This window comes from Pseudomonas sihuiensis (assembly GCF_900106015.1).
GTDB classification, from domain to species: Bacteria; Pseudomonadota; Gammaproteobacteria; order Pseudomonadales; family Pseudomonadaceae; genus Aquipseudomonas; species Aquipseudomonas sihuiensis.
Genome location: NZ_LT629797.1, coordinates 3,394,105 through 3,450,797, shown reverse-complemented (window position 1 = coordinate 3,450,797; position 56,693 = coordinate 3,394,105). Strand labels below are relative to the sequence as shown.

The 56,693-nt window shown below is 64.6% G+C and carries 49 protein-coding genes (2 of these 49 only partly in view); 28 read left to right on the top strand and 21 right to left on the bottom strand.

Annotated features, from left to right (window positions below; translation table 11 throughout):
• Nucleotides 1-1,232: the 3' portion of a prephenate-dependent tRNA uridine(34) hydroxylase TrhP gene (gene trhP / locus BLT86_RS16335; RefSeq protein ID WP_092378107.1), read on the top strand. 76 nt of this gene lie to the left of the window's left edge; only the last 1,232 of its 1,308 coding nucleotides appear in the window; the start codon falls outside the window, past its left edge; its stop codon occupies nt 1,230-1,232.
• Between the two features lie 164 nt (nt 1,233-1,396).
• Here the strand turns inward: trhP and BLT86_RS16330 are convergent, their stop codons facing one another.
• Nucleotides 1,397-2,098, bottom strand: coding sequence for a 3'-5' exonuclease (locus BLT86_RS16330; RefSeq protein WP_075750232.1), 702 nt, complete (start codon nt 2,096-2,098; stop codon nt 1,397-1,399).
• Nucleotides 2,095-4,026, bottom strand: coding sequence for a putative nucleotidyltransferase substrate binding domain-containing protein (locus BLT86_RS16325; protein ID WP_092378104.1), 1,932 nt, complete (start codon nt 4,024-4,026; stop codon nt 2,095-2,097). Before BLT86_RS16325 ends, BLT86_RS16330 begins: the two co-directional genes overlap by 4 nt.
• A gap of 165 nt (nt 4,027-4,191) precedes the next feature.
• Between BLT86_RS16325 and BLT86_RS16320 the strand changes: the two genes are divergently transcribed.
• The gene (locus tag BLT86_RS16320; protein WP_092378101.1) at nt 4,192-6,258 is read left to right on the top strand and encodes an LTA synthase family protein; all 2,067 of its coding nucleotides are present in this window, start codon (nt 4,192-4,194) and stop codon (nt 6,256-6,258) included.
• 126 nt (nt 6,259-6,384) lie between these two features.
• Here the strand turns inward: BLT86_RS16320 and BLT86_RS16315 are convergent, their stop codons facing one another.
• Entirely contained in the window at nt 6,385-8,562 is a 2,178-nt protein-coding gene (locus BLT86_RS16315; protein ID WP_092378098.1) for a malate synthase G, read from the bottom strand.
• 304 nt (nt 8,563-8,866) lie between these two features.
• On the opposite strand from BLT86_RS16315, the gene BLT86_RS16310 reads away from it, so the two are divergent.
• Nucleotides 8,867-9,316: a GNAT family N-acetyltransferase gene (locus tag BLT86_RS16310; RefSeq protein WP_092378095.1), complete on the top strand. Its 450-nt coding sequence runs from the start codon at nt 8,867-8,869 to the stop codon at nt 9,314-9,316.
• A gap of 33 nt (nt 9,317-9,349) precedes the next feature.
• Nucleotides 9,350-9,868 carry a glycine cleavage system protein R gene (locus BLT86_RS16305; protein ID WP_092378092.1) on the top strand — a complete coding sequence of 173 codons (519 nt, stop codon included), beginning with the start codon at nt 9,350-9,352 and terminating at the stop codon, nt 9,866-9,868.
• 295 nt (nt 9,869-10,163) lie between these two features.
• On the opposite strand, the gene rarD is transcribed toward BLT86_RS16305, so the two are convergent.
• From rarD to BLT86_RS16280, 5 genes are all read right to left on the bottom strand, one after another.
• Entirely contained in the window at nt 10,164-11,057 is an 894-nt protein-coding gene (gene rarD, locus BLT86_RS16300) for an EamA family transporter RarD (protein ID WP_092378089.1), read from the bottom strand.
• Between the two features lie 347 nt (nt 11,058-11,404).
• The gene (locus tag BLT86_RS16295) at nt 11,405-12,379 is read right to left on the bottom strand and encodes a serine/threonine protein kinase (protein WP_003463838.1); all 975 of its coding nucleotides are present in this window, start codon (nt 12,377-12,379) and stop codon (nt 11,405-11,407) included.
• Nucleotides 12,380-12,519: 140 nt separating this feature from the next.
• The gene (locus BLT86_RS16290; RefSeq protein ID WP_003463837.1) at nt 12,520-13,284 is read right to left on the bottom strand and encodes a TOBE domain-containing protein; all 765 of its coding nucleotides are present in this window, start codon (nt 13,282-13,284) and stop codon (nt 12,520-12,522) included.
• 61 nt (nt 13,285-13,345) lie between these two features.
• Nucleotides 13,346-14,086, bottom strand: coding sequence for a ComF family protein (locus tag BLT86_RS16285; RefSeq protein ID WP_092378087.1), 741 nt, complete (start codon nt 14,084-14,086; stop codon nt 13,346-13,348).
• 43 nt (nt 14,087-14,129) lie between these two features.
• Nucleotides 14,130-14,423 carry a hypothetical protein gene (locus BLT86_RS16280; protein ID WP_017675774.1) on the bottom strand — a complete coding sequence of 98 codons (294 nt, stop codon included), beginning with the start codon at nt 14,421-14,423 and terminating at the stop codon, nt 14,130-14,132.
• Between the two features lie 340 nt (nt 14,424-14,763).
• On the opposite strand from BLT86_RS16280, the gene bioB reads away from it, so the two are divergent.
• From bioB to BLT86_RS16230, 10 genes are all read left to right on the top strand, one after another.
• Complete coding sequence (gene bioB, locus BLT86_RS16275) at nt 14,764-15,822, top strand: biotin synthase BioB (protein ID WP_092378084.1); 1,059 nt, start codon at nt 14,764-14,766, stop codon at nt 15,820-15,822.
• A gap of 87 nt (nt 15,823-15,909) precedes the next feature.
• Nucleotides 15,910-17,079 carry an 8-amino-7-oxononanoate synthase gene (gene bioF, locus BLT86_RS16270; protein ID WP_092378081.1) on the top strand — a complete coding sequence of 390 codons (1,170 nt, stop codon included), beginning with the start codon at nt 15,910-15,912 and terminating at the stop codon, nt 17,077-17,079.
• Nucleotides 17,072-17,794, top strand: a complete 723-nt coding sequence (locus BLT86_RS16265) for an alpha/beta fold hydrolase (protein ID WP_092378078.1) — start codon at nt 17,072-17,074, stop codon at nt 17,792-17,794. Before bioF ends, BLT86_RS16265 begins: the two co-directional genes overlap by 8 nt.
• Nucleotides 17,787-18,647, top strand: a complete 861-nt coding sequence (gene bioC, locus BLT86_RS16260; protein ID WP_231976547.1) for a malonyl-ACP O-methyltransferase BioC — start codon at nt 17,787-17,789, stop codon at nt 18,645-18,647. The genes BLT86_RS16265 and bioC overlap by 8 nt, the downstream gene beginning before the upstream one ends.
• 60 nt (nt 18,648-18,707) lie before the next feature.
• Nucleotides 18,708-19,394 (top strand): dethiobiotin synthase, encoded by a 687-nt coding sequence (bioD, locus tag BLT86_RS16255; RefSeq protein ID WP_092378075.1) that lies wholly within the window; start codon nt 18,708-18,710, stop codon nt 19,392-19,394.
• 99 nt (nt 19,395-19,493) lie between these two features.
• On the top strand, nt 19,494-19,793 hold the full coding sequence (locus tag BLT86_RS16250; RefSeq protein ID WP_064495135.1) for a hypothetical protein: 300 nt from the start codon (nt 19,494-19,496) through the stop codon (nt 19,791-19,793).
• A gap of 54 nt (nt 19,794-19,847) precedes the next feature.
• The gene (locus tag BLT86_RS16245) at nt 19,848-20,585 is read left to right on the top strand and encodes a putative metalloprotease CJM1_0395 family protein (RefSeq protein WP_092378072.1); all 738 of its coding nucleotides are present in this window, start codon (nt 19,848-19,850) and stop codon (nt 20,583-20,585) included.
• Between the two features lie 169 nt (nt 20,586-20,754).
• On the top strand, nt 20,755-22,560 hold the full coding sequence (locus tag BLT86_RS16240) for a phenylacyl-CoA dehydrogenase (RefSeq protein WP_059392303.1): 1,806 nt from the start codon (nt 20,755-20,757) through the stop codon (nt 22,558-22,560).
• 130 nt (nt 22,561-22,690) lie between these two features.
• Complete coding sequence (locus BLT86_RS16235) at nt 22,691-24,010, top strand: GGDEF domain-containing protein (protein WP_408003005.1); 1,320 nt, start codon at nt 22,691-22,693, stop codon at nt 24,008-24,010.
• 164 nt (nt 24,011-24,174) lie between these two features.
• A complete protein-coding gene (locus BLT86_RS16230) occupies nt 24,175-25,953 on the top strand; it encodes an acyl-CoA dehydrogenase C-terminal domain-containing protein (protein WP_092378066.1) in 1,779 nt (592 codons plus the stop codon).
• Between the two features lie 59 nt (nt 25,954-26,012).
• Here the strand turns inward: BLT86_RS16230 and BLT86_RS16225 are convergent, their stop codons facing one another.
• Together BLT86_RS16225 and BLT86_RS16220 are read right to left on the bottom strand one after the other, a co-directional pair.
• Complete coding sequence (locus tag BLT86_RS16225; RefSeq protein ID WP_092378063.1) at nt 26,013-27,317, bottom strand: OprD family porin; 1,305 nt, start codon at nt 27,315-27,317, stop codon at nt 26,013-26,015.
• Between the two features lie 269 nt (nt 27,318-27,586).
• Nucleotides 27,587-28,177 carry a HutD/Ves family protein gene (locus BLT86_RS16220; protein ID WP_017675762.1) on the bottom strand — a complete coding sequence of 197 codons (591 nt, stop codon included), beginning with the start codon at nt 28,175-28,177 and terminating at the stop codon, nt 27,587-27,589.
• Between the two features lie 215 nt (nt 28,178-28,392).
• On the opposite strand from BLT86_RS16220, the gene hutI reads away from it, so the two are divergent.
• From hutI to hutC, 6 genes are all read left to right on the top strand, one after another.
• Nucleotides 28,393-29,610, top strand: a complete 1,218-nt coding sequence (gene hutI, locus BLT86_RS16215; RefSeq protein ID WP_017675761.1) for an imidazolonepropionase — start codon at nt 28,393-28,395, stop codon at nt 29,608-29,610.
• Nucleotides 29,600-30,535 (top strand): formimidoylglutamase, encoded by a 936-nt coding sequence (gene hutG, locus BLT86_RS16210; protein WP_017675760.1) that lies wholly within the window; start codon nt 29,600-29,602, stop codon nt 30,533-30,535. Before hutI ends, hutG begins: the two co-directional genes overlap by 11 nt.
• Before the next feature lie 80 nt (nt 30,536-30,615).
• Nucleotides 30,616-31,941: a YjiH family protein gene (locus tag BLT86_RS16205; RefSeq protein WP_017675759.1), complete on the top strand. Its 1,326-nt coding sequence runs from the start codon at nt 30,616-30,618 to the stop codon at nt 31,939-31,941.
• Nucleotides 31,942-31,979: 38 nt separating this feature from the next.
• Nucleotides 31,980-33,641: a urocanate hydratase gene (gene hutU, locus BLT86_RS16200; RefSeq protein WP_017675758.1), complete on the top strand. Its 1,662-nt coding sequence runs from the start codon at nt 31,980-31,982 to the stop codon at nt 33,639-33,641.
• 13 nt (nt 33,642-33,654) lie between these two features.
• Entirely contained in the window at nt 33,655-35,190 is a 1,536-nt protein-coding gene (gene hutH, locus BLT86_RS16195; RefSeq protein WP_017675757.1) for a histidine ammonia-lyase, read from the top strand.
• A 218-nt stretch (nt 35,191-35,408) separates the two neighbouring features.
• Nucleotides 35,409-36,122 carry a histidine utilization repressor gene (hutC, locus tag BLT86_RS16190; protein ID WP_092378060.1) on the top strand — a complete coding sequence of 238 codons (714 nt, stop codon included), beginning with the start codon at nt 35,409-35,411 and terminating at the stop codon, nt 36,120-36,122.
• A gap of 84 nt (nt 36,123-36,206) precedes the next feature.
• Here hutC and BLT86_RS16185 read toward each other — a convergent pair whose 3' ends face one another.
• From BLT86_RS16185 to BLT86_RS16165, 5 genes are all read right to left on the bottom strand, one after another.
• The gene (locus BLT86_RS16185) at nt 36,207-36,866 is read right to left on the bottom strand and encodes an endonuclease (RefSeq protein WP_092378056.1); all 660 of its coding nucleotides are present in this window, start codon (nt 36,864-36,866) and stop codon (nt 36,207-36,209) included.
• A 384-nt stretch (nt 36,867-37,250) separates the two neighbouring features.
• Nucleotides 37,251-38,129, bottom strand: a complete 879-nt coding sequence (locus BLT86_RS16180) for an alpha/beta hydrolase family protein (RefSeq protein WP_092378053.1) — start codon at nt 38,127-38,129, stop codon at nt 37,251-37,253.
• A gap of 1 nt (nt 38,130) precedes the next feature.
• Nucleotides 38,131-38,706 carry a TetR/AcrR family transcriptional regulator gene (locus BLT86_RS16175; protein WP_017675753.1) on the bottom strand — a complete coding sequence of 192 codons (576 nt, stop codon included), beginning with the start codon at nt 38,704-38,706 and terminating at the stop codon, nt 38,131-38,133.
• Nucleotides 38,707-38,811: 105 nt separating this feature from the next.
• Nucleotides 38,812-39,366 (bottom strand): NADPH-dependent FMN reductase, encoded by a 555-nt coding sequence (locus BLT86_RS16170; RefSeq protein WP_017675752.1) that lies wholly within the window; start codon nt 39,364-39,366, stop codon nt 38,812-38,814.
• A 55-nt stretch (nt 39,367-39,421) separates the two neighbouring features.
• Nucleotides 39,422-40,318 (bottom strand): LysR family transcriptional regulator, encoded by an 897-nt coding sequence (locus BLT86_RS16165; RefSeq protein ID WP_003463780.1) that lies wholly within the window; start codon nt 40,316-40,318, stop codon nt 39,422-39,424.
• 141 nt (nt 40,319-40,459) lie between these two features.
• On the opposite strand from BLT86_RS16165, the gene BLT86_RS16160 reads away from it, so the two are divergent.
• Both BLT86_RS16160 and speB read left to right on the top strand, forming a co-directional pair.
• A complete protein-coding gene (locus BLT86_RS16160; protein WP_092378049.1) occupies nt 40,460-41,533 on the top strand; it encodes an extracellular solute-binding protein in 1,074 nt (357 codons plus the stop codon).
• A gap of 52 nt (nt 41,534-41,585) precedes the next feature.
• The gene (speB, locus tag BLT86_RS16155) at nt 41,586-42,551 is read left to right on the top strand and encodes an agmatinase (protein ID WP_092378046.1); all 966 of its coding nucleotides are present in this window, start codon (nt 41,586-41,588) and stop codon (nt 42,549-42,551) included.
• A 103-nt stretch (nt 42,552-42,654) separates the two neighbouring features.
• Here speB and BLT86_RS16150 read toward each other — a convergent pair whose 3' ends face one another.
• The 3 genes from BLT86_RS16150 to BLT86_RS16140 all read right to left on the bottom strand — a co-directional run bounded on the left by BLT86_RS16150 (nt 42,655) and on the right by BLT86_RS16140 (nt 48,059).
• Nucleotides 42,655-44,208, bottom strand: a complete 1,554-nt coding sequence (locus BLT86_RS16150) for an acyl CoA:acetate/3-ketoacid CoA transferase (protein ID WP_092378043.1) — start codon at nt 44,206-44,208, stop codon at nt 42,655-42,657.
• A gap of 143 nt (nt 44,209-44,351) precedes the next feature.
• Nucleotides 44,352-45,737, bottom strand: a complete 1,386-nt coding sequence (locus BLT86_RS16145) for a GntP family permease (protein WP_021490339.1) — start codon at nt 45,735-45,737, stop codon at nt 44,352-44,354.
• Between the two features lie 861 nt (nt 45,738-46,598).
• The gene (locus tag BLT86_RS16140) at nt 46,599-48,059 is read right to left on the bottom strand and encodes a sigma-54 interaction domain-containing protein (protein WP_055984773.1); all 1,461 of its coding nucleotides are present in this window, start codon (nt 48,057-48,059) and stop codon (nt 46,599-46,601) included.
• Nucleotides 48,060-48,358: 299 nt separating this feature from the next.
• Here BLT86_RS16140 and BLT86_RS16135 point away from each other — a divergent pair, with 299 nt between their 5' ends.
• From BLT86_RS16135 to BLT86_RS16120, 4 genes are all read left to right on the top strand, one after another.
• Nucleotides 48,359-49,360, top strand: a complete 1,002-nt coding sequence (locus tag BLT86_RS16135) for a DctP family TRAP transporter solute-binding subunit (protein WP_055984768.1) — start codon at nt 48,359-48,361, stop codon at nt 49,358-49,360.
• 155 nt (nt 49,361-49,515) lie between these two features.
• Nucleotides 49,516-49,992, top strand: a complete 477-nt coding sequence (locus BLT86_RS16130) for a TRAP transporter small permease (protein WP_017675744.1) — start codon at nt 49,516-49,518, stop codon at nt 49,990-49,992.
• Entirely contained in the window at nt 49,982-51,277 is a 1,296-nt protein-coding gene (locus tag BLT86_RS16125) for a TRAP transporter large permease (protein WP_017675743.1), read from the top strand. Before BLT86_RS16130 ends, BLT86_RS16125 begins: the two co-directional genes overlap by 11 nt.
• A gap of 83 nt (nt 51,278-51,360) precedes the next feature.
• Entirely contained in the window at nt 51,361-52,461 is a 1,101-nt protein-coding gene (locus BLT86_RS16120) for a GGDEF domain-containing protein (RefSeq protein WP_017675742.1), read from the top strand.
• Between the two features lie 7 nt (nt 52,462-52,468).
• Here BLT86_RS16120 and BLT86_RS16115 read toward each other — a convergent pair whose 3' ends face one another.
• The gene (locus tag BLT86_RS16115; RefSeq protein WP_017675741.1) at nt 52,469-52,837 is read right to left on the bottom strand and encodes a hypothetical protein; all 369 of its coding nucleotides are present in this window, start codon (nt 52,835-52,837) and stop codon (nt 52,469-52,471) included.
• A gap of 196 nt (nt 52,838-53,033) precedes the next feature.
• Between BLT86_RS16115 and BLT86_RS16110 the strand changes: the two genes are divergently transcribed.
• The gene (locus BLT86_RS16110) at nt 53,034-54,665 is read left to right on the top strand and encodes a hybrid sensor histidine kinase/response regulator (RefSeq protein WP_017675740.1); all 1,632 of its coding nucleotides are present in this window, start codon (nt 53,034-53,036) and stop codon (nt 54,663-54,665) included.
• A 3-nt stretch (nt 54,666-54,668) separates the two neighbouring features.
• On the opposite strand, the gene BLT86_RS16105 is transcribed toward BLT86_RS16110, so the two are convergent.
• On the bottom strand, nt 54,669-55,304 hold the full coding sequence (locus BLT86_RS16105) for a LuxR C-terminal-related transcriptional regulator (RefSeq protein WP_017675739.1): 636 nt from the start codon (nt 55,302-55,304) through the stop codon (nt 54,669-54,671).
• A 160-nt stretch (nt 55,305-55,464) separates the two neighbouring features.
• On the opposite strand from BLT86_RS16105, the gene BLT86_RS16100 reads away from it, so the two are divergent.
• On the top strand, nt 55,465-55,623 hold the full coding sequence (locus BLT86_RS16100; RefSeq protein WP_003084988.1) for a YqaE/Pmp3 family membrane protein: 159 nt from the start codon (nt 55,465-55,467) through the stop codon (nt 55,621-55,623).
• A 239-nt stretch (nt 55,624-55,862) separates the two neighbouring features.
• On the opposite strand, the gene egtD is transcribed toward BLT86_RS16100, so the two are convergent.
• A protein-coding gene (gene egtD / locus BLT86_RS16095; protein WP_017675738.1) for an L-histidine N(alpha)-methyltransferase crosses the window boundary here: on the bottom strand, nt 55,863-56,693 show its 3' portion. It continues 132 nt past the right edge of the window; the window shows 831 of its 963 coding nt (coding positions 133-963); its start codon lies beyond the right edge, outside the window — the gene reads right to left on this strand; it ends in the stop codon at nt 55,863-55,865.

The following is a 56,693-nucleotide window of genomic DNA, read 5'->3' as shown; positions in this document are numbered from 1 at the left end:
ATGCGGTGTATGCCGGTCAGCCGCGTTACAGCCTGCGCGTACGCAACAACGAGTTCGACCACGCCAACCTGGCCCTTGGCATCGCTGAGGCGCACGCCCAGGGCAAGCAGTTCTACGTGGTGCTCAACATCGCCCCGCACAACGCCAAGCTGAAGACCTTCCTCAAGGACCTGGCGCCGGTGATCGAGATGGCGCCGGATGCGCTGATCATGTCCGACCCGGGCCTTATCATGCTGGTGCGTCAGCATTATCCGCAGATGCCGATTCATCTCTCGGTGCAGGCCAATACGGTGAACTGGGCCAGTGTCGAGTTCTGGCGCCAGCAGGGCCTGACGCGGGTGATCCTGTCGCGTGAGCTGGCGCTGGAGGAGATCGAGGAAATCCGCAGCCAGGTGCCGGGCATGGAGCTGGAGGTGTTCGTCCATGGCGCGCTGTGCATGGCCTATTCCGGGCGCTGCCTGCTGTCGGGCTACATCAATCGTCGCGATCCCAACCAGGGCACCTGCACCAATGCCTGCCGCTGGCAATACCAGGCCACGCCCGCGAGCGAGAACGAACTGGGCGAAATCGTCCGAGTGGTCGACCCGACCCTCGGCCAGGGCGCGCCGACCACCCAGGCCTTCGTGCTCGAAGAGGCTGGGCGGCCGGGTGAAGAAATGGCCGCTTTCGAAGACGAGCACGGCACCTACATCATGAACTCCAAGGACCTGCGCGCGGTGCAGCACGTCGAGCGGCTGCTGCGCATGGGCGTGCATTCGCTGAAGATCGAGGGGCGTACCAAAAGTCACTTCTACGTGGCGCGTACTGCGCAGGTCTACCGCCGCGCCATCGATGACGCGCTGATCGGCAAACCCTTCGACCCGAGCCTGCTGGGCAGTCTTGAGTCATTGGCGCATCGTGGTTACACCGAGGGCTTCTTGCGTCGCCATGTGCATGACGAATACCAGAACTACGCGCGCGGTAGCTCGGTGTCGGAGCGCCAGCAGTTCGTCGCTGAGCTGACCGGCGAGCGCCGTGGTGAGCTGGCCGAAGTGCGGGTGAAGAACCGTTTCGCCGTGGGCGATGGGCTGGAGCTGATGACCCCGCAGGGCAACCTGCGCTTCACCCTGGAGCAACTGGAGAGCGCACAGGGGCAGGCGCAGCAAGTGGCGCCGGGCGACGGCCATGTGCTGTACCTGCCGTTGCCGGCGGAAGTGGGGTTGGATTATGGATTGCTGATGCGCGATCTGTAGAACGGCCAAGATGGATCGCCGGCAAGCCGGCTCCTACGGGGGATTGCGTCGTAGGAGCCCGCTTGCGGGCGATGCGCTGTATATGGCCTGCTGACGCTGGCTGGCCAGTCCTTAGGGTGCGCTGTGCGCACCTTGAAGTTGCGAATAAGCTTCGTAGGGCCTGTTTACATGGCGTGTTGACGCCGGCGTTGGCTGGCCAGTTGGCGCTCCAGATCGCAAAGACTGTCGATGCCCTGACGGCGCGCCTTGCTGAACAGCATCAGCGCCAGTTCAGCGGTCACCAGGGCGTCGGCACTGGCGTTGTGGCGCTGGTGTACCTGCAGGCCAAATTCGGCGACCCACTCATCGAGCCCGCCTTGGCGAATGCGCGATTGTGGGCACAGCAGCGGGGCGATTTCGGCGACATCGAAGAACCGGTGCTGCAGGCGATAGCCCAGGCTCTGGCGCAGCGCGCGAGCCAGCATGCGCTGGTCGAACTCGGCATGAAACGCCAGCAGCGGACTGCTGCCGACGAACTCCATGAAATCCAGCAGTGCCTCGGCTGGCTCCACGCCACGGGCCACTTCGCTGGGGGCGATGCCGTGGATCAGGGTGCTGGCGCTGGCCTGGTGATCGGGGCGGTGCAGGGTGCATTCGAACTGCTCGGCGAAGTCGATGGCACCGTTGTCGATTACCACCGCGCCGATGGCCAGGACCTGATCGCGGCGCATGTTCAGGCCGGTGGTTTCCAGATCGAGGACGACGAAGCGCTGCTGGTGCAGCGGACGTTCGTCGAACGCCGCCGGAGCGCTCAAGGCCTCGCGGCGTTGCAGCTGCTGCTGGGTCAGGGCCGGACCGCGGCCGGTGAACCAGGTGAACTTGCTCATAGCTGATACCTCATGGCCAGGCTGCTCTGCAGGCGCTGCGCCTGGCGGAACGACTCGCGCAGAATACGCCGGTCCAGGTGGTTGAGGTGGTCGGGGTCGACCCGATTGGAGTAGGGCAGCTCGTCGCGTGCCTGCAGTTGATGCTGCTGCATGCGCGTCTGCTGAATGAAGTGGTAGGCCTCTTCATAGGCGGCGCCGTCCAGGGCCTCGATCACGCCCTTGGTGATCAGCGCGCGCAGGCGCTCCAGGGTGCCGACCGCACTGATGCCGTTGGCCAACGCGAGCAAACGGGCGCCGTCGACGAAGGGCGTCAGGCCCTGCACCTTGAGGTCGAGAGTGTCCTTGTCGGCGCCCGAACGGGCCACCACGAAGTCGCGGAAGCGTCCAACCGGCGGGCGGTGGCGCAGGGCGTTCTCCGCCATCATGCGCTGGAACAGGCTGTTGTTGGCGATGCGTCCGAGCAGCTCCTCGCGTAGCTGTTCGCAGCCTTCGTCCGGGCCCCAGATCGCGCGCAGGTCGAAATAGATGGTCGAGCCCAGCAGATTTTCCGGCGTGGCTTCGAGGACGAAGCCGGCGAAGCGCCGCGACCACTCCTCGCGCGACAGGCACAGCTCGGGGTTGCCGGCCATGATATTGCCCTTGCACAGGGTGAAGCCGCACTGCGCCAGGCGCTGGTTGATCTCGCGGGCGATCGGCAGCAGGCGCTCGCGGATGGCAGCAGACTCGCTGGCGCTTTCGGCCTCGAAGAGAATGCCGTTGTCCTGATCGGTGTGCAGGGTCTGCTCGCGGCGGCCCTCGCTGCCGAAGCACAGCCAGGTGAAGGGAATGCCCGGATCGCCCATTTCTTCAAGGGTCAGCTCGATCACCCGGCATACGGTGTGGTCGTTGAGCAGGGTGACGATATGGGTGATCTGCGTCGAGCTGGCGCCATGCGCGAGCATGCGGTCGACCAGCAGGCGGATGTCGCTGCGCAGCCCGGCCAGGGTCTCGACTTTGCCGGCGTGGCGGATGGTGCGTGCCAGATGCACCAGGTCGACGCGCTGCAGGCTGAACAGGTCGCGCTCGGAAATCACCCCGCAGAGTTTTTCGTGGTCCACCAGGCAGACGTGAGCGATATGCCGCTCGGTCATGGCGATGGCGGCGTCGAAGGCGCTGGCGTCCGGCGCCAGGTGGAAGGGCCTGGGGGTCATCAGGTTGCTGATCGGCTGGGCCAGGTCGACGCCGTCGGCCACCACCCGACGCAGGTCGCGCAGGGTGAAGATGCCCAGCGGCCGCTCGGCCGGATCGACGATGACGATGCTGCCGACATGCTGTTCGTGCATCAGCCGCACCGCCTCGCGCAGCGGCGTGGCGGGGGCGCAGCCGATGGGTTGGCGCATGGCCAGTTCACCCAGGCGGGTATCCAGCGAATACTGCGCGCCGAGGGTTTCCACCGCGCGCAGCTGCACCTGCTGGTTGACCTGATCGAGCAGACTGCTGACCCCGCGCAGGGCGAAGTCGCGCAGTGGGTTGGAGACGGCGAAGAGTTTGACGAAGGCAAGCTTGGACAGCAGCAGGCAGAAGGTATCTTCGGCGGCCAGGTGCTCGGTGCGCGTGGCGCGCTCGCCGATCAGCGCCGCCAGGGGAAAGCACTCGCCAGCCGTGATCTCGAAGGTGGTCTCGGTGCCACGCCGCGCACTGTGCGGGCGTTCACCGTGCACGCGGCCCTGCTTGACGATGTAGAAGTGCTCGACCGGGCCATCGCTGGGTTTGATGATCGAGTCGCCCTCGGCATAGAAGCGCAGCTGGCAGTGCTCGACCAGAAACGCCAGGTGGGCGGTGTCCATCTGGTTGAAGGGCGGAAACTTCTGCAGGAACTCCATGGTGCCGTGGATGTTCTGCAGCACCGCTGTCTTGCCCGCATCGGCCATCGCGTCGGCCTTGCTCATGGGCGTGCACCTCGCAGTTTCGGGATGTTCTCAGTGTGGCTCTGGCCCGCCGGGTTGCCCATTGCACCTAAGTAGGGTGCAGGCAGCGCCGTTTTGACGAAATTTTGACTGGTGCCCAGGCAGACTGCTCCCGCCCACGTATTCCGTAAAGAGCAAGGCATATCCATGCAGTCATCCGTACCAGCTGCCCACAAGGCGGCGCAGGTCAGTGTTGGTAGTCACCTGGCGTTCATCCTCGGCAGCGCGCTGTGCATGCTGCTGCTCTTCGCCCTGGCTCGCCTGGGGCTTCTGGCCTACAACCACGCGCTGATCGCCGATACGCCGGCCAGCACCTTCGTCGAAGCCTTTATCAATGGCGCGCGCTTCGATCTGCGCCTGATCGTCTACCTGTGCGTGCCGTTGAGCCTGTCGCTGCTCAGCGTTACGGCGATGCGTGCACGGCGGCTGCATGTGGCCTGGCTGACGTTCGCCACCAGCCTGTGCCTGTTCTTCGCCGTGGTCGAGCTGAACTTCTACCGCGAATTTCACCAGCGCCTGAACAGCCTGGTGTTCCAGTACATGCAGGAAGACCTGGGCACCGTTACCAGCATGATCTGGAACGGTTTCCCGGTGCTGCGCCTGCTGCTGGCCTGGGCCTTGGCGACGCTGCTGCTGGCCTGGCTGTTCCGCTGTATCGAGCGCGCCACGCGTGCGCGCGGGCATGCTGCGCCGCCGCGCTGGCCGGCCCGCACCGCCGTGTTCGTATTGTTCCTGCTGGTCTGCGTGGTTGCTGCCCGTGGCACCCTGCGCTCCGGCCCGCCGCTGCGTTGGGGCGACGCCTATACCACCGATTCGATGTTCGCCAATCACCTGGGCCTTAATGGCGCCCTGACTCTGGTCGACGCCGCCGAGAACTTCTTCTCCGATCACCGCGACAACAGCTGGAAGGCCACCCTGCCGGCTGACGAAGCACAGCAGATCACCCGCGACCTGCTATTGACCCCGCGCGATGAGCTGATCGACCCTGACCAGGCCGCCGTGCGCCGCGTTTACACGCCGCCGGCCGAAGGCCAACTGCCGCAGGTACGCAACGTGGTGGTGATTCTCATGGAGAGCATGGCCGGCCGCTACATCGGCGCCATGGGCAACCAGGACGGCATTACCCCCAACTTCGATGCCCTGGCCAAGGAAGGGCTGCTGTTCCAGCGCGTATTCTCCAACGGCACCCATACCCATCAGGGCATGTTCGCCACCATGGCCTGCTTCCCCAACCTGCCGGCGTTCGAATACCTGATGCGCATGCCCGAAGGTGGCCACCAGTTCTCCGGCCTGCCGCAGTTGCTCAGTGCCCGTGGTTATGACGATGTGTACGTGTACAACGGCAGCTTCGCCTGGGATAACCAGTCCGGCTTCTTCGCCAACCAGGGCATGCGCAACTTCGTCGGCCGCGACGATTTCGTCGACCCGGTCTTCATCGACCCGACCTGGGGCGTGTCCGACCAGGACATGTTCAGCCGCGGTGCCGACGAGCTGACCAAGCTCGGCAGCCAGGGCAAGCCGTTCTATGCACTGCTGCAGACGCTGTCCAACCACACGCCTTACGCGCTGCCGGAAGACCTGCCGGTCGAGCGCGTCACCGGCCACGGTTCACTGGACGAACACCTGACTGCCATGCGCTACGCCGACTGGGCGCTCGGCCAGTTCTTCGCCAAGGCGCGCCAGGAGCCCTATTTCAAGGACACCCTGTTCGTGATCCTGGGTGACCATGGTTTCGGCAACGATGAGCAGATTACCGAGATGGATCTGTCGCGCTTCAGCATTCCGCTGCTGCTGATCGGCCCTGGCGTGCAGGACACCTTCGGCAGCAGCCGCGACACCGTTGGCAGCCAGATCGACGTGGTGCCGACCATCATGGGCCGCCTCGGTCAGCCCGTGCAGCAGCAATGCTGGGGCCGCGATCTGCTGGCGCTGCCTGAGGGCGATGCCGGTGTGGCGGTGATCAAGCCGTCCGGGAGCGACCAGACCGTGGGTTTGGTGACCGGTGACAACATCCTGGTCAAACCGCGTGATCGTGATGCGCGCCTGTATCGCTACCAGCTTGGCCACGAGGCCAGTGCCGAGGTGATCGACGATGCGCAGCGGCGCAGCGATCTGGAGCGCAAGCTGTCGGCCTTCGTGCAGACCGCGACAACCAGTCTGCTGGGCAATACCACCGGGGTAACAGCGGACAAGGCAGCGCAGGCCACGCGCTAGTTGTCTGTCGCGGCTAAAGCCCCTCCCACAAAGTTGAGTGCCCTGTGGGAGGGGCTTTAGCCGCGACACTCCCCATAAAAAAACCGCCCCGAAGGGCGGTTTTTTATGGTCGAGGTGCCAGGCGAATCACAGGCCGTTCTTTTCCTTGAATTCGCGACGACGGCGGTGCAGCACCGGCTCGGTGTAGCCGTTGGGCTGCTTGGTGCCCTCGACCACCAGCTCCAGCGCGGCCTGGAAGGCGACGTTGTTGTCGAAGTCCGGAGCCATCGGGCGATACAGCGGGTCGCCCGCGTTCTGGCGATCGACCACCGGTGCCATGCGCTTGAGGCTTTCGACCACCTGCGCTTCGGTAACGATGCCGTGGCGCAGCCAGTTGGCCAGCAGCTGACTGGAGATGCGCAGGGTGGCGCGGTCTTCCATCAGGCCGACGTCGTTGATGTCCGGCACCTTGGAGCAGCCCACGCCCTGGTCGATCCAGCGCACCACGTAACCGAGGATGCCTTGCGAGTTGTTGTCCAGCTCGTTGCGGATTTCTTCTGCTGACCAGCTGGTGTCCTTGGCCAGCGGGATGGTCAGGATGTCGTCCACCGAAGCCGGGGTGCGTTTGGCCAGTTCGGCCTGACGGGCGAACACGTCGACCTTGTGGTAGTGCAGCGCGTGCAGGGTGGCGGCGGTCGGCGAGGGGACCCAGGCGGTGTTGGCGCCGGACAGCGGGTGGGCGATCTTCTGCTCGAGCATGGCGGCCATCAGGTCCGGCATGGCCCACATGCCCTTGCCGATCTGCGCACGGCCCTGCAGGCCGGTGGCCAGGCCGACGTCGACGTTGTTGTTCTCGTAGGCGCCGATCCAGGTCTCGCTCTTCATGGCGGCCTTGCGCACCACGGCGCCGGCCTCCATGGAAGTGTGGATCTCGTCACCGGTGCGGTCGAGGAAGCCGGTGTTGATGAACACCACGCGCTCGCTGGCAGCCTTGATGCACGCCTTGAGGTTGACGGTGGTGCGACGCTCTTCGTCCATGATGCCGACTTTCAGGGTGTTGCGGGCCAGGCCCAGCACATCCTCGACGCGGGCGAAGATTTCGCTGGTGAAGGCGACTTCTTCCGGGCCGTGCATCTTCGGTTTGACGATATACACGCTGCCGGTGCGGGTATTCTTGCGCGTGGTGTTGCCGATCAGGTTGTGCACCGCGATCAGGCTGGTGAACAGTGCGTCCTGGATGCCTTCCGGAACCTCGTTGCCTTCGGCGTCGAGGATGGCCGGGTTGGTCATCAGGTGGCCGACGTTGCGCACGAACAGCAGCGAGCGGCCGTGCAGGGTCAGCTCGGAGCCGTCCGGCTTGGTGTAGACCCGGTCCGGGTTCATGGTGCGGGTGAAGGTGCTGCCGCCCTTGGACACTTCCTCGGCCAGGTCGCCTTTCATCAGGCCCAGCCAGTTCTTGTAGACCACCACCTTGTCATCGGCATCGACGGCGGCGACGGAGTCTTCGCAGTCCATGATGGTGGTCAGCGCCGCTTCCATCAGCACGTCTTTGACGCCGGCGGCGTCAGTGCTGCCGATCGGGCTGGAGGCGTCGATCTGGATTTCGAAGTGCAGGCCGTTGTGCTTGAGCAGCACGGCGATCGGCGCGCTGGCCTCGCCCTGGAAACCGACCAGTTGCGCATCGTCACGCAGGCCGCTGTTGCTGCCACCCTTGAGGGCGACGACCAGCTTGCCGTCGACGATGGCATAACCGGTGGAGTCGACGTGCGAGCCGGCAGCCAGCGGCGCGGCCTCGTCGAGGAAGGCGCGGGCGAAGGCGATGACCTTGTCGCCACGGACCTTGTTGTAGCCCTTGCCCTTCTCGGCGCCACCTTCTTCGCTGATCACGTCGGTGCCGTAGAGTGCGTCGTACAGCGAGCCCCAGCGGGCGTTGGAGGCGTTCAGGGCGAAGCGCGCGTTCATCACCGGCACCACCAGCTGCGGGCCGGCCAGGCGGGCGATCTCTTCGTCGACATTGGCAGTGGTGGCCTGGAAGTCTTCCGGCTCCGGCAGCAGGTAGCCGATCTCCTGGAGGAAGGCCTTGTAGGCAGCGGCGTCATGGGCCTGACCCTTGCGCGCCTGGTGCCAGGCATCGATCTGTGCCTGCAGCTCGTCGCGCTTGGCCAGCAGGGCACGGTTCTTCGGCGCCAGGTCCTTGATGACCGCAGCGGCACCGGCCCAGAACTGGTCGGCAGCGATGCCGGTACCGGGAATGGCTTCGTTGTTCACGAAGTCGTACAGGACTTTGGCGACCTGCAGGCCGCCGACTTGAACGCGTTCAGTCATCACTTGCCTCACTCTCTCTGAGCTCTACTCAATAGCCGCTTTGGAGACGGGTTTTCCGTCTTGTAGTCCAAAGCGCGGCATACTACATCAAGATCCTGGGTAAATGCAGCGGGGTAGCGTCAGTCTGCGACCAAAAGACTATTTATGGTCACATTTAGTGCTCTTTGCGTGCATAAAAGTGCGATATTGTTCCACAAAATAAGAAAAAATCGTACACGATTAATTGAGTTGGCTGCTGACAAGTGCGCCGATATGGCCTACGCCACCTCGCCTATACTGCCTTTCAGTCATTCCGGAGCCTGCCATGACGGTATCCGCTGTTGTTGCTGCTGACCTTGTTGATCTCACCCGTCTGTTCGTCGGCTACCTACGCTTCTACCAAGTGCCGCGGGAGGCGGCGGAAGTTGCCAGCTTTCTTGGCCAGCGCCTGCAGCGCGGTGATTCGCAACTGTTCATTGCTCGCGACGAGCAGGGCGCCGCGCAGGGCTTCGTGCAGCTTTATCCCTTTCAGTCCTCGTTGGCGCTGGAACCGGCCTGGTTGCTCAGTGATCTGTATGTCGACGAACGCGCCCGCCGCTCGGGTATGGGCGAGGCATTGATGAATGCCGCCCGCGTGCATGCCGAGGCGACCGGCGCCTGCGGTCTGCAACTGGAGACGGCGAAGACCAATCTGGCCGGCCAGCGCCTTTACCAGCGTCTTGGCTACGTGCGTGACGAGCAGTTCTTCACTTACTGGTTGTCGCTACGCGGCTGACCTTCCCAATCCTGTAAACGAGTGAGGTAGTACATGGACCATCTGGTACTGACGGTGATTGCCGAGGACCAACCGGGTCTGGTCGAGCGTCTGGCCGGCTGCGTGGCCAATCATGGTGGCAACTGGCTGGAGAGCCGTATGGCGCGCATGGCCGGGCAGTTCGCCGGAATCGTGCGGGTGGATGTGCCGGCCGAGGCCCACGGCGGCCTGATCAAGGCGCTCGAAGCGCTCAGTGCACAGGGTATTCGTGTGCAGCTGGCGGCCAGCGGCAGCGAGCCGGGCGGGCGTTTCACTGCGATTCGTCTGGAGCTTGTGGGTAATGACCGACCCGGTATCGTCCGTGATATCACCCGTGTGCTGGCCGAGCAGGGTGTCAACCTGGAGAGCCTGCTGACCGAGGTGGCGCCAGCGCCGATGAGCGGCGAGTTGCTGTTCACCGCCGAAGCACTGCTGGCCGTGCCGGAAACGCTGGCGCTGGAGCAATTGCAGGCACGCCTGGAAACCCTGGCCGATGACCTGATGGTGGAGCTGAATCTGCGCGCTGAGGATTGATATCCACGGTATGCGTGGATCAGCCTGTGGATAAACTGGGGAGCCTCGGCGCACTGCCTAGTGCCCCGGGGTTTTTCATTGGCTGGCTAAAAATGCAGCAGGATCAATGGTTTGTGCACAAATGTCGGGGATGGATCTGTGGATAAGCCGGGGGTGACAGGCGCCGACCCAAGGCTGGCGCGGCCTGGCGGTGGATGGATATTTTTTGTTCAGTGAAAGAGAAGCCGGTGCGCGCAGCGCACCCTACGAGGATGCTCGGCGCGGAATCGTAGGGTGCGCCGTGCGCACCGCCGGGTTAACCGTTCGAGCGCTTGCGCAGGTTCAGCCAGATATCCAGGCTGTATACAAAAAGCCCGGCCCAGATGCAGGCGAACGCCAGCAGGGCGCTCGGCGAGAAGTGTTCATCGAACAGCAGGATGGCCTGAAGCAGTACCAGGGTTGGAGCCAGGTATTGCAGGAAGCCCAGCGTGGTGTAGGGCAGATGTCGCGCCGCGGCGTTGAAGCACACCAGCGGCACCAGGGTGATCGGCCCGGCGGCTGCCAGCCACAGTGCTTCGCTGCTGGTCCAGAAGCTTGCCTGGCTGCTCATCGCCGCAGGGTGCAGAGCCAGCCAGACCAGCGCCACCGGCACCAGCAGCCAGGTTTCCACCACCAGCCCGGGCAGTGCCGACACGGGCGCCTGCTTGCGGATCAATCCATAGAAACCGAAGGTCAGTGCCAGCACCAGCGACACCCAGGGCAGGCTGCCGACCTGCCATAGCTGCTGCAGCACGCCCAGCGCGGCCAGAGCGACGGCCAGCCACTGCAGGCGGCGCAGGCGCTCGCCGAGAATCAGCAGGCCGAGCAACACGTTGATCAACGGGTTGATGTAGTAGCCCAGGCTGGCCTCGATCATGCGGCCATTGTTCACCGCCCACACGTACACCAGCCAGTTGGTCGCGATCAGCAGGCCGCAGCCGGCCAGCACTGCCAGGCGTTTGGGATTGTCGCGCAGCTCGCGCCACCAGCCAGGGTGCTTCCAGACGAGCAGCAACAGGCCACCGAACAGCGCGGACCAGAGCACGCGGTGCACGATGATTTCCATCGCCGGGACGCTTTGCAGGGCTTTGAAGTAGAGCGGGAACAGGCCCCAGATGATGTAGGCGGTAAGGCCCAGAACGTACCCGCGTTGCGGGTTGGCGGTAGCCATCGAGAATCCTTGGTTAGGCAGCTAACGGTTGCCGCGAAATTCTAGCGCTCTGCTTCAGGGCTTGTCTGTTCGTTCAGCTTTTCCGTATACCGAAGCGCCGGCAAAGTCGTAAGGCAAACTTTACGCGGCGTGCGCAACTGTATTGGTCATACGGGGGGCGCGGTCGCTGGTAACCCTTATGCAATCCGGAGCCCTGGGATGGAACCGAAAGCATCGCGGCTGAAGCCGCTCCTACGGGGCCGGTGAACATCTGTAGGAGCGGCTGGGCGGCATTCCGCTTCAGCCGCGAAAGCTTCAGTGCGTAGCCCGGATGCAATCCGGGAACTGCGGTCCCGGATGTCATCGGCTCAGAACAGCCGCAGCGGTTCTTCATCCAGTGCGGCCATCTGTTCGCGCAGGGCGAGAATCTGGTCGCCCCAGTAGCGTTCACCGGTAAACCAGGGGAAGGCCAGGGGGAAGGCCGGGTCGTCCCAGCGGCGGGCGATCCAGGCGCTGTGATGCATCAGACGCAGGGCACGCAGGCCCTCGATCAGTGGCAGCTCGCGGGCGGCGAAGTCATGGAATTCCTGATAACCGTCGACCAGTTCGGCCAACTGGCCGAGGCGCTCATGACGCTCGCCGGCCAGCATCATCCACAGATCCTGCACCGCCGGGCCCATGCGGCAGTCGTCGAGGTCGACGACATGAAAGGCGTCGTCGCGGTGCAACAGGTTGCCTGGGTGGCAGTCGCCGTGCAGGCGAATCGGCGTATAGCGCACGCGGGCGAACAGTTCATCGAGGCGGGCGAGCAGATCGCGCGCTACCGACTCGTAGGCGGGCAGCAGGCTGCGCGGTACGAAGCCGCCGTCGAGCAGAGAGGCCAGGGCCGCATGGCCGAAGTTGTCCACCGCCAGGGTTTCGCGATGAGCGAAAGGACGGCTGGCACCGATGGCGTGCATGCGGCCGAGCAACTGGCCGAGGCGGTACAGTTGCTCGAGGTTGCCCGGCTCCGGCGCCCGGCCGCCCCGGCGCGGGAACAGGGCGAAGCGGAAGCCACCGTGCTCGAACAGCGTCTCGCCATCGCGCGCCAGGGGCGCTACCACCGGGACCTCATGCTCGGCCAGCTCGGCGCTGAAACTGTGCTCCTCGCGGATCGCCGCATCGCTCCAGCGGTCCGGGCGATAGAACTTGGCGATCAGCGGCGTTTCATCCTCGATACCGACTTGATAGACGCGGTTCTCGTAGCTGTTGAGTGCCAATACGCGGGCGTCGCTGAGGTAGCCAAGGCTCTCCACGGCATCGAGCACCAGATCCGGGGTGAGGGTGGAAAAGGGATGGCTCATGAGCGGCTCCGCGTGAGTGGGCGCCCAGTCTACCGGCTTGCGCTAAACCTAGGGCGGGTGTAACCCGCCGTTGGCGTTATTAGTCTTGCAGTAAGGCGGGGGCAACCCGCCGCTGAAATGACTGGCGGGTTGCACCCGCCCTACAGTTGCGTACCGAGCAGCACCTGACTGGCGGCGAACTGCGCGCGCACCGGATCGCCGACGCGCAGGCCCAGCTCGGCCAGGTGAGCGGATTCGAGCAGGGCGCACAGGGTCTGACCATTAGGCAGGCTGATGCGCACGTCGCTGGGGCCATCGCTGGCCGGCAGAATCTGTTCGATACGGCCTTCGAGTGCGTTGTGCTGTTCTGCACGGGGAGCCTGTAGTGGCTGCAATTCCAGCCAGCCAGCCTTGATCAGCGCGACCACGCTGCTGCCTTCGCTCAGCTGCAGGTTTTCCGTACTGTCATGGGTGATCTGCGCCTGCAGGTGGCTGCCGCCTGGTAGTTCTATGTCGATCAGATCGTTGTGCCCGTGGGCGTGAATCGCGCGCACACGGCCGGTCAGTTGGTTACGCGCGCTGGTGCGCAGCATCAGGCGGCCGAGCAGCTCCAGGTCGGCGTCGTCACCGGCGGCCTGCAGCAGTTGCACCTGCAGCGCCTGCAGGCGTTGTTGCAGTGCCAGCAGGCGCTCGCCAGCGGGTGTCAGGCGTGCACCGCCGCCACCTTTGCCGCCGACATTGCGGCTGACCAGTGGCTGCTCGGACAGGTTGTTCAACTCATCGATGGCGTCCCAGGCGGCCTTGTAGCTCAGCCCGGCGGCCTTGGCGGCGCGGGTGATGGAGCCTTGTTCGGCAATCTGCTCGAGCAGCGCCAGGCGTTTCGGGCGGCGGCTGAGCAATTGGGCGATGGAATCGAGCTGCGACATGGTTCAGGCGTGGCCAGGGAGAATGTCGGGCAAGGTGCGTGACTGCGCCTGGCGCGTCAAGTCAGCCATCGCCCGGTCGTGGCGTGCGTGCCAGGCAATACACATCGACGCGTAGGGCGCCGGCGCGACGCAGCAGGTGGGCGAGCACGCCCGCCGTGGCGCCGGTGGTGAGCACGTCGTCGACCAGCGCCAGGTGAGCGCCGGCGACCTTGGCTTGCAGTTCCAGGCTGAAGGCCTGACGCAGATTGCGCTTGCGCGTTGCGGCATCCAGCCCTTGCTGGGCGGGTGTATCGACGCGGCGCTGGAGCCATTCATGTTGCACCGGCAGGTGGAGGCTGGCGCCCAGCCAGTCGGCGAGCATCTGTGCCTGATTGAAGCCGCGTCGTCGCTGACGCTTGCGGGCCAGCGGCACTGGCAGCAGCGCCTGTGGTCGTGGCAGGCCTTCGTCATAGGCATGGCTAAGGTGTTCAGCCAGCAGTTCGGCGAGCAGACGACCGTGCGGCCATTGCGCCTGGTGCTTGAAACGGGTGATCAGGTTGTCGACGGGAAAGGCATAGCGCCAGGGCGCTTCCACACGGCTGAAACTCGGCGGCTTGTTCTGGCAGGCGCCGCAGATCATGCCGTGTGCCGGCAATGGCACCGCACAGATCTGACATTGCGCCCCGAGCCAGGGCAGTTCGGATTCGCAAGCCGTGCAGATGCTGTGCGTGGGGTGATCGGTGGTTTCGTCGCAGAGCTGGCAATGGCGCCGTTGGCGTAACCAGGCAAGGCGTTGCAGAACGGTGAGGTCAAACGGAGGCATGGCGGCTCGTCCATGAGCAGTGGTGCCTGAAGTTTAGTCAGCGTCAGCGGATGAGCCAGCCCATTACGATCAGACCGAGAAACAGCCAGATCACCCCGCCGATGATCGAGCCGCGCAACAGTGAACGAGCGCCGCTGAACAGAAACAGCAGGCCGATGATCAGCAGGATGATGCTGAAAATCGACACGTCCATGCCAATGGCCCTGGCCATACCCTGGAGAAAGTCGTCGATGGCGTCGGCCATGGCGCCCAGCACGCCGGACAGCATATCGACGATGAAACGGATGGCACGGCCCAGCGCTTCGCCGAGTCCTTCGAAAAAACCTTCTACTTGCATGCAGAACATCCTGTTGGAGGGGTAACAGGCTGTTGAAAAACTACCTGCGTTGCCATTGCTGCGTTAAAAACAGGCTCAAAATGCTCATTTACAGTTCGTAAACTCCGCTTTTTCGCCTGTTTTTGCCTTGCACTGGCTGCCTCGCCTACGTTTTTCAACGGCCTGGTAAGCATTTGGCCTTGTGCCATGACATAAGTTCTATTGGTCAATAATTGATCATATGTAAACCTGTGTCTTTGTTGTGGTTGACAGCATCCAATCGCCACTTATGATGGCCAAAGCCTGAATGCCCCGTGTGGGCCTGACAACAGATGCCACCAAGCGTCGAAGGACTTCTCAGATGAGCGCAACCGCTGCAATCACCACCCGCCACGACTGGAGCCTCGCCGAGGTTCGCGCGCTGTTCGAGCAGCCGTTCAACGACCTGCTGTTCCAGGCGCAGAGCATCCATCGCCAGCACTTCGACCCGAACCGCGTGCAGGTCTCGACCCTGCTGTCGATCAAGACCGGCGCCTGCCCGGAAGACTGCAAGTACTGCCCGCAGTCCGGCCACTACAACACCGGCCTGGACAAGGAAAAGCTGATGGAAGTGCAGAAGGTGCTGGAGGCTGCCGCTGAGGCCAAGGCCATCGGCTCCACGCGTTTCTGCATGGGTGCGGCCTGGAAGCATCCGTCCGCCAAGGACATGCCTTACGTGCTGGAAATGGTAAAGGGCGTGAAGAAGCTCGGCCTGGAAACCTGCATGACCCTTGGTCGCCTCGATCAGGAGCAGACCCAGGCGCTGGCTGACGCAGGCCTGGATTACTACAACCACAATCTCGACACCTCACCGGAGTTCTACGGCAGCATCATCACTACACGCACCTACGGTGAGCGCCTGCAGACCCTGGCCTACGTGCGCGAGGCGGGGATGAAGATCTGCTCCGGCGGCATCCTCGGTATGGGTGAGTCGGTGGATGACCGCGCCGGGTTGCTGATCCAGCTGGCGAATCTGCCGGAGCACCCGGAAAGCGTGCCGATCAACATGCTGGTCAAGGTCAAGGGCACGCCGCTGGCCGAGGAGAAGGACGTCGACCCGTTCGACTTCATCCGCACTTTGGCCGTGGCGCGGATCATGATGCCCAGGTCCCACGTGCGCCTGTCTGCCGGCCGCGAGGCGATGAACGAGCAGATGCAGGCCCTGGCCTTCATGGCGGGCGCCAACTCGATTTTCTACGGCGAGAAGCTGCTGACCACCGCCAACCCGCAGGCGGACAAGGACATGGCCCTGTTCAAGCGTCTTGGCATCAAACCCGAAGAGCGCGAAGAGCATGCCGATGAGGTGCACCAGGCGGCCATCGAGCAGGCGCTGGTCGAGCAGCGCGATTCCAAGCTGTTCTACAACGCCGCGTCGGCCTGATTCCTTTTATGTAGGAGCGAGCTCTGCTCGCGAATGACCTCCTGTCCTGGTTTTCGCTCGCGACGCTCGCTTCTACGGAAAACGTGCATGAGCTTCGATCTTGCTACGCGCCTGGCCGAGCGTCAGGCCGCCGATCTGTTCCGCCAACGCCCGCTGTTGCAGACCCCGCAGGGGCCGCAGGTGCGCGCGGACGATCAGGAGCTGCTGGCCTTCTGTTCCAACGACTATCTCGGCCTGGCCAACCACCCCGAAGTGATCCGCGCCATGCAGCACGGCGCGGAAAAATGGGGCGTCGGTGGCGGCGCTTCGCATCTGGTTATCGGCCACAGCACGCCGCACCATGAACTTGAAGAAGCACTGGCCGAGTTCACCGGCAGGCCGCGTGCGTTGCTGTTCTCCACCGGCTACATGGCCAACCTGGCGGTCGTCACTGCCTTGCTCGGGCAGGGCGACAGCGTGCTGCAGGACCGTCTCAATCACGCCTCGCTACTCGATGCCGGCCTGCTCTGCGGCGCGCGTTTTTCTCGCTACCTGCACAACGATGCGGTGAGCCTGGCCAACCGCCTGCGCAAGGCTACGGGCAACTGTCTGGTGGTCACCGATGGCGTGTTCAGCATGGACGGCGATCTGGCCGATCTACCGGCATTGTGTGCCGAGGCGCGCGCCACGCAGGCCTGGGTGATGGTCGACGACGCCCATGGCTTCGGCCCGCTGGGCGCTACCGGCGGCGGTATCGTCGAGCACTTCGGTCTGGGCCAGGATGACGTGCAGGTGCTGGTCGGTACGCTGGGCAAGGCATTTGGTACCGCCGGCGCCTTCGTTGCCGGCAGCGAGGAACTGATCGAGACCCTGATCCAGTTCGCTCGCCCCTACATCTACACCACCAGTCAGCCGCCAGCGGTGGCCTGCGCCACGCTGCAGAGCCTGGAGCTGCTGCGCAGTGAACACTGGCGTCGGGAGCATCTGAACCGACTGATCGCACGCTTTCGTCAGGGCGCTGCCGAAATCGGCCTGAGCCTGATGGACAGCCCCACGCCGATTCAGCCGATTCTGGTGGGCGACAGCGCGCGGGCGCTGAAACTCTCGTCCCTGCTCAAGGATCGCGGCCTGCTGGTGGGCGCCATCCGCCCGCCGACCGTGCCTGCTGGTAGTGCCCGCTTGCGCGTGACGCTGTCCGCTGCGCACAGCGATGCGCAGCTCGAGCTGCTGCTCGAAGCGCTTGCCGAGTGCTGGCCGCAGGTGCAGACCGATGCGTGAGACGCTGATTCTATTGCCGGGCTGGGGCCTGGACGGCGCCTTGCTGCAGCCGCTGGCCAAGGCGCTGGGTGGCGATATGCAGGTGCAGGTGTCGGCCTTGCCGCGCCTGAGCAGTGCGGCAGCGGCCGATTGGCTCGACGAGCTGGATACGCGTTTGCCACATGATTGCTGGCTGGCCGGCTGGTCGCTCGGCGGCATGTTGGCCGCTGCCCTGGCGGCACGTCGTGGCGAGCGTTGCCGTGGCCTGATCACCCTGGTCAGTAACGCCTGTTTCGTCGCCAGCGCTGCCTGGCCGACGGCAATGCCAGCGCAGACCTACGCAGCCTTCTATGAGGGTTGCCAGGAGAGCGCCGGCGCTACGCTCAAACGCTTCGCCATGCTCTGTGCCCAAGGCTGCGCCGACACGCGCGGTCTGTCACGACAGCTGCAGAACCATCTGGCGTCCAGCGACGAGCCATCCTTGCTGGCCGGGCTGCGCTTGCTGGCGACTCTCGACAATCGCGCGGCGCTGGCGGCTTTCACCGGGCCGCAATTGCACCTGCTGGCCGAGCAGGACGCTCTGGTGCCGGCGGCGGCCGGTGACGCGCTGCTGGCGCTGCTGCCAACGGGTGAGGTGGACGTGCTGGAAGACTGTGGTCACGCCTTCGTACTTGACCAGGCGGATGCTCTGGCGGCCTTGATGCTCGATTTCATCTGCGAGGCCAACGATGTCTGAGCTGCGTGGGGTACGTGGTACGGACCCGCTTTACCAATCCCTTGGTGCGCACGATGCACCCTACGGTGATGCGGCGTTGCCGGACAAACGTCAGGTCGCGGCGTCCTTTTCCCGCGCGGCGGAAAGTTACGATGCAGTGGCCGAGCTGCAGCGCAACGTCGGCACCCAACTGTTGGCGCGGTTGCCGACCTCGCTGCGGCCACGTCGTTGGCTGGACCTGGGCTGCGGCACGGGCTATTTCACCCGAGCCCTGGCCGAGCGTTTTGCACAAGGCGAAGGGCTGGCTGTGGATATCGCCGAGGGCATGCTTCGCCACGCCCGCCCGCAGGGCGGTGCTGCACATTTCATCGCTGGCGATGCCGAGGCTCTGCCGCTGCAGAGCGACAACGTCGAGCTGTTGTTCTCCAGCCTGGCGCTGCAATGGTGCGCTGACTTCCCGCGCGTGCTGAGCGAAGCGCAGCGGGTGTTGCACCCCGGTGGTGTGCTGGCGTTCTCCAGCCTGTGCGTCGGTACCCTGCAGGAGCTGCGTGACAGTTGGCTGGCGGTCGATGGTTTCGTCCACGTCAATCGTTTTCGCCGCTTCGAGGATTACCAGCAGCTGTGCGCGGCAAGCGGCCTACAGCCGCTGACGCTACAGCGTCAGGCCGAGGTGCTGCACTTCGCGGATCTGCGCAGCCTGACCACCTCACTCAAGGACCTCGGCGCGCACAACCTCAATCCGGGGCGACCGGGCGGATTGACCGGGCGCTCACGCATTCGTGCGCTGATCGAGGCTTACGAGTGTTTTCGCCTGCCTCAAGGGCTGCCGGCGACCTATCAGGTGGTGTACGGCGTGCTGCAGAAACCTTCATAGGCGCGAGCCTCGCTCGCCAACACGCTTCGCGAGCAGAGCTCGCTCCTACGGGAAGATCAGATGACCCAAGCCTACTTCGTCACCGGAACGGATACCGAAATCGGCAAGACCACTATTGCCGCTGGCCTGCTCCATGCGGCGCGCCAGCAGGGTCTGAGCACCGCAGCGGCCAAGCCGGTCGCTTCCGGTTGCATGCGAACCGCCGATGGGCTGCGCAACGACGACGCGCTGGCCTTGCTCGCCCAGTGTTCGTTGCCGCTGCGCTATGAAGAGGTCAACCCGCTGGCCTTCGAGCCGGCCATTGCCCCGCACCTGGCGGCCCGTGAAGTGGGCGTCAAACTGGATGTCGCCAGCCTGCTGCCGCCAGTACGGGCGATCCTGGCCAAGGGCGCGGACTTCTCTCTGGTGGAGGGCGCAGGCGGCTGGCGCGTACCGCTGGCCGGCGAGGAAAACCTGTCAGACCTGGCGATGGCGCTGGGCATTCCGGTGATTCTGGTGGTGGGTGTGCGCCTGGGTTGCATCAACCATGCATTGCTCAGTGCCGAAGCCATCGAGCGGGACGGGCTCAGGCTGGCCGGCTGGGTGGCCAATATCGTCGAGCCGAAGACCTCACGCCTGGAAGACAATCTCGCCACCCTCAGCGAGCGGCTGCCAGCGCCGTGTCTGGGGCGTGTGCCGCACCTGGGCAAAGTGACGGCCGCGGCGGTGGCGCAGCACCTCAATCTCGAGTTGTTGGCAGACTGGTAATAAACAGTAAAGTGACCATAGCCTTTTGCCTGTACGTTTTTTAGCCGTTTTCTGCTTCAATACTCGTCATTAGGTTCTATATCTCTCAGGGGGCTGCCGATGGAAATCTCCGCCAACGCATTCAATTCGGGTTTGAACGGTATTCAGGCCGGTCAACGTCGTGTCGAACAGGCAGCCGGTGATATCGCCAGCAACACCATCAACCCTTCTCAGCAGACCACGCAGACCCCGCCGCAGAATCAGGTCAACCCGAGCTCACAGGTTTCCGAGCGTAGCCGTCCCGACCTGACCGAAAGCCTCGTCGCACTGCGTGTCGGTGAAAACGAAGTGCGCGCCAATGCGCGTGTCGTCGACACGGCTGACGAGGTGCTAGGCACCCTGATCGATACCCGCGCTTAAGTTGTCTCACCCCGGCCGCGCGGATGCGGCCAGTGGCGGGGCAGGAGGGCGCTCATGCAGATTGGCAGCAGCCTGCCACCTTTCCTCTCCGCGCCGTCCGCCAGTTCGGCGAGACCGCTGTCGTCCGATGTTTCCCCTGATATTGCCCGTGCCGACCAGGCGCCTGTCGCCGCGCCACAGGAGCAACAGGCCGACTCCGCTGCTTCCGGCCGAGAGGAGGCGGATCGCGATACCAATTCATCGACACCTGCAGGCGAGGCCGAGCCAAGCCCCCAGGAGCAGCGCCAGCAGCAGCTGGAAATCGCCGATCTCGTGCAACGTGACCGCGAGGTGCGCACCCACGAGCAGGCGCACGCGGCCGTTGGTGGGCAATACGCCGGTGCGCCCACCTACAGCTTCAAGCGCGGCCCTGATGGGCAGCGTTACGCCGTGTCCGGCGAAGTCAGCATCGATACCGCTCCCATCCCCAATGATCCCGAAGCGACGTTGCGCAAGATGGAAATCGTCCTGCGCGCAGCACTTGCGCCCATCGAACCTTCCCCGCAGGACCTGCGTGTAGCTGCTCTGGCTCAGGCGCAGGCGGCGCAGGCGCGCGTCGAACTGGCTGAGCAGCGCCGAGAGGAAGCCACCAACGCCGTCGAGCAGCGCAAGGCACGTGAAGAAGCCAGACAAGCGGATGAGCAGCCCGCCGAGCAGTCGCAGCAGGCTTTGCCGCCAGCGCCTAATCTTGATCTGTATCGGCGTCTGGGTGAGTTGCCAGCGCCGGAGCCTCGCATCGATCTGGTCGCGTAGCCGGCCGATTGGCAGCGCTTGACAAGGGGTTGGCGTAAACGTATGTTTCAAACGCCTGTTTGATTGCTTCGGCCGCAGCCTCGTGGCCAGGCAGCCGGGAGTGATCCCGAGAGCGACCGCCAAGACGGTCACCCCAACTACTAGGAATCCACCGCAGAGGTTTACCGTTATGCCTGACTACAAGGCCCCCTTGCGTGACATTCGTTTCGTTCGTGACGAGCTGCTGGGCTATGAAGCGCACTACCAGAGCCTGCCTGGCTGCCAGGACGCCACTCCGGACATGGTCGACGCCATCCTCGAAGAAGGCGCCAAGTTCTGCGAGCAGGTGCTGTCGCCGCTGAACCGTGTGGGTGACACCGAGGGCTGCACCTGGAGCGAATCCGGCGTGAAAACCCCGACCGGCTTCAAAGAGGCCTATCAGCAGTTCGTCGAGGGCGGCTGGCCGAGCCTGGCGCATGACGTCGAGCACGGCGGCCAGGGTCTGCCGGAATCCCTCGGTCTGGCCATCAGCGAGATGGTCGGCTCGGCCAACTGGTCCTGGGGCATGTACCCGGGCCTGAGCCATGGTGCGATGAACACCATCGGTGCTCACGGTACCGACGAGCAGAAGCACACCTACCTGACCAAGCTGGTTTCCGGCGAGTGGACCGGCACCATGTGCCTGACCGAGCCGCATTGCGGCACCGACCTGGGCATGCTGCGCACCAAGGCCGAACCGCAGGCCGACGGCAGCTACAAGGTTTCCGGCACCAAGATCTTCATTTCCGCTGGTGAGCACGACATGGCCGATAACATCGTCCATATCGTTCTGGCCCGCCTGCCCGATGCACCGGCCGGTACCAAAGGTATCTCGCTGTTCATCGTGCCGAAGTTCCTGCCCAATGCCGAAGGCGGCGTAGGCGAGCGCAACGCCGTTTCCTGCGGTTCCATCGAGCACAAGATGGGCATCCACGGTAACGCCACCTGCGTGATGAACTTCGATGGCGCCACCGGCTACCTGATCGGCCCGGCCAACAAAGGCCTGAACTGCATGTTCACCTTCATGAACACCGCTCGTCTGGGTACCGCGCTGCAAGGCCTGGCCCATGCCGAAGTCGGCTTCCAGGGTGGCATCAAGTACGCTCGCGAGCGTTTGCAGATGCGTTCGCTGACTGGCCCGAAAGCGCCGGAAAAAGCCGCTGATCCGATCATCGTGCATCCGGACGTACGCCGCATGCTGCTGACCATGAAGGCGTTCGCCGAAGGCAACCGCGCCATGGTCTACTTCACCGCCAAGCAGGTGGACATCGTTCAGCACAGCCAGAACGAAGAAGAGAAGAAAGCCGCCGACGAACTGCTGGCTTTCCTGACTCCGATCGCCAAGGCCTTCATGACCGAAGTGGGCTTCGAAGCCGCTTCCCACGGCATGCAGATCTACGGTGGCCACGGCTTCATTAGCGAGTGGGGCATGGAGCAGAACCTGCGCGACTGCCGCATCTCGATGATGTACGAAGGCACCACCGGCGTTCAGGCGCTCGACCTGCTGGGCCGCAAGGTGCTGATGACTCAGGGCGGCGCCCTGAAGAACTTCACCAAGATCGTGCACAAGTTCTGCCAGGCCAACGAGGGCAACGATTCCGTCAAGGAATTCGTCGAGCCGCTGGCCAAGCTGAACAAGGAGTGGGGCGACATCACCATGAAGATCGGCATGGCCGCGATGAAAGATCGCGAGGAAGTCGGTGCCGCCTCCGTGGACTACCTGATGTACTCCGGCTACGCCTGCCTGGCCTACTTCTGGGCCGACATGGCGCGTCTGGCTGCCGAGAAGCTGGCTGCCGGTACTGATGACGAGGCTTTCTACAAGGCCAAGCTGCAGACCGCTCGCTTCTACTTCGCGCGCATCCTGCCGCGCACCCGTACGCATGTCGAAGCCATGCTGTCGGGCGCCAGCAACCTGATGGAGATGGAAGAAGAGCACTTCGCTCTGGGCTTCTAAGACTGGCTCTGAGCCATCTCTTTCGGTTGAATCACAACGCCGCCCCTCGGGGCGGCGTTGTCGTTTTTGCGCCGGGTACTGAAGGGAATGTCGCATCCTGTCGCTGTTTTCAACAGGTGAAGCAGGCAGAATGCATTCATCTCTCGCCCAGGATGTCAGCGTGATCCGTCCGGCCAATTTGCGCCTCAGTCACTTCTTCTCGTCGCTGCCTTTGCTGGCCGGTGGGATAGTGGCTGCTCTGCTGCCAGGGCTGAGCGAGTTCTTCATCTCCCTGTTCAATGTATTGCCGACGCTGCTGTTGTTGCTCGGCGGTGCGTTCTGTCTGGTCTATGGCCGTCAGCGCGAGGTGTTTCTGCTGCTGGCGCTGTATGTCGGCTACTTCCTGCTGGATATCCAGGTCGATCACTTCCGTGACAATGGCCAGATACGCGGCGATGCAGCTCTGGTCTTTCACCTGATCTGCCTGTTGCTACCACTGCTCTATGCCCTCTACGGCTGCTGGGAGGAGCGCTCGCACCTGGCGCAGGACATGTTCGCCCGCGCCTTGGTGCTGCTGGCGGTCAGCGCAGTGGCTTTCGGCTTGACGCGCCGTTATCCACAGGGTATCGCCGACTGGCTGGCACAGATTCACTGGCCGTCGCTGCATGGTGCCTGGATGAACCTGGCGCAACTGGTCTATCTGGCGTTCCTGCTCGCTTTCATCGCGCTGTCAGTGCAGTACCTGCGCAAGCCCAGGCCGCTGCACGCGGCGCAATTGGTGGGGCTGTGCGGTCTGCTGTGGATGTTGCCGCAGGTGTTCATCCTGGCCAACGCGTTGCAGGTGATGATCAGCATGGTGATGCTCATGCTGGTGGCTGCAGTGGCGCACGAGGCCTACCAGATGGCCTTTCGTGACGAGCTCACCGGGCTGCCTGGGCGGCGGGCGCTCAACGAGCGCCTGCAGCGCCTGGGGCGTGATTATGTGATCGCCATGGTCGACGTCGATCACTTCAAGAAATTCAACGATACCCACGGCCATGATGTCGGCGACCAGGTGCTGCGCCTGGTCGCCGGTCAGCTGCGCAAGGTTGGCGGTGGCGGCAAGGCCTACCGCTATGGCGGTGAGGAGTTCACCTTGCTGTTTCCCGGCAAGAGCGTGGAGCAATCCCTGCCGCACATCGAGGCAGTGCGTATGGCCATCGAGCAGTACCGCATGCAACTGCGTGATCCGCAAAACCGCCCGCGTGATGACCGCGAAGGCAAGCAGCGCCGGGCCGGCAAGGCCGCCAGCGAGGTGTCGGTGACCGTGAGCATGGGCGTCGCCGAACGTCAGGCCGAGCAACGCACGCCGCAGGAAGTGATCAAGGAGGCGGACAAGGCGCTGTACAGCGCCAAGGCCGCCGGGCGCAATTGCATCCGTAGCGCCGGCCAGCGTCGCGGGGCTGTGAAGCTGGCCTCCGGGCGCGAATAGCTGCGCTGGCAGACGAGCGGTCAGCAGAGGTTTTCCTTGGCCTCAGTCAATCAGATAGTTAGTGACTGGCTGTGAATTACTGGTCACAACAAGACCCTATGTGTCTATAAAGTTGTTCAAGTAAACTCGGCCCTCTCACGTAAGTCCGTTTTCGAGGATGTGTCATGGCCGATTACAAAGCCCCCCTGCGCGACATGCGCTTCGTGCTCAATGAAGTATTCGAAGTCTCCAAGCTCTGGGCCGAGCTGCCGGCCCTGGCCGAGGTGGTCGATGCCGATACCGCCAGTGCCATCCTGGAAGAAGCTGGCAAAGTCACCGCGGGCAGCATCGCCCCGCTGAACCGTAGCGGTGACGAAGAGGGCTGCTCCTGGGACAACGGCGCGGTGAAAACCCCGGCCGGTTTCCCCGAGGCCTACCAGACCTACGCCGAAGGCGGCTGGGTCGGTGTCGGCGGTTCGCCGGAGTTCGGCGGCATGGGCATGCCCAAGGTGATCGGCGCCCAGGTCGAGGAGATGGTCAATTCGGCCAACCTGTCCTTCGGTCTGTATCCGATGCTGACCGCCGGCGCCTGCCTGTCGATCCTCAACCACGCCAGTGAAGAGCTGAAGGCGCAGTACCTGCCGAACATGTACGCCGGCGTCTGGGCGGGTTCCATGTGCCTGACCGAGCCGCACGCCGGCACCGACCTGGGCATCATCCGCACCAAGGCCGAACCCCAGGCAGATGGCAGCTACAAGATCAGCGGCACCAAGATCTTCATCACCGGCGGTGAGCACGATCTGACCGAGAACATCATTCATCTGGTGCTGGCCAAGCTGCCGGACGCACCGGCCGGGCCGAAAGGCATTTCGCTGTTCATCGTGCCCAAGGTCATGGTCAATGCCGACGGCTCCCTCGGTGAGAAAAACGCGCTGGGCTGCGGCTCCATCGAGCACAAGATGGGCATCAAGGCTTCGGCCACCTGCGTGATGAACTTCGACGGCGCCACCGGTTACCTGGTCGGCGAGGTGAACAAGGGCCTCAACGCCATGTTCACCATGATGAACTACGAGCGCCTGGGCGTTGGCATCCAGGGCCTGGCCCTGGGCGAGCGCAGCTACCAGAGCGCCGTCGAATACGCCCGCGAGCGCATCCAGAGCCGCGCACCAACCGGCCCGGTGGCCAAGGACAAAGCCGCCGACCCGATCATCGTGCACCCGGACGTGCGTCGTATGCTGCTGACCATGAAGGCGCTGAACGAGGGTGGTCGCGCCTTCTCCAGCTACGTCGCCATGCAGCTCGATACCGCCAAGTACAGTGAGGACAAGGACACCGCCAAGCGTGCCGACGAGCTGGTCGCCCTGCTGACGCCGGTGGCCAAGGCCTTCCTCACCGACATGGCGCTGGAAACCACCGTGCATGGCCAGCAGATCTTCGGCGGCCACGGCTTCATCCGTGAGTGGGGCCAGGAGCAGCTGGTGCGCGACTGCCGCATCACCCAGATCTACGAAGGCACCAACGGCATCCAGTCGCTGGACCTGATGGGGCGCAAGATCGTCGGCAGCGGCGGCAGCTTCTACAAGCACCTGGCCGACGAGATCAAGGCCTTCGTCGCTTCGGCCGATGCCAATCTCGACGAGTTCACCAAGCCGCTGGCGGCGGCTGTGCAGAACCTCGACGAGCTGACCGCCTGGGTGCTGGATCGTGCCAAGGGCAATCCCAACGAGATCGGTGCGGCCTCGGTGGAGTACCTGCACGTGTTCGGCTACACCGCCTATGCCTACATGTGGGCCTTGATGGCGCGTGCCGCGCTGGGCAAGGAAGGGCAGGACGAGTTCTACGCCAGCAAGCTGGGTACCGTGCGCTTCTACTTCGCCCGCCTGCTGCCGCGCATTCACTCGCTGAGTGCGTCGGTCAAGGCCGGTAGCGAGTCGCTGTATCTGTTGGATGCTGCGCAGTTCTGATCCTGTGTGGTGCGTACGCAAGCCCCGGCCTGAGTGCCGGGGCTTGTGCATTTACAGGGTCAGAAAATCTCGTACGGGAACTCGATGATCAGGCGAACCTGATCTGAGGACACGTCGGACTTGCCGTTGCCGATACGGTGGGTGGCCTGACGCAACTTGAAGGACAGGTCCTTGGCCGGGCCACTCTGCACCACATAGCCCACGGCGAGATCGCGTTCCCAGTGGTCTTCGCTGTCAGCGTAGTAGGCGTAGGGGCTGCTCGGATCCATCTTGCTGCCATCGACGTCGGTACCACGGATGTAGCGGGCGTGGAAGGTCAGACCGGGCACGCCATAGCTGGCCATGTTGAGGTCGTAGAACAGACCCCAGGAGCGTTCGTTCGGGCCGTTGAAATCCACCAGTTGCGAGGAGTTGGCCAGGTAGATGGAATCATGGAAAGTGCCTGGCCCCATGCCCAGGTAGTCGAATGGCTGGTCGCCATTGATGCGTTGGTGAGTCACCTTGAAGGTGTGCGCGCCGACGGTGTAAGCGGCGGCGAACGACCAGGCGGTGACGCCGATCTCGCCGGCCAGCTTGCGACCTTCGTCATTCGAGCGATAGATGTTGAAGTCGAAGTTCAGGCTCTGATCGTCACTCAGCGAGTAGGTGTAGTTGGTGTTGGCGTAGTACTGACGCCAGATGTCCTTGTACTCCGAGCCATAGAGGCTGACGCTGAGGTTGTCGGTGATGGCGTAGTTGCCGCCGACGAAGTCCACGGTATCCGTGCTGACGCCGGCGTAGGATGCGTGGAAATCATCGTCGCTGTTTGTGCTGTTGAAGTCCTTGGAGGCGGTCATGTGTCCGGCTTCGAGGTCCAGGCCTGCCCACTCTGAACTGGTCAGCCAGAATCCGGTAGCGGTGCCCGGAACCAGGCGCGCATCGGCCGGTGCGAAAACCGGGTTGTAAGGACGCAGGTTGTTGCCATAACGCAGTTCGGTGTTGGACAGGCGCATCTTCACCGAGGCGCCGGCAGAGCCTGCTGCGTCCTTGGTGCCTTCGCCATCCGGTACCAGTACGCCCGCCTGTCCAGAGTATCCACGACCACCATCGAGCTTGATCGCCGAATAGGCGCTCAGGTCGACGCCGAAGCCAAGGGTGCCCTGGGTATAGCCGGAGGTGTAGTCGAGGCGAAAACCTTGGCCCCATTCGCGCCGGTCATCAGCACCGCCATGGCGATCGTGATTCCAGTAGAGGTTGCGGGTCATGAACTTCAGGTGGCTGTCTTCGATGAAACCCTGGCTTTCGGCCTGACTGGCCAAGGCCAGTGGTGCCCCCGTTGCGGTGCTGATGGCCAGGGCCAGTAGTGTTTTTCTGCGAAATGACATGGCTTGCTCTCCGTATGTTTTTAGACATCGTTGGCGGCAGAGAAAGGGGTGTCGCGTCCTCCCTTGGTTGGCGAGAGTGTTGAAAGGGCCGATGTGCTGGCCGTGAAGCAGCGAATCCCCCGAGTTCGCATTCGGCGAACCCGGGGGAGGGTACGGAGGTGAGGGGGGAGGTAATGGGTGAGAGCGACGGTCAGCGGTCAGATACCGACGCGATGGCGCATTGGCATCGTGTGGGCGTCGCTTTTGGCGTCCCGCAGTTCTTCTGGTGCTCAGCCTCTGCGCATTCGGCTAACGTAGAGTAGCGATGGCTGATCACTTTCCAGTGTGAGGCGCCCCTGCTCGTTCTCCAGCAGCACACCACTGTGTGCTGCCAGCACCTGCTGACCGCCCTCTGGCAGTTGATAGTGCAGAGCTTCGGGCGCGGCATTCCACAGCAGCAAAATCTCGGCATCGTTCTGCAGCGCCTGTTCGCCCTGCCACTCAAGCAACTGCAACTCATGCTTCCAGACGCCGCGTCGCGTCATCAGGTTGAGATCGGTGATCGGGCCGTCCAGCAGATGGGCGCTGATCGCTTCTTCACCGCCGAACACGGCTATGGCGCCACCGCTGAGCAGCATTTCGCGCTGCCCGTCGGCGCGTTGCAGGCACACGCCGTTACCGGCGAGCACGGCCAAGCTGCGGTCGATGCCCGGGAAGCTGGAAAAGGCACCATCCACCGCCACCTGCGCAGTGCTGATGCGCCAGGCGAAATCCTCCAGGCCGGCATCCGCTGGCGAAATAGCCAATTCCACGGTGGAGCCGCCACCGTTCTTCCAGGGCATTGCGCGGGCAGTTGTGGGGTCGAGCAGGGTGCAGGGCATGATCTCTCCAAATGTGTATACATAAAGGCTAGGCGACAAACGGTTCCGATCACAGGGTCGGCGAAGATGTCTCCAAATAGAGGCCGGTAACGCTCTATTCAGGGTATCAAGCCGTCTTGCCAGGTCTTGTGATCATAAGGTCAGGCCGTTGCTGACAGCTTGACGCCGATTCGATCCACTCATATTGTATATACAAAACAAGCCGGGAGAATCCCATGCCGATGCATTCCACCTCGAAACAGCTCTGGCGCGATGTGCAGGTCTTCGATGGCCTGGCGCAGCTGGACGAGGCGATGAACGTACTGGTCGAGGACGGTCGCATTGCCGGTCTTTGGCCGTCACGCACCTTCGACGAGGCGCTGGCTCAGGGTGCAGTCGAAGCTGGGCGTGGCGGCGTGATGACCCCAGGCCTGGTCGATTGCCACACCCATCTGGTTTATGCCGGCAACCGCGCTGGAGAGTTCGAGCAGCGCCTGGAAGGCGTCAGCTACGAAACCATCGCCCGCAACGGCGGCGGCATCCTCAGCAGCGTGCGCGCCACTCGCGCGGCCAGCGAGGACGAGCTGATCGCCGCCAGCCTGCCGCGCCTCGATGCGCTGCTGGCCGATGGCGTGACCACGGTGGAGATCAAGTCCGGTTACGGCCTGACCGTCGAAAGTGAGTTGAAGATGCTGCGCGTGGCCCGTCGCCTCGGCCAGCTGCGCCCGGTGCGCGTGCTCACCACGCTGCTCGGCGCCCACGCGCTGCCGCCGGAATACGCCGGCCGCGCCGACGACTACGTAAGCCTGGTCTGCGACGAGATGATTCCGGCCGCCGCAGCGGAAGGCCTGGCCGATGCGGTGGACGTGTTCTGCGAAGGCATCGGCTTTTCCCCGGCGCAGTGCGAACGTATCTACCAGGCCGCTCAGGCCCATGGTCTGGCGATCAAGGCCCATGCCGAGCAGCTGTCCAATCTGGGCGGCAGCGCCCTGGCCGCACGTTACGGTGCGCTGTCTGTCGACCATATCGAATACCTGGATGAGGCCGGCGTGCGCGCCATGGCCGAGGCCGGCACCGTCGCTGTTCTGCTGCCCGGCGCCTTCCACGTGCTCCGCGAAACCCAGCTGCCGCCCATCGAACTGCTGCGCCAGTACGGCGTACCGATGGCCGTGGCCAGCGACGCCAACCCCGGCACCTCGCCGATCTGCATGCCCACGCTGATGGCCAACCTGGCCTGCACCCTGTTTCGCCTGACCCCGCGCGAAGCCCTGGCCGGCATGACCGCCCATGGCGCCCGCGCCCTCGGCCTGCCCGACCTCGGCCGCATCGCGGTCGGCGCGCCAGCGGATCTGTGCCTGTGGGATATCCAGCAACCGGCCGAACTGGCCTACGCGGTGCAGGCCGGGCGCCTGCGTCAGCGCGTTTTCAACGGAGCCATTACTCATGCTCGCTGATCGTCACAGCATGGCTGCCTGGAGCGGTCGTACCGACCCGGAAACCGACAGCGCGCGCTGGCACCAGCGCATCCGCGCACTCGCCGAAGACAGCCAGCCGGGCCTGGCCCTGCTGGGGTTCGCCTGCGACGAGGGCGTGCGCCGCAACCATGGCCGCGTCGGTGCTGCCGCTGCGCCGCAAAGCGTACGAAAGGCGCTGGCCAACCTGGCCTGGCATCGTCAGGCACCGGCCTATGACGCCGGTGACGTGACCTGCGAAGACGGCGACCTGGAAGCGGCGCAGGCCCGCCTCGGTCGTAACGTCTGCGCGCTGCTGGATGTCGGCCATCTGCCGCTGGTAATCGGTGGCGGTCATGAAGTGGCCTTCGGCAGTTGGTCGGGCCTGGCCGAGCATCTGTCTGGCAATCCTGCCCCTCGTATCGGCATCATCAATTTCGACGCCCATTTCGACCTGCGCGACCCGGCCCATGTGCATTCCTCCGGCACACCCTTCGCGCAGATCGCCGAGCAGTGTGCCGCACGCGGCTGGCCGTTCCGCTACGCCTGCCTGGGCGTCAGCCGCGCCAGCAACACCCGCGCGCTGTTCGCTCGTGCGGCCGAGCTGAACGTGCTGGTGCGCGAGGATCACCAGATTCGCGAGTCGACCCTGGAGAGCATCGGCGCCGAGCTGGACGCCTTCGCCGCCGAGTGCGACGCGCTCTATCTGACCATCGACATCGACGTGCTGCCGGCCTGCGAGGCGCCGGGCGTCAGCGCGCCAGCAGCCCGTGGCGTGCGCCTTGAGCTGCTGGAGCCGCTGCTCGAACGGCTCAAGGCCAGCGGCAAGCTGCGCCTGGCAGACCTGGCCGAGATCAACCCCGACTACGACATCGACAACCGCACCGCCAAGGTGGCGGCGCGGCTGATTCATCTGCTCAGCCTCTGAGCTCGACGCTTTCCCGCACAACAACAACTACGAGGAAACCCCGATGTTCATTACCGCCCGCTGCGGCCAGGAGCCGCGTCATGTCTGAGTCCCTGCCTTTGAGCGCTGGCGTGTCGCGCTCGCGCGCATTGGCGCGCCTGCTGGGCTACAGCCTGATCGGCCTGTTGCTGTTCTTCGTGCCGTTCGAGATCGCCGGGCGCTCGACCATCCTCCTCGACCACGCCGCCAGCGCCCTGCAACTGCACGCGCGGCCGCTGGTGGTCGGCGTGGCGTTGCTGTTCATGCTCTACGGCGCGGTCGCTCCCTGGCTCGACGGCAGTTGGCGGCGCAGCCTGACCCACACGGTGTTCAGCGTGCTCAAGGTGTTCGGCCTGCTGATCGGCGCCGCCTATCTGCTGCAGCTCGGCCCGCAGGCGCTGTACCAGCCGGACATGCTGCCGTTTCTGTTCGAGAAGCTGGTGCTAAGCCTGGCGCTAATCGTGCCGCTGGGTTCGCTGGCGCTGGTGTTCCTGATCGGCTTCGGCCTGCTGGAGCTGATCGGCGTGCTGATGCAGCCGGTGATGCGGCCGATCTGGCGCACACCGGGCAAGTCGGCCATCGACGCCGTGGCATCCTTCGTCGGCAGCTACTCGGTGGGCCTGTTGATCACCGACCGCATGTACCAGCAGGGCCATTACAGCGTGCGCGAGGCGGCGATCATCGCCACCGGCTTCTCCACTGTCTCGGCGCCGTTCATGGTTATCATCGCCAAGACCCTGGGCCTGATGGGTCAGTGGAACCTGTATTTCTGGGGCGCCATGGCGGTGACCTTCGCCGTCACCGCGATCAGCGCGCGCATCTACCCGCTGTCGCGCCTGCCGTCCGAATCTACGCCCGAGGCGCAGCTGCAACCCGGTGAAAGCCGCCTGGGCAGTGCCTGGCGCGCCGGCATGCAGCAGGCCAGCAATGCGCCATCGCTGGGCTCGGCGCTGCGCGAAACCTTCGTCGATGGCCTGCGCATGACCGCCGCCATCCTGCCGAGCATTCTCGCCGTCGGCCTGCTCGGCTTGCTCGCCGCCAAGTACACGCCGCTGTTCGATGCCCTCGGCGTGCTGCTCTACCCGCTGACCTGGCTGTTCGGCCTGGACGAGCCGATGCAGGTGGCCCGCGCCATCTCCGCCGGCCTGGCGGAAATGTTCCTGCCGGCGATGCTGCTCAAGGATGCCGACGTGCTGGTGAAGTTCGTCACCGCCATCGTTTCGGTCAGCAGCGTGCTGTTTCTGTCTGCCTCGATTCCCTGCGTGCTGGCCACGCGAATTCCCCTGAGCCTGGGCCATCTGCTGCTGATCTGGCTGCAGCGCACCCTGCTCAGCCTGCTGTTGGCCATCCCCCTGGCCTACCTCGCCCAATTTCTGGGCTGGCTCTGACCGCCCACCACTGACCCGTTCCCACAGGAGCCCGCAACATGACCAAGTTCCGCGACACCGAAATCCGCGCCCCGCGTGGCACCACGCTCACTGCCAAGAGCTGGCTGACCGAAGCGCCGCTGCGCATGCTGATGAACAACCTCGACCCGGACGTGGCCGAGAATCCCAAGGAGCTGGTGGTGTACGGCGGCATCGGCCGCGCCGCACGCAACTGGGAGTGCTATGACAAGATCGTCGAGAGCCTGACCAACCTGAATGACGACGAGACCCTGCTGGTGCAATCCGGCAAGCCGGTCGGCGTGTTCAAGACCCACAGCAACGCACCGCGCGTGCTGATCGCCAACTCCAACCTGGTGCCGCACTGGGCCAGTTGGGAGCACTTCAACGAGCTGGATGCCAAGGGCCTGGCCATGTACGGCCAGATGACCGCCGGCAGCTGGATCTACATCGGCAGCCAGGGCATCGTCCAGGGCACCTATGAAACCTTCGTCGAAGCCGGTCGTCAGCACTACGCCGGCAACCTCAGAGGTCGCTGGGTGCTGACCGCAGGCCTGGGCGGCATGGGCGGCGCCCAGCCGCTGGCCGCCACCCTGGCCGGCGCCTGCTCGCTGAACATCGAATGCCAGCAGACCAGCATCGATTTTCGCCTGCGCAGCCGTTATGTCGACGAGCAGGCCACCGATCTGGACGACGCCCTGGCGCGCATCGCCAAGTACACCGCTGAAGGCAAGGCCATCTCCATCGCCCTGTTGGGCAACGCCGCCGAGATACTGCCGGAGCTGGTACGCCGTGGCGTGCGCCCGGACATGGTCACCGACCAGACCAGCGCCCACGATCCACTCAACGGCTACCTGCCGATCGGCTGGAGCTGGGCCGAGTACAAGGATCGTGCAGCCACCGACCCGGCTGGCGTGGTCAAGGCCGCCAAGCAGTCCATGGCCGTGCACGTGCAGGCCATGCTCGACTTCCAGAAGATGGGCGTGCCGACCTTCGACTACGGCAACAATATCCGCCAGATGGCCAAGGAAGAGGGCGTGAGCAACGCCTTCGACTTCCCCGGTTTCGTCCCGGCCTACATCCGCCCGCTGTTCTGCCGAGGCATCGGCCCGTTCCGCTGGGCGGCGCTGTCCGGCAACCCCGAGGACATCTACAAGACCGACGCCAAGGTCAAGGAACTGATCCCGGATGACGCCCACCTGCACCGCTGGCTGGACATGGCCCGCGAGCGCATCAGCTTCCAGGGCCTGCCGGCGCGTATCTGCTGGGTCGGCCTGGGTCTGCGCGCCAAGCTCGGCCTGGCCTTCAACGAGATGGTGCGTTCGGGTGAGCTGAGTGCGCCCATAGTCATCGGCCGCGACCACCTGGACAGCGGCTCGGTGTCCAGCCCCAACCGCGAGACCGAAGCGATGCAGGACGGCTCCGATGCCGTGTCCGACTGGCCGCTGCTCAACGCCCTGCTCAACACCGCCAGCGGCGCCACCTGGGTGTCGCTGCACCACGGCGGCGGCGTCGGCATGGGCTTCTCCCAGCATTCGGGTATGGTCATCGTCTGCGATGGCACCGACGAAGCTGCCGCGCGCATTGCCCGCGTGCTGACCAACGACCCGGGCACCGGCGTGATGCGTCACGCTGATGCCGGTTACCAGATCGCCATCGATTGCGCCCGCGAGCAGGGCCTGAACCTGCCGATGATCGGCTGAGGAAAGAGATTCCATGAATACGCTTAACCTGAAACCCGGCCAACTGACCCTGGCCGACCTACGCGCCGCCTACCAGGCGCCTGTGCAACTGACTCTGGACGCCGGCGCCCATAAGGCCATCGACGCCAGCGTCGCCTGCGTCAACCAGATCATCGCCGAGGGCCGCACCGCCTACGGCATCAACACCGGTTTCGGCCTGCTGGCCTCGACCCGCATCGCCAACGACGACCTGGAAAAGCTGCAGCGTTCGCTGGTGCTGTCCCACGCCGCCGGCATCGGTCAGCCGCTGGATGACGCCATGGTGCGCCTGATCATGCTGCTGAAGATCAACAGCCTGGCGCGCGGTTTCTCCGGCATCCGCCGCCAGGTGATCGACGCGCTGATCGCCCTGGTCAACGCCGAGGTCTACCCGCACATTCCGCTGAAAGGCTCGGTCGGCGCTTCCGGTGACCTGGCGCCGCTGGCGCATATGTCGCTGGTGCTGCTCGGCGAAAGCCAGGCGCGATACAAGGGTGAATGGCTGCCGGCCACCGAGGCGCTGGCCATCGCCGGCCTGGAGCCGATGACCCTGGCCGCCAAGGAGGGCCTGGCCTTGCTCAACGGCACCCAGGTGTCTACCGCCTACGCCCTGCGCGGGCTGTTCGAGGCCGAGGACCTGTACGCCGCCGCCAGCGTCTGCGGCGCGCTCAGCGTCGAGGCGCTGCTGGGTTCGCGCTCGCCCTTCGATGCACGCATCCATGCCGCCCGTGGCCAGCGCGGGCAGATCGACGCGGCGGCTGCCTTCCGTCACCTGCTTGGCGACAGTAGCGAGATTGGCCGCTCCCACGCCGCCTGCGACAAGGTGCAGGACCCGTACTCGCTGCGTTGCCAGCCGCAGGTCATGGGCGCCTGCCTGACCCAGCTGCGTCAGGCCGCCGAGGTGCTCGGCGTCGAGGCCAACGCGGTATCCGACAACCCGCTGGTGTTCGCCGCCGAAGGCGAGGTTATTTCCGGTGGCAACTTCCACGCAGAACCCGTGGCCATGGCCGCCGACAATATCGCCCTGGCCATCGCCGAGATCGGCTCGCTGTCCGAGCGCCGCGTCTCGCTGATGATGGACAAGCACATGTCGCAACTGCCGCCGTTCCTGGTGGCCAACGGCGGGGTCAACTCCGGCTTCATGATCGCCCAGGTCACCGCTGCGGCCCTGGCCAGCGAGAACAAGGCACTGTCCCACCCGCACAGCGTCGACAGTCTGCCGACGTCGGCCAACCAGGAAGACCACGTTTCCATGGCACCGGCTGCCGGCAAACGCTTGTGGGACATGGCCGCCAACACCCGTGGCGTGCTGGCCGTGGAATGGCTCGGCGCCTGCCAGGGCCTGGACTTCCGTGAAGGGCTGAAGAGCACCCCAGCGTTGGAACAGGCGCGTCAGGCGCTGCGCGCCAAGGTGCCGTATTACGTCGAGGACCGCTTCTTCGCCCCGGACATCGCCGCCGCCGATGCTCTGCTCGCCGAGCGCGTGCTGACGCCGCTGCTGCCGGCCGGCATGCTGCCTTCGGTGGGGTGATCGCGTTGCGCGGATGCGATCCGAGGCCTTGATATCAGGCCCCGGATTTCATCCGGGCTACGGTCTTTGTGTAGGAGCCGCGCCCCGCGGCGAATGGTGGTTACGCCGCAGGTCTTGCGCAGTGGCCGCGACCGCTTTCGCCCAGAGGCGGGGCTCCTACGAGATCACTTGTATGGCTGATGTATCATCCGCGCACCGGGCATTTCCAAGGAGCAGCCGTGACCAGTCCCACCCCGCGCTACAAGGCCATCGAGGATTTCCTCCTCGAGCGCATTCACGGCGGCGCCTATCCGGTCAATCACCAGATCCCGCCCGAGGAACAGCTGGCGCGCGACTTCGGCGTCAGCCGCATGACCGCCAACAAGGCGATCCAGAATCTGGTGCAGAAGGGTTATCTGGTGCGTCAGGCCGGGCTCGGCACCTTCGTCACCGACCGCAAGGCCGAGTCGCCGCTGCACGAGGTGATGAACATTGCCAGCGAAGTGCGCGGCCGCGGCCATGCCTACAGCAACGAAGTGGTGCGCTGCGAGGCCATCGCCGCCGATGACGAAGTGGCCCTGCGTCTGGGGCTGCGCCTGGGCGGCGAGGTGTTTCACAGCATCCTCGTGCACCTGCAGGACGGTCTGCCGATCCAGCTCGAGGACCGCTTCGTCAACCCGCGCTGGGTGCCGCATTACCTGCAGAGCGACTTCACCCAGGTCACCCCCAACGAGGTGCTGGTCGCCAGCTGTCCGATCTCGGATGTCGAGCATGTGGTTGAAGCGGTGCTGGTGGATGCGCGCACGGCCGAGCTGCTGCAGATCGACCCGGCCATGCCCTGCCTGAGCGTGATCCGCCGCACCTGGTCGGACGATCACCTGATCAGCTATGCACGGCTGATCCATCCCGGTGACCGCTACAAACTGCGCTCGCTGCACAAACGCAGAGCGTAGGCTTTCCACAAACCGTAGGAGCCGGCTTGCCGGCGATGCGCAGTGGTTTCGTCGCAGTTAAAGCCCCTGCCACTGTGCTCGGGGTCAGTCGCTGATCAGCTGATCCACTAGCGCAGGATCGTCGATAAAGCGATTGCGCGTGCCCTGCAGCACCTCAATCTTGTCGTTGCGTGCCTTTTCTTCGGCATCCGGCGGGTCCATGCGGTGCCAGGCCTTGTACATCGGCACCAGGCCGACGATGGGCAACCCGTATTCGATGTGCATGTAGAAGATCGCCCGGGCGATATTGCCCTTGGCTTCGTCACGTGGCTCCACCAGCTGGAAGCTGGTTTTCAGGTCGCAGCCGATATCGGCGAACTTGCTCGGCACGTCATCGGCCAGTTCGGCGAACTGGGCATTGCGTCGTGCCAGCTCCACGCGGCTCAGCGCCGGGTAGTAGTTGTGCAGGTCGGCGACGATGTACGGATAGCGCGGGTTCATGATGGTGCATTGGCGGTCGGTGACGCAGCGCATCGCGCTCTTGAGCTGCTTGCTGCTGTAGATCGGGCTGGCAGTGAGGGTGCCGCTTTCGCGGGCGAAGGTCTGGCCGCAATAGAGCGTGGTGCCGCCATTACCGTAAAGATCCTGCCAGAACGCCTGATCGATGGCCTGTTTGGCGTCGCCCAGTTGGGTCTGGCCATTGGCCAGGGAGAAGCTGCTGATGCAGGTTGCCAGGCAACCAAGAAGCAAGGTGACTGCGCGCATACTCTAGCCCCAGTGACCGCCGTTGTCGGAGTCTGTTGTTTTTGTAGGACAAGATGCAGTCTAGCAAGACGTACGTCACAAAAAACATGGCCAAATGCTTTCTCCCAACCTGGAGTGGCCCGGGCAAAGTCAGACGGCTGACAGAGGGAGAACTCGTGTAAGCCATGGCTTACACGATGTCACGATTTTCGCCACTGTCGGTCGATCAGGTACGAGCGTACTCTGCTGCACATGGATTCAGCGCAGGAAGCGCCTAGACGAACAGGGACACGCTGGACAGCCGCCAGGATGGTGAGCAGATCAAGGATGTCAGGACAACAGTCTGCAAGGCCCCGCAATCGCGGGGTTTTCTTTTTTCTGGCCTAGAGATTTTCAGCGGCCTGCTCAAGCTGCTCGTTGTTCGACGCGCAATTGCTCGAACCAATCCAGCGTCTCGTCCCACAGACGCTGCGCCGCAGGGCGGAAATAACCCATATGACCGATAGCGCCCAGGCCCTCAGCCTGCGAGTCGAGCGTGCGCGCCTGGTAGGGCGCATTCACATAGGCGGCCATGAAGGCATCGCGTGATGCCGGCGGTGCCCAAAGATCGTCCAGGCTGTTGAGCGCCACCATCGGTGTCTTCACCTGAGCGAAGCGCTCGGCCAGCCCCGGCATCTGCGGATCGTCGAAGAAATAGCGCGGGAAGCGGCACCAGCGTTTCCACTGACGGTACACGCCCAGCGGCAGATCCTCGCCCATGCCCAGTTTGCTCCAGGCCAGGTAGCCCTTGTAGCGCGTCATCAGCGGGCCTATCAGGCGCCACATGGCCAGCACGCGCACCTGCTCGGCCCTGGGCATCCAGCCGTGCCAACCGGCGCCGGTACCGAAGGTGTAGAAGCCGGCGACCTGATCATGGTTGGGCAGCAGGCCAAAGGCGTGACCGCCGAAGGAATGACCGATCATGAACAGCGGGCGCTCGGCGTGCCGGTGTTGATCCACCGCGGCGGCCAGGTCGAGATGGGCCCAGTCCAGATACTCCATCTCGAAACCACGCAGGCTGTCTGGCTTGGACTGGCCGATGCCGCGGTAGTCCAGGGTCATGGTGTTGAAACCACGGCTGGCGGCATGCTCAGCGAAGCGCCGATAGAAACCTTGCGGCACGCCGGTAGCGCCGGCGATCAGCAATTGTGCCTGGGGGCGCTCTGCGTGGTAGCGCGTGGCGGCCAACGGATAGTCGTCGAGGGCTAGCAGGGGCTGGGTTTCGCGGCGAATGCTCGTGCTCATGTCAGGTAGGCTCCATGCGGTGCTGGCGGGTCAGGTGGAGCAGGGTGGCGACGGCCTGTTTCAGCGGCTCGCTGCTGCCGGCGACTCGCGCTTGCAGCAGACCGCCTTCGTAGAGCGCGACGAATAGGGCCGCGAGCCCTTCTGGCTGTGGGTAACCATGACGTTGCAACTGCTGCTGCAGTGCCTGGCGAATGGCGGCGAAGGCATTGGCCAGGGCTGCACGAATTTCATGATCTTGCGGGCCGCTTTCCAGGGCCACGGTGGCTAGCGGGCAGCCGCGCTCGAAGGCGCTTTCCTGCAACTGGCCAAGCGCGCTCTGTAGCCAGATAGTCAGCGCATCGAGTGGATCGGACTGGCGCTCGAAGAGCGCAGCAAACGCCTGCTCGGCGCGCTGGCCGACACGCTCGATGGCGGCCACGGCCAGTTCGGTCTTGCCGTTCGGGAAGTGGTGATAAAGGCTGCCCTTGGGCGCATCGGCGGCGGCCAGCAGTTCGTTCAAACCAACGCCATGCAGACCCTTGCGTTGCAGGGCATCGATCATGGCGTCGATCAGTTTGTCGCGAGTAGTCTTGGTCATGGCCTGGATTATGTAGACTGGTCGGTCTAGCTGCCAGTGTCATTCAGGCCGTAGATGAGGGCATATCGGCATAGTGGAGCGCCGCCCAGTGGGCGGCGCGAGGTATCAGGCCTGCTTGGCTACCCAGGCGGCATAGGCGTCGATGAATTTCTGCAGGAACGGCTTGATGCCGTCGCTGAGTACGCCGTTCTCGTCGAAGAAGTTGCCGGCGCCACCGAGATAAGCCTCCGGCTGCTGCAGCACATGCACGTCGAGGAACACCAGGCACTGGCGCAGGTGATGGTTGGCACCAAAGCCACCAACGGCGCCCGGCGAGGCACTGAGCACGGCGCCTGGTTTACCGCTGAAGCCGCTCTGGCCATACGGGCGTGAGCCGACATCGATGGCGTTCTTCATCGGCGCCGGGATCGAGCGGTTGTATTCGGGGGTGATGAACAGCACCGCGTCGGCCGCCTTGAGCTTGCTGCGAAACGGCGCGTAGGAGGCCGGAGCGGTATCCCCGTCGGCGTCTTCGTTGTACAGCGGCAGGTCGCCGATCTCGAGGATTTCCAGATTCAGCGAGGCTGGTGCCAGATCGGCCAGCGCCAGGGCCAGTTTGCGGTTGATGGAGGCTTTACGCAGGCTGCCGACCAGTACGGCGACGTTGTAAGTCTTGCTCATGTGTACTCCAGAAGGTGAGGTGAGGAAGGAACAACCACTATAGACCCCGGATGTTTCAGCAGGTGCTGAATGCATCCAGCAGATCTTCGCTGAAGGCCTTCTGCGCCTCGCTGGGCGGATGGCCACGGTGACTGGCCAGGCGAAACTGCACGGTGAAATCCCAGGTGCCGGGCAGCGCGCGCAGGCCACCGCGGTTCACCCAGGGTTGGGCAATGTGCTCGGGCAGATAGCCCAGGTGCGCGCCGGAGAGGATGAACGCCAGGCTGCCCTCGACCTGCTCGCAACGGGCGCTGCTGCTACCGCCCTGCCAGGGCTCGTCGGCGGCGATGAAACGATAGGGATGCACAACCCGGTCGCAGTCCTGCAGGTCGTCGGCGCTCAGCGTTTGCCGCGCGAACAGCGGATGTTGGCTGCCGCAGTACAGGCGCTGGCGCTCCTCGAACAGTGGTTGGTAATCCAGCGCCGTCTGGCTGCCGGAAAAATAGCCGATGGCCAGTTGCAGCTGATCCTGCAGCAGGCGTCGCTCCAGCTCGGCGGGCATGGCGCTGAGCAGTTCGATCTGCACCGCCTGGTTGCGCTGGCGAAAACGTCCGACGGCCTTGCCGATACGCTCGATCACCTCGTCCGATAGCGCCTCCGATAGACCGATGCGCAGCTCGCCGAGCAGCTTGTCGGCCATGCCCTGGGCTTCGCCCTTGAAGGTCTCGATGGCGGCGAACAGCTTGCGTGTGGCAGCCAGCACCTGCTCGCCCTTGGGTGTCAGGCGAAAGCCGGCCTTGCCGCGCTCGCACAGGCGAAAGCCCAGGCGGGTTTCCAGCTTGGCCATCTGTGTGCTGATGGTCGACTGGCCGATGCCCAGCTCACCCTGCGCGGCGCTGAAGCCGCCGCTCTCCACCACGGTGACGAACAGCCGCAGCAGTTGCAGGTCGAGGTCGCGCAGTTGGCTGAGCATGTGTGCTCCATACATTGATGGCTGTCGATGTTGGAGTAGAACACTTCGAATTTATCCGAAGCAACGCCGGGTGCAGGATGCCGACATGCCTAGCCTCCAGCAGAGAGGCACGGCCAACCGCATCTGCCCGAGGAACCCACCATGCGTCTTGCTGCAAGCTTGCTGCTCCTGGCTATCGCCACACCGCTGATGGCCGAGCCGAAACAGCTCAATCTGTACAACTGGGCCGACTACGTGGCGCCGCAGGGGCTCGCGCGCTTTCAGGCCGAAACCGGCATCCGGGTCAAATACGACACCTTCGACAGCACCGATGTGCTGGAGAGCAAGTTGATGACCGGGGGCAGTGGTTATGACGTGGTCTTTCCCGCTTCCAGCGGCCTGTCGCGGGCGATCCAGGCCAAGGCGCTGCAACCAGTGGGGGCGCTGAAAAACGCCAGCAACCTCGACCCCGAACTGCTGGCCAAGCTGGCCAGCGTCGACCCCGGCAACCAGTACGGTGTGCCCTACACCTGGGGCACCGTGGGCCTGGCGATCAACAAGCAGGCCGTCGAACAGCGCCTACCCGGTGTGGCGCTGGACAGCCTCGACCTGCTGTTCAAGCCCGAGTACGCCAGCAAGCTCAAGGACTGCGGCATCTCCGTGCTCGACTCGCCGCAGGAGGTGATAGCCATCGCCCTCAATTACCTGGGCAAGCCGCCCTACAGCACCAAAGGCGCCGATCTGGACGCGGCCAGCGCGCTGCTCGCGGCGCTGCAACCGAACCTGCGCTACATCGGCAATGCCCGGCAGATCGACGACCTGGCCAAGGGCGAGACCTGCCTGGCGCTGACCTACACCGGTGACGCCGGCATGGCCGCTGCGCGCGCTGCCGAGGCCGGGCAGCCGTTCGAGGTGCTCTACCGCATTCCGCGCGAAGGCACGCTGATCTGGTTCGACACCATGGCCATTCCCGCCGACGCGCCGCATCCGGGCAACGCCCGTGCGTTCATCGACTTCATGCTGCAGCCCGAGGCCATCGCCGAGCTGACCAACGAGCTGTTCTTCGCCAACGCCAACCGCGCCGCCACGCCCCTGCTGGACGAGGCGGTGAGCGGTGAACCGGATATCTACCCGCCCGAAGCCGTGCGTGCGCGCCTGTTCGCCGAAGAAGTGCTGAGCCTGCGTGAGCAGCGTCAGCGCACCCGCCTGTGGACAGCCTTCCGCAGCCAGTACTGAGTCCGTAGGAGCGAGCTCTGCTCGCGAACATCACCGAAACGAGTATTCGACCATGGACCAAGCCTTCGACAACGACCAGGCCATCACCCGCGCCAGCCTCTACGGCACCGCCGCCGAGCCCACCTACGCCGGCATCACCAGCTTCATGCGCCGGCGCTACAGCCGTGACCTCACCGGCGTGGACCTGGCCATCAGCGGCGTACCGTTCGACACCGCCACCACCAACCGGCCCGGCAGCCGCTTCGGCCCGCGGGCGATCCGCGCCGCGTCGATCCAGTCGGCCTGGGCGCGGCATTTTCCCTGGGAGTTCGACCCCTTCGACCTGCTCGCCTGCGTCGACTACGGCGACTGCTATTTCGACCACGGCACGCCGCAGGACACCCCGGAGGTGATCGAGGCGCATGCCACGCGCATTCTCGAAGCTGGCAGCGCGTTGCTGACTCTGGGCGGCGATCATTTCATCAGCTATCCGCTGCTCAAGGCCCATGCGAAGAAACACGGCACCCTGGCGCTGATCCACTTCGATGCGCACAGCGACACCTGGCCGGACGAGGAAGGCAAACGCATCGACCACGGCACCATGTTCTATCACGCCGCGCGCGAAGGCCTGGTCGATCCGTCGCGCTCGGTGCAGGTCGGCCTGCGCACCACCAACGACGACGTGATGGGCTTCCAGGTACTCGATGCCCGCGAGGTGCATCGCAGTACGCCGGAGCAGATCGCCGAGCGCATTCGTGCGCGGGTGGGCGAGCATCCGGTGTACCTGACCTTCGACATCGACTGCCTCGACCCGGCCTTCGCCCCCGGCACCGGCACACCGGTGTGTGGCGGCCTTTCCAGCCATCAGGCGCTGGAGATCCTGCGCGGTCTGCGCGGCATCAACCTGATCGGCATGGACGTGGTGGAAGTGGCGCCGCCCTACGACAACGCCGAGGTCACCGCGCTGGCCGGCGCCACCCTGGCGATGGAGATGATCTGCCTGTACGCCGCGCGGCATAAGCTGGGGGAAAAGACGTAGGGTGGGACGCGCCGATGGGCATTGTTCCGGTTTGCGCTGGATTGCGGACAAAAAAACGGGCCTGTTCAGGCCCGTAAGTTCACGCTCAAAGAGTGGCCGGGCGTCAGGCTAGGCATTGCCCCAGGCCGATGGGCTCGGGGCGGAACAGTCGTGCATCCATCAGCTTCGGCTGGCGCACGATGGGGGCGAAGTCCATACGCGCGAGGATGTCGCGCTCGATATCCACGCCCGGCGCCACTTCGATCAGTTCCAGCCCTTCGACACTCAGGCGCAGCACGCAGCGCTCGGTGACGTAGAGCACCGGCTGGCCACGCTCGGCGGCCAGGCGACCGGCGAAGGTGCGGTGCTCCACCTCGGCGACGAACTTGCGTAGCTCGCCGTCCTCGACGATGCGCAGTTGGCCGTCTTCGATGCGGATGTCCTGTTTGCCGGCGCTGAAGGTGCCGACGAACACCACCTGCTTGGCGTTCTGGCTGATGTTGATAAAACCGCCAGCCCCGGCCAGCCGACTGCCGAACTTGGACACGTTGAGGTTGCCCGCCGCATCGGCCTGGGCCAGGCCGAGGAAGGCGATGTCCAGGCCGCCGCCGTCATAGAAATCGAACTGATAAGGCTGGTCGAGCAAGGCGCTATGGTTGCTCGCCGCGCCGAAGTCCAGGCCAGAGGCCGGTACGCCGCCGATCACGCCGGGTTCGGCGGTCAGCGTCAGGCGCTCGATCACGCCTTCTTCGGCGGCCACCGCTGCCACGCCCTCGGGCATGCCGATGCCGAGATTCACCACCGCGTCCGCTTTCAGCTCCAGCGCCGCGCGGCGGGCGATCAGCTTGCGCACGTCCAGCGGCATGGGCGTCAGGCTGTCCACCGGTACGCGGGTCTCGGCGGCGAAGGCGGGGTTGTAGGCGGTGGCGAAGGTCTGCTGGTGATTGGCCGGCTCGGCCACCACCACGCAATCCACCAGGATGCCGGGAATCTTCACCTGGCGTGGGTTGAGCGAGCCGCGCTCGACCACCCGCTCGACCTGGGCGATCACCAGGCCGCCGCTATTGCGCGCGGCCATGGCGATGGCCAGGCTCTCGATGGTCAGCGCCTCACGCTCGAAACTGAGGTTGCCGTCAGGGTCGGCGCTGGTAGCGCGAACGATGCCGACGTTGATCGGGAAGGTCGGGTAGAACAGGTAGTCCTCGCCATCGATGGGCATCAACCGCACCAGATCGGCAGTGGTGCGTGCATTGAGCTTGCCGCCACCGTGGCGCGGGTCGACGTAAGTGCCCAGGCCTACCCGCGACAGCTGTCCCGGCTTGCCGGCGGCGATATCGCGAAACAGCTGGGAGATCACCCCCTGCGGCAGGTTGTAGGCCTCGATGCGGTTGTCCACCGCCAGCTTCTGCAACCCCGGCACCAGGCCCCAGTGCCCGCCGATCACCCGGCGCACCAGACCTTCATGGGCCAGGTGGTTGAGGCCGCGACCCTTGCCGTCGCCTTGGCCGGCGGCATACACCAGGGTCAGATCGCGCGGCGCCTGTTCAGCGAGGAAGCGCTGCTCCAGAGCGATGGCGATCTGCTCGGCGAAGCCGATGCCGACGAAGCCGCCGGTGGCCAGGTTGGCGTTGTCCGGGATGCGCGCCACGGCTTCGGCGGCGGTCATGATCTTGCTCATTGCGGGTACTCGTGACGAAGGGGTCATGTAGGAGCCGGCTTGCCGGCGATCCATGCGGTTCAAAAGCATCGCCAGCAAGCTGGCTCCTACACCTTTTGCTGAGCGACAGTGCAGCGTCTGGGGGGCTCCCAGAGGCTTATGGCTCAGAAACTGCCAAACAGGGTGCCCAGGGTGATCACCACAACCAACGCCACCAGTGGGAAGGCCACGGTGTTGACGAAGATGAACTTGTACGACTCGCGGTGGGTGAGCTTGCAGATCGCCAGCAGCGAGATCACCGCGCCGTTGTGCGGCAGGGTGTCCATGCAGCCCGAGGCCATGGCGGCGACGCGGTGCAGCAGCTCGGGGCTGATGCCGACGGCGTTGGCCATTTCCAGGTACTGCGCGCCGAGGGTCTTCAGCGCGATCGACATACCGCCGGAGGCGGAACCGGTGATACCGGCGAGGATGTTCACCGCCACCGCTTCGGAGATCAGCGGGTTGCTGGAGACGCCCAGTACCAGGTCACGGATGATGACGAAGCCGGCCAGGGATGCGATCACCGTGCCGTAACCCACCTCGGCGGCGGTGTTGAGGATCGGCAGCATGGAGCCGAAGGCGCCGTCGTTGACGCTCTTCTTCAGGTCCATCCAGCGCTTCCAGTGCATGGCGATCAGCAGCACGATGGCGGCGCTGAGGGCGACGATGATCGACCAGATACCGATCAGCGACTTGGCGTCCTGCAGGCCGCCGTATTCCGGCTTGGCCAGGTAGCTGGTGTCGACGGCCGGCAGGATCTGCTTGGCCATCAGGAAATTGAGGGCGATGACCACGAAGATCGGCAGCAGCGCCAGCCAGAAGCCGGGAATGTCGCGACGCTCTTCGACGACCGGGTCGTCGCGGTGCTCGCCGTAGCCTTCACCCGCGGCCATCAGCTTGCGTGACTGCGCGGTGAGCCACCAGGTGCCGAGGCCGAACATGATCAGGCCGGCGATCACCCCCAGGCCCGGCGCGGCGAAGGCGTCGGTGCCGAAGAAGGGGTTGGGGATGGCGTTCTGGATCGCCGGCGTGCCGGGCAGCGCGGTCATGGTGAAGGTGAACGAGCCGAGGGCGATTGCACCGGGGATCAGGCGCTTGGGAATGCCCGCCTCGCGGAACAGCGCGGCGCCGATCGGGTACACGGCGAAGGCCACCACGAACAGCGACACGCCGCCGTAGGTGAGGATGCCGCAGGCCAGCACGATGGCCAGGATGGCGCGCTCGCTGCCCACTTTCGCGACTATGCCGTGGGCGATGGCACGCGCCGATCCCGAGTCGTCCATCAACTTGCCGAACAGTGCACCCAGCAGGAACAGCGGGAAGAACTGGATCACGTAGCCGCCCATGGCCTTCATGAACACCTGGGTGTAGGTGGGCAGCAGCAGAGCGATGTCGCCGGCGAACAGCAACGCCAGCAGGGCCAGCAGTGGGGCGAGAATTAGGACGTTGATGCCGCGATAGGCGAGGTACATCAACAATGCGAGGGAAATCAGAATACCGAGGGTACCCATGGGTGGTTCCTTTTGTTGTTGTTCTAGCGGCTCGAGGCCGTTTTATCGGGAAGGCGCGGATGCGGCAGCGCGCCTTTGCCGGATATAGAGCCAGAGTCGTGCCAGGCGGCGTTACGACTTTGGTCGATAGGGCGGGAGGCCTCTGCAGCGAGGGTTTCAGGCTTGAGTGTGTGTTTTAAGATGGGCGGGGCGAGTGACGCAGCTGTCCATATTTCTGGATTTAGTCCAGGTTTTTGGATGGTTTATTGATTTTTAGTCCAGAAAATTGGACGTTGGTGGTTTTCATAATTGCGCCCGCCCGGTTCCCATCCGGCGGGTTTCACCCGCCCTACTGGCGATGTAGGGCGGGTGCAACCCGCCAATTGTTGATTGCATAAAGGGCAGGCCCCCGGATTTCATCCGGGCTACGCAATTGCGGCCCGCCACGCTTTTGTGGGAGGGGCTTTAGCCGCGACTGTTGTGGGGAAGCGTTGCGGGTGGCACATCGCCGGCAAGCCGGCTCCTACGCAAGGGTTGGCACGGGTAGCCCGGATGCAATCCGGGGCTTTTGCGGCGCCTGATCCCCGGATTTCATCCGGGCTACAAATTGCGGACGGCAACGGTTTCCGTAGGAGCGGCTTTAGCCGCGAAGCGATTTCCGGTTCGGTGACAATCGCGGCTGAAGCCGCTCCCACGACCAGCAATCAATACCGTAGCCCGGATGCAATCCGGGGCTTTTGTGGGCGCCTGCTCCCGGATTTCATCCGGGATACGCGATTGCGGCCCGCCACGCTTTTGTGGGAGGGGCTTTAGCCGCGACTGTTGTGGAGAAGCGTTGCGGGGGCGCATCGCCGGCAAGCCGGCTCCTACAGGGTGAGGCGCTCAGCCCCGGCGACCCAGCCCATGCTGCGCCAGCTTGGCGTAGAAACCAGCGCGGGAAATGCCCAGGCGCTCGGCGGCCAATTGGCGATTGCCATCGGTTGCCGCCAGTGCCGCCTGCAACGCCTGGCGCTCGGCCTGCGCCAACTGTTCGGCCAGCGTCTGCGTCGTGCTCATCATCACTGGCGCAACGGGCGTAGGCGCGCTTGGCGCCACCGGATCGACCAGCAAACCACGTAAAACTTCGCCATCCAGTCGCCCATCGGCCGCCAGTTGCGCCCGCTCCAGCAGGTTACGCAACTCACGCACATTGCCCTTCCACAGCTGTGCGCAGAGCAGGGCGAGGGCATCGTCTGTCAGCTCCATGGGCGCCAGGCCGGAGCGGTTGGCCAGGTCATCGAGCAGGTGTTCGATCAGTGCGGGAATGTCGCTGGCACGCTCGCGCAGTGGCGGCACGCGCAGGGCCAGCACGTTGAGGCGGTAGTAGAGATCGTCGCGGAACTGCCCGGCGGCCACCTTGGCTTCCAGGTCGATATGGGTCGCGGCGATCACCCGCACGTTGAGCGGCTTGACCTGATTGGAGCCGAGCGGCTCCACCTCCTGCTCCTGCAAAACGCGCAGCAGCTTGGCCTGCAACGGCAGCGGCAGATCGCCGATCTCGTCGAGAAACAGCGTACCGCCGTTGGCCACTTCGAACTTGCCGATGCGCGCCTTACGGTCTGCGCCGGTAAAGGCGCCGGGTGCGGTGCCGAACAGCTCGGCCTCGACCAGGGTCTCCGGAATCGCTGCGACGTTGACCGCGACGAATGGGCCGTTGGCGCGCGGCGACAGATTGTGGATGCCCTGCGCCAGCAGCTCCTTGCCGGTGCCGGTTTCGCCGCGAATCAGCACGGTGGAGTCGAGCTGCGCAGCACGGCGGGCCTGGCGCTTTACCTCGCTGGCCGCACTGCTGGCGCCGATGAACCCGGCGATGGTGTAGCGCGCCCGACGCGCCTTGGCCAGCTCGTGCTGGGTGGCGAGCAGTTGCGTCTGCAGGTTGGCGTACTTGGCCATCAGCGGTTTGAGGTGGCGGGCGCGGTCGAACAGCACGAAGCCCAGGGCGCCGACCAGGGTGCCGTCCTCGTCGCGCAGCGGTATGCGGGTGACCACGAAGTGCTCGCTGCCGAAGGCCATCAGATCGAGCATGCTCGGCTGGCCGCTTTCCACCACCTCGCGCAGGCGGCTGGCCGGCAGCACTTCCTCGATCTCCTTGCCCAGTGCCGTGCGCGCATCGGCGATGCCGACCTTCTGCGCGTACTTGTCGTTGATCCAGACGATGCGTGCCTGGCGATTGACCGCGATGGTGCCCTCGCACTGCGCATCGAGGTGATCGAACAGCAGCGGCATGGCCACCGCGCGAAAGCGTTCGGGCGACACGCCGATGATCAGACCGTGCTGGTCGAGGTCGTCGCGGGAAATGGCCATGGGCGAGTGTCCGAAAATGAGATCCCGGTGATTATGGGCAGCGCCGATCAGGCCGGGCAACGTCAACAGTCATCAGACAATGGCATTCGCTGCGCGCTTCTGGAATAGTTGGGCGGCCGCGCGTAACCCGCCGGCACCTGCCGATCGCCCACAAGGCCTGCCCGGCAGCCGTGACACCTGCCGTGTCCCTTTCGCGTGCCGACCAGGCGCGCCAGGCGAGCCATCCGCTCGCCGCTGGATCCGCACCGCTTTGCCGGTGCCACAACGACAATGACCAAGATCCATACAAGGACGCCCCGATGAAACTCAAGCGACTCTTCTCCGCGCTCGCCGCTGGCGCTGCGCTGACCGCCCTGTGCGCCACCGCGCAGGCGCGTGAATACTCCGTTTCCACCGTACTGTCGGACGCCTTCCCCTGGGGCCAGGCCGCGCAGAAGTGGGCCGATCTGGTCAACGAGCGCTCCGAGGGGCGCATCACCCTGCGCGTGTACCCCAATGCGCAACTGGTCGCCGGCGACCAGACCAAGGAATTCTCCGCCATGCGCTCCGGCCTGATCGACATGGCCGTGGGCTCGACCATCAACTGGTCGCCGCAGGTGCCGGAACTCAACCTGTTCTCCCTGCCGTTTTTGATGAAGAACGATGCCGACCTCGACGCCATCACCCAGGGCGAAGCCGGCAAGCTGGCCTTCGCTGCCATCGAACAGCGCGGCATCGTGCCGCTGGCCTGGGGCGAGAACGGCTTCCGCCAGCTGTCCAACTCGGCCAAGCCGGTGCGCAGCCCGGCCGATATGACGGGCCTGAAGATCCGCGTGGTTGGCTCGCCGCTGTTCCAGGACACCTTCACCGCCCTTGGCGCCAACCCGACGCAGATGAGCTGGGCCGATGCCAAGCCGGCACTGACCACCGGCGCGGTGGACGGCCAGGAAAACCCGCTGTCGGTATTCGACGTGGCACGTGTCGACCAGGTGGGCCAGAAGTACCTGACCCTGTGGGACTACATGGCCGACCCGCTGGTGTTCGCCGTTAACCAGCGCGTATGGAAATCCCTGCCTGAGGAAGATCGCGAACTGCTGCGCCAGGCGGCCATCGACGCCGGCAAGTGGGAGATCGAGCTGTCGCGTGGCGCCCAGGCGCAGCGCCTGGGCGACGTGCGTGAGCGCGGCGTGGAAGTGATCGAACTGAGCGACACCGAGCGCGCGGCCTTCGTCGAAGCCACCGCCAGCGTGCATGAGAAATGGGCACCGCGTATCGGCGATGCGCTGATGGATGCCGCGCGCAAGGCCGTGGCCCAGCCCTGATTCGTTTTATCTGACCGCAAGCCCACACTACGGGGCGTAGTGGTGGATGTCCCGCAGCCCGCTCTGCTCCCCTCTCCCGCATGCGGGAGAGGGCCCGGGGGAGAGGGCAGGGGTGTTACCACTGGCGCGCCTTGCTCCGGTCGTTCGAGGTTCTTATGAGCAAGCAAGTCGACGCGCCGCTGGAGCGCGTGCTCGCCACCCTGGCCCTGGTGATCATCAGCCTGATCAGCCTGGCCAACGTCGTGGTGCGTTATTTCACCGATGCATCCTTTGCCTTCACCGAGGAAATCTCGGTGTTCCTGCTGGTCATCCTCACCTTCGCCGGTGCTTCGGTGGCCATGCGCAGCAACCGGCACATTCGTATCGGCCTGCTCGAGCGCCTGTTCCCGCGCCTGCGCACGCCGCTGATCCTGTTGCAGTGGCTGGCCGGCGTTTTGGTGCTGGGGCTGGTGTGCTGGTATGGCGGCCAGTTCGCCTGGGAGGAATTCCAGTGGGATTCCGAGTCGCCCGGCCTCGGCCTGCCCAACTGGTGGTACGTGATCTGGCTGCCGGTCCTGGCGCTGCTGCTGTTCGTGCGCCTAACTCAGATGACCGTCGATCGCCTGCGCGGGAGAATCAGTGATGAGCCCTGATCTCTGGCTGATCCTCAGTTTCGCCGTGCTGCTGGCGCTCGGTGTGCCGGTGGCCTTCGCCCTCGGCCTCTCCGGCGCCATCGGCATCATCGCCGGGCTGTCGCCGGACATGCTCGCGACCCTCGGCACCAACACCTACAACGGCGTGGCCAAGTACCCGCTGATCGCCATTCCGCTGTTCATCCTCACCGGCCTGGTGTTCGAGAAGGCCGGTGTGGCGCTGCGGCTGGTGCGCTTCGCCCAGGCGGTGATCGGCCCGCGTCATGGCGGCCTGGCCATGGTCGCGGTGCTGGTGTGCCTGATCATGGGCGGCATGAGTGGCTCTGGCCCGGCCGATGCCGCCGCCGTGGCCATGGTGATGCTGCCGAGCATGACCAAGGCGGGGTATCCCAAACCCTTCTCGGCTACGCTGATCGCCGCCTCGGCCTCGACGGCGATCCTGATTCCGCCGTCCATCGCGCTGATTCTCTACTCCATCGTGGTGCCGGGCGTGGACCTGCGTGCGCTGTTCGCCGCCGGCCTGTTCCCCGGCATTCTGGTCGGCCTGGTGCTGCTGGTACCGGCCTGGCTGCTGTCGCGTCACTACGGCTGGGAGTCGCCGGAATCAAGTGAGCGGCCACCGCTCGGGGAAAGCTTCAAGCAGGCGCTGCCAGCGCTGTTCGCCCCGGTGCTGATTCTCGGCGGCCTGCGCAGCGGCCTGTTCACGCCCACTGAAGCCGCCGTGGTCGGCGTGACCTACGGCGTGCTGATCGGCCTGTTCGTCACCCGCGAACTGGACTGGCGCAGCCTCTGGCGTCTGTGTGGCGAAGCCGGGGTGATCTCCGGTGTGGTCATGCTGATCATCGCCCTGGCTGGCATCTTCGCCTGGGCCGGCACCATGCTCGGTACCTTCCGCCATCTGGCCGAATGGCTGATCTCGCTGTCGGACAACGGCTGGGTGCTGCTGGCGCTGGTGATGCTCGCGGTGCTGCTGGCCGGCATGCTGCTCGATGCCATCTCCATCTACCTGATCCTGATGCCGATCCTGATTCCGGTGATGCAGCACTTCGGCTGGAACCCGGTGTGGTTCGGCATCCTGCTGGCGATGAACATCGCCATCGGCCAGTTCACCCCGCCGGTGGCGATCAACCTGATGGTCACGGCGGAAGTGGCCAAGATACGCCTGGAACAGACCGTCGGCTGGGCGGCGCTGTTCGTCGTGGTGATGTCCAGCGCCCTGCTGCTGGTGGCGATCTTCCCGGAAATCGCCCTGTGGCTGCCGCGCGTGCTGGGTTATGCGGTGTAAAACAGGCCAGGCCGTCTATAGTTGCCAGATGGTGCGCAGCGGGGGGCTGCGCACCGCTGAGGGCGGCAGCGCTGGGCACCAAGATGAGTGACGGCAACTATAACGATCACAGGGATGTAGGCGCAGGGCACTGCGAAGGGCTGCGCGAGTCGGGCAAACGCAAGCTGATGCGCACCATCCTGCTCGCCACCGGCCTGACCCTGGGCGGCTTCGCCGTGCTGCAGGCCCTGGCCGGCAACTACCCCTTCGCCATCCTCGAAGTGCTGTGCACCGCCTTGCTGCTGTTCGGCGCCTGGCGCATCGAACGCGCTCGCCATCTGTACCTGTGGATCTACCTGTATCTGATCCCGACCTTCTGCTTCATCCTCTACATCATCGTCATGCCGGACGCCTCAGCGGCGGCGTTCGTCTGGCTGTACATGATCCCGCTGCTGGCCTACCTGCTGCTGGGTAAGCAGCGCGCCTTCCTGCTCACCGCGCCGTTCATGTGCGCCGGGCTTTTGCTGTACTTCACCGACAATCACCTGACCCTGGACACACACGGCCTGATCGACCTGGGCAATGCCGCCCTGTGTGGCGTGCTGATCCTGGTGTTCGTGCATATCTACGATGGCTTGCGCATGCAGGCCTACGAGGAGCTGCAGCGCCTGGCGCAGACCGATTCACTGACCGGCGTGGCCAGCCGCGGCAGCTTCCAGCACGCCCTGCAACGCAGCATTCAGGAGGCCGAACGCAGCAACGGGCATCTGGTACTGGTGCTGCTCGACGTCGACCACTTCAAGCAGGTCAACGACCAGTGGGGGCACGCGGCGGGCGACATGGCGCTGCAGCACATCTGTCAGATCCTCCAGCAGCGCCTGCGCGTGACCGACTTTCTCGGTCGCCTGGGAGGGGAGGAGTTCGGCCTGCTGCTACGTCATACCGACAGCACCGGCGCCGACCCGCTGGTGGAAAAACTGCGCAAGCAGATCGCCGAACAGCCGCTTGAGTACGACGGTGAGCCGATCGCGCTGTCCGCCACCTTCGGCCTGGCCACCTGGCCCGTGGACGGACGCAGCGCCGCCGAGCTCTACCGCGCCGCTGATCGTCGCCTGTACAGCGGCAAGCAGCGCGGACGCAACCAGCTGGTCAGCGCCGACATACCGACCGAGCTGCTATTGGACAAATTCGACGTGCGCCTTTGAGGGCCGGCTAGCGTGCTGCGTTGGCAGGTGCGGCGGGTACGCAGGGCTGCTGGCCGGCACCCGCCAGGTTCTCGACGTTATTCAGCACGTTGTGGCCCTGGTTGACCTTCTGCGCGTTCTCCGCAACTTCCATACGCTTGGCATAGGTCGCGGTGTTGCCATTGAAGCTCTGCTGCGTCTCCAGTACGGTATTGGCCATATCCAGCAAGCTGCGTCCGGTGGCGATCAGGTTGCTGGTCGCGCTCGGCGCACATGGATCGTTGGCCAGCTGGGTATTCTGCAGCCCCTGAGTTTGCGTGTTCTGCGCCAGGCAGCCGCTCAGCGAGGCCAGCACGGTGGCGCTCATGAGGACGCCCAGGGTTCCTTTGATGTTCATCAGACATTCCCTTCTATGACCGGGCCCCGACCCAGTGCCGAGGCGTTGCCCGGATTCTAGGAATGGGTGGGGCCGCACGAAATAGTACGGGTGTACTAGTGCCTCTTTGCCTGCCAAACAGTTCCTTGCGCCGGTCGCAGGCTCCGGCCTAAGGTGCCGACACCACAACATGAGCTGTAATCAGCAGGGAAACGTCATGTCCGGGACTGTCTCCGCCGCGTATGACACCGAACGCGCCCAGGCCGGGGTGCGGATGATCTTCATGTCGGTCGCGGCCTGCTACATCGTGATCCTCTACCATCTGTCGCTGATCAACCCGGCGCTGGTATGGAAGATCTTCCTCCTGGAGTGCGTCTTCAGTGTCGTCGCCACGCTGATCTGGTTCGATATCCGGCGGCGTCCGGGCAACTATCGCGGGCGCCGGCTGATCACCATGCTCACCGACTACGCCGGTATCGCGGTGACCATGGCGCTTGGCGGCGCGGCCATGCTGCCGGTCTATGCGATTCTGCTGTGGGTCACCATCGGTTATGGCTTGCGCTACGGTTCCGGCTACCTGCTGCTGGCCACCCTGATGGCGCTGCTGTCGCTGAGCGTGGCCGCCAGCCTGTCGGCGCACTGGCAATCGCAGCCCTACCTGATCGTCACACTGCTGCTCACCACCCTGCTGGCGCCGGCCTACATGCATGCCCTGCTCAAGCGTTCGCGCCAGGCGGCCGAGGCCGAGCAGGCTGCCAACCGGGCCAAGTCGCAGTTTCTCGCCCAGGCCAGCCACGACCTGCGTCAACCCATTCATTCCATCAGCCTGTTCACCGCCTGCCTGCGCGACAGCAGCCTGGGTACCGAGCAGCGGCGCCTGGTGGAGAACATCGACAAATCACTGCACAGCGTCGCACGCCTGTTCCGCACCATTCTCGATATGTACTCGCTCGACAGCGGCAAGGTGGTGCCGCAACTGGAGTCGCTGGAACTGCGCAGCCTGCTGCAGCAACTCATCCAGCAGAATGCCGAGGCGGCGCGCTGGGCCGGGGTCGAGATGCGCCTGCGTTGCCCGCCGCTGCACGTGCGGGCCGACCCGGTGCTGCTCACCACCATGCTGCAGAACCTGCTGTCCAATGCCTTGAAATACGCGCCGGGCAAACCGCTGTTGATCGCCTGCCGCCCTCGCGGGCCAGGCGTTGCCATCGAGATCTACGACAAGGGGCGCGGCATCGCCGCCGGCCATCTCGACAGCGTCTTCGAAGAGTTCTATCGCGTGCGCCAGGAGCGAGACAGCGACGTCGAGGGAATGGGCCTGGGCCTGGCCATCGTCAGGCGCCTGGGCGCGCTGATGGACATGCGCGTGAGCATTCACTCCGTGGAGGCTCGCGGCACGCGGGCGGTCATCGACGGCCTGCAGCGCGTCGAGGCGCCGCGCGCGATGTCCTCAGCCAAGGGCAGCAGCCTGCAGACGCCGCGCATGCTCGATGGCTTGCGCGTGTGCCTGATCGAGGATGACCAGAACGTACTGCTGGCCACCGCCACCTTGCTGCAGAAGTGGGGCTGCGAAGTCGCCACCTTCAGCACGCTGCCTGATGCCTCTGCGCATTTCGATCTGGTGGTGACGGACTTCGACCTCGGCACCGAAGCGTCGGGGGCCGACTGCATCCAGCACGTGCGGCGCAGCAGTGGACGCAAGGTGCCGGCGATCATCATGACCGGGCACGACGTGCGTCGTGTGCAGGAGCAGGTGGGCGACAGCGATATTCCGATCCTGTCGAAACCGGTGCAGCCCGCCGAGCTGCGTTCGCTGCTGGTGGCCTTGAAGCTCAAGCTCAAGACCGCGTGATGCTCACACCAGCCCGGCTTTGGCCCCCTTGGCTGCGGCTGCGGCGCGGGTGCTGACGTCCAGCGTGCGCAGCAGCGAGGACACATGGATGCGTACGGTAAAGGGCGAGATCGCCAGCTCGCGGGCGATTTCCTTGTTCGACAGGCCGCGCACCACCAGCCGCAAGACCTCCTGCTGACGTGGCGTCAGTTGCTCCAGCAGATGACGATCCTCGGCGAAGGCCGGCACGCCGGCGGGTCCCAGGGTCAGGACGAACTCGCCGGCGCGCACGGCCAGCAAGGCATCGGCGATTTCATCCGGCGGCGTCGCCTTGCCGATGAAACCGTCCGCACCTGCGCTCATCACTTCATCGATCAACTCGCGGTTGTCGACCATCGACACGATCACGATCGAACTGCGCGCAAAGGTCTGGCGCAACGCGCTGATGGCTTGCGGTGATTGGCCGGGGAACAGCAGGTCGAGCATGAACAGGCTTGGCGCCGTGCTGGCTTGCGCCAGGCTCAGCACTTCATCCATGTCACCGGCTTCGAGAATGCACGCCATAGGGAAGACGCGCTGGGCGATACGACACAGGCCATCGCGGAAAACCGGGTGGTCGTCGGCGACGATGATGCGTTCTTGTTGTGATTGTTCAGGCATGTGGGGCGCTTCCATCTTGGCGCCAGACTAAAGTCATATCCCTGGCGACGCCAGCGTCTGGTTCTCAGTATTGCCGCTGACTTGCTCGCCGCGACTGAACTGCCAGGCGCTGCTCAGAGTCTATTCAGGTACCCCGTTATGGAATGTAAAGGAGTACCGCATGGACCTTATTCGTATCCTCATCGCCATCCTGCTGCCGCCGCTGGGCGTGTTTCTCCAGGTCGGTTTTGGCGGCGCCTTCTGGCTGAACATCCTGCTCACCCTGCTCGGCTACATCCCCGGCATCGTCCACGCGGTGTACATCATCGCCAAACGCTGAGGCCTTATTGGCTGATGTGTTTGGGCAAGCGGCGCCGAGCGCTGCTCGCGTAGGGTGGGTTAGCCGCCTGTGACATTGCCGATCGACTCGCAGTGTCGGCTGCGGCGTAACCCACCATCGGCGCAACGCGGTCCATCGTCTGGTGGGTTACGCGGCGCACCACCTTCATCTGCGTCTGGAATACTCGGCATTCGGCGCCGCTAACCCACCCTACGCTACGGTGGGTTTTTCGCCGTCCCTCACTCCCGCCGCAAAAAATGCACGTTGAACAGCTGCGCCGGGTCGCGCCACATGGCGACCGAGGCGAAGCCGCATGCGCCCGCCAGATCACGAAAACCGCTGGGCGTGTACTTGTAGGAGTTCTCCGTGTGCAGGGTTTCGCCAGCGGCGAAGTCGAACACGCGATCCTCGATGCGTACTCGCTGCGCCTGCCGGCTGACCAGATGCATCTCGATGCGCGACTCGGCTTCGTTATAGAAGGCCCGATGCTGAAAGCGGCGTGGGTCGATATCGCTGTGCAGCTCGTTGCGGATGCGCTCGAGCAGGTTGAGGTTGAACAGTGCAGTCACTCCGGCCGCATCGTTGTAGGCGCGCTCCAGCACCTGGCGGTCTTTCACCAGATCCACGCCGATCAGCAAGCCACTGCCTGCCGGCAGTGCCTGATGCAGGTTGCGCAGAAAGGCGCGGGCCTCATCCGGGTCGAAATTGCCGATGCTGGAGCCGGGAAAGAACGCCAACGGCCGTTGCCCAAGCGCCTCGGCGGGCAGCTTCAAGGGCTGGCTGAAGTCGGCGCACAGCGCGTGCACGTCGAGCCAGCGATAGTCGGCGGCCAGGCGACGGGTGCTGCTATGCAGAAACTCGCGGGAGATATCGATGCCCAGGTAACGCGCCGGGCGCAGGGCTTCGAGCAGCAGGCGGATCTTGCGACTGGCGCCGCTGCCCAGCTCCACCAGGCTGGCGTTGCGCCCGGCCAGCTCGGCGATATCGCGCGCCGCCAGGCGCAGAATGGTTTCCTCGGTACGCGTCGGGTAGTACTCCGGTTGCTGACAGATCAGCTCGAACAGATGCGA

What these genes read in the sequence shown, in the direction of transcription:
- BLT86_RS16330 (WP_075750232.1), bottom strand. Translation starts at nt 2,098, where the DNA reads ATGAGCAAGTTCACCTGGTTCACCGGCCGCGGTCCGGCCCTGACCCAG.
- BLT86_RS16325 (WP_092378104.1), bottom strand. Translation starts at nt 4,026, where the DNA reads ATGAGCAAGGCCGACGCGATGGCCGATGCGGGCAAGACAGCGGTGCTG.
- BLT86_RS16320 (WP_092378101.1), top strand. Translation starts at nt 4,192, where the DNA reads ATGCAGTCATCCGTACCAGCTGCCCACAAGGCGGCGCAGGTCAGTGTT.
- BLT86_RS16315 (WP_092378098.1), bottom strand. Translation starts at nt 8,562, where the DNA reads ATGACTGAACGCGTTCAAGTCGGCGGCCTGCAGGTCGCCAAAGTCCTG.
- BLT86_RS16310 (WP_092378095.1), top strand. Translation starts at nt 8,867, where the DNA reads ATGACGGTATCCGCTGTTGTTGCTGCTGACCTTGTTGATCTCACCCGT.
- BLT86_RS16305 (WP_092378092.1), top strand. Translation starts at nt 9,350, where the DNA reads ATGGACCATCTGGTACTGACGGTGATTGCCGAGGACCAACCGGGTCTG.
- rarD (WP_092378089.1), bottom strand. Translation starts at nt 11,057, where the DNA reads ATGGCTACCGCCAACCCGCAACGCGGGTACGTTCTGGGCCTTACCGCC.
- BLT86_RS16295 (WP_003463838.1), bottom strand. Translation starts at nt 12,379, where the DNA reads ATGAGCCATCCCTTTTCCACCCTCACCCCGGATCTGGTGCTCGATGCC.
- BLT86_RS16290 (WP_003463837.1), bottom strand. Translation starts at nt 13,284, where the DNA reads ATGTCGCAGCTCGATTCCATCGCCCAATTGCTCAGCCGCCGCCCGAAA.
- BLT86_RS16285 (WP_092378087.1), bottom strand. Translation starts at nt 14,086, where the DNA reads ATGCCTCCGTTTGACCTCACCGTTCTGCAACGCCTTGCCTGGTTACGC.
- BLT86_RS16280 (WP_017675774.1), bottom strand. Translation starts at nt 14,423, where the DNA reads ATGCAAGTAGAAGGTTTTTTCGAAGGACTCGGCGAAGCGCTGGGCCGT.
- bioB (WP_092378084.1), top strand. Translation starts at nt 14,764, where the DNA reads ATGAGCGCAACCGCTGCAATCACCACCCGCCACGACTGGAGCCTCGCC.
- bioF (WP_092378081.1), top strand. Translation starts at nt 15,910, where the DNA reads ATGAGCTTCGATCTTGCTACGCGCCTGGCCGAGCGTCAGGCCGCCGAT.
- BLT86_RS16265 (WP_092378078.1), top strand. Translation starts at nt 17,072, where the DNA reads ATGCGTGAGACGCTGATTCTATTGCCGGGCTGGGGCCTGGACGGCGCC.
- bioC (WP_231976547.1), top strand. Translation starts at nt 17,787, where the DNA reads ATGTCTGAGCTGCGTGGGGTACGTGGTACGGACCCGCTTTACCAATCC.
- bioD (WP_092378075.1), top strand. Translation starts at nt 18,708, where the DNA reads ATGACCCAAGCCTACTTCGTCACCGGAACGGATACCGAAATCGGCAAG.
- BLT86_RS16250 (WP_064495135.1), top strand. Translation starts at nt 19,494, where the DNA reads ATGGAAATCTCCGCCAACGCATTCAATTCGGGTTTGAACGGTATTCAG.
- BLT86_RS16245 (WP_092378072.1), top strand. Translation starts at nt 19,848, where the DNA reads ATGCAGATTGGCAGCAGCCTGCCACCTTTCCTCTCCGCGCCGTCCGCC.
- BLT86_RS16240 (WP_059392303.1), top strand. Translation starts at nt 20,755, where the DNA reads ATGCCTGACTACAAGGCCCCCTTGCGTGACATTCGTTTCGTTCGTGAC.
- BLT86_RS16235 (WP_408003005.1), top strand. Translation starts at nt 22,691, where the DNA reads ATGCATTCATCTCTCGCCCAGGATGTCAGCGTGATCCGTCCGGCCAAT.
- BLT86_RS16230 (WP_092378066.1), top strand. Translation starts at nt 24,175, where the DNA reads ATGGCCGATTACAAAGCCCCCCTGCGCGACATGCGCTTCGTGCTCAAT.
- BLT86_RS16225 (WP_092378063.1), bottom strand. Translation starts at nt 27,317, where the DNA reads ATGTCATTTCGCAGAAAAACACTACTGGCCCTGGCCATCAGCACCGCA.
- BLT86_RS16220 (WP_017675762.1), bottom strand. Translation starts at nt 28,177, where the DNA reads ATGCCCTGCACCCTGCTCGACCCCACAACTGCCCGCGCAATGCCCTGG.
- hutI (WP_017675761.1), top strand. Translation starts at nt 28,393, where the DNA reads ATGCCGATGCATTCCACCTCGAAACAGCTCTGGCGCGATGTGCAGGTC.
- hutG (WP_017675760.1), top strand. Translation starts at nt 29,600, where the DNA reads ATGCTCGCTGATCGTCACAGCATGGCTGCCTGGAGCGGTCGTACCGAC.
- BLT86_RS16205 (WP_017675759.1), top strand. Translation starts at nt 30,616, where the DNA reads ATGTCTGAGTCCCTGCCTTTGAGCGCTGGCGTGTCGCGCTCGCGCGCA.
- hutU (WP_017675758.1), top strand. Translation starts at nt 31,980, where the DNA reads ATGACCAAGTTCCGCGACACCGAAATCCGCGCCCCGCGTGGCACCACG.
- hutH (WP_017675757.1), top strand. Translation starts at nt 33,655, where the DNA reads ATGAATACGCTTAACCTGAAACCCGGCCAACTGACCCTGGCCGACCTA.
- BLT86_RS16185 (WP_092378056.1), bottom strand. Translation starts at nt 36,866, where the DNA reads ATGCGCGCAGTCACCTTGCTTCTTGGTTGCCTGGCAACCTGCATCAGC.
- BLT86_RS16180 (WP_092378053.1), bottom strand. Translation starts at nt 38,129, where the DNA reads ATGAGCACGAGCATTCGCCGCGAAACCCAGCCCCTGCTAGCCCTCGAC.
- BLT86_RS16175 (WP_017675753.1), bottom strand. Translation starts at nt 38,706, where the DNA reads ATGACCAAGACTACTCGCGACAAACTGATCGACGCCATGATCGATGCC.
- BLT86_RS16170 (WP_017675752.1), bottom strand. Translation starts at nt 39,366, where the DNA reads ATGAGCAAGACTTACAACGTCGCCGTACTGGTCGGCAGCCTGCGTAAA.
- BLT86_RS16165 (WP_003463780.1), bottom strand. Translation starts at nt 40,318, where the DNA reads ATGCTCAGCCAACTGCGCGACCTCGACCTGCAACTGCTGCGGCTGTTC.
- BLT86_RS16160 (WP_092378049.1), top strand. Translation starts at nt 40,460, where the DNA reads ATGCGTCTTGCTGCAAGCTTGCTGCTCCTGGCTATCGCCACACCGCTG.
- speB (WP_092378046.1), top strand. Translation starts at nt 41,586, where the DNA reads ATGGACCAAGCCTTCGACAACGACCAGGCCATCACCCGCGCCAGCCTC.
- BLT86_RS16150 (WP_092378043.1), bottom strand. Translation starts at nt 44,208, where the DNA reads ATGAGCAAGATCATGACCGCCGCCGAAGCCGTGGCGCGCATCCCGGAC.
- BLT86_RS16145 (WP_021490339.1), bottom strand. Translation starts at nt 45,737, where the DNA reads ATGGGTACCCTCGGTATTCTGATTTCCCTCGCATTGTTGATGTACCTC.
- BLT86_RS16140 (WP_055984773.1), bottom strand. Translation starts at nt 48,059, where the DNA reads ATGGCCATTTCCCGCGACGACCTCGACCAGCACGGTCTGATCATCGGC.
- BLT86_RS16135 (WP_055984768.1), top strand. Translation starts at nt 48,359, where the DNA reads ATGAAACTCAAGCGACTCTTCTCCGCGCTCGCCGCTGGCGCTGCGCTG.
- BLT86_RS16130 (WP_017675744.1), top strand. Translation starts at nt 49,516, where the DNA reads ATGAGCAAGCAAGTCGACGCGCCGCTGGAGCGCGTGCTCGCCACCCTG.
- BLT86_RS16125 (WP_017675743.1), top strand. Translation starts at nt 49,982, where the DNA reads ATGAGCCCTGATCTCTGGCTGATCCTCAGTTTCGCCGTGCTGCTGGCG.
- BLT86_RS16120 (WP_017675742.1), top strand. Translation starts at nt 51,361, where the DNA reads ATGAGTGACGGCAACTATAACGATCACAGGGATGTAGGCGCAGGGCAC.
- BLT86_RS16115 (WP_017675741.1), bottom strand. Translation starts at nt 52,837, where the DNA reads ATGAACATCAAAGGAACCCTGGGCGTCCTCATGAGCGCCACCGTGCTG.
- BLT86_RS16110 (WP_017675740.1), top strand. Translation starts at nt 53,034, where the DNA reads ATGTCCGGGACTGTCTCCGCCGCGTATGACACCGAACGCGCCCAGGCC.
- BLT86_RS16105 (WP_017675739.1), bottom strand. Translation starts at nt 55,304, where the DNA reads ATGCCTGAACAATCACAACAAGAACGCATCATCGTCGCCGACGACCAC.
- BLT86_RS16100 (WP_003084988.1), top strand. Translation starts at nt 55,465, where the DNA reads ATGGACCTTATTCGTATCCTCATCGCCATCCTGCTGCCGCCGCTGGGC.